Consider the following 57,671-nt stretch of genomic DNA (forward strand, 5'->3'; position numbering starts at 1 on the left):
TGATCACGGCGAGGTAGTTCTGGTTGTGGCTCATGCCGGCCTCCGTTTGTCCCCGAACCCGAAACTCTAAACCTCATGTTGAGGGTTAAAGAATTGCCCGGTATGCAATTCCTTAAGTTGAAGGTAGGTCGCCGCGCGCACGCCACGGGACCGACACGCGGAGTGTCGGAGGATCGCTTGGGATATCAGCGGACGACGCCAGCTTCGGGCGAGGTCACGTCGTACTCCTTGACGCGATCCGGCGGGCTCTTGGCCATCAACCGGTCGAGCACGATCGCCTTCTCGGCCGAACGGTCGGCACTCCCCCACACCACACGCGACCCGGTGGCGCCCAGGGTCAGCGTGACGTCGTCGGGGGTGGATGCCGACACCGCGGTCACCTGCGCGCGCACGGTGTCGGGGAGAGCCCGGACGACCCGGCCCGCCGCACGGAACGCCGCGGAGTCGGGACCGCCCGCGATGTCGAGCACGGGCTGACCGGCCGGAGCCTCGGGCGTGGTCGACAGGGCGACGCCGGCGGCATCCACCACCGTGAAGCCCGCCGGGCCCTGGATCGCCCCGATCGGCGTGCGCTCGACGATGCGCACCACCAGGTCGTGCGGAGGACGCGCCTCGAGCGTGTACGACTCCACGAGCGGGAAGCGCACGAGCGCGGCCTTGACCGCACTGTCGTCGACCATGGCGAGAGGAGTGCCGATCTGGCCGCTGAGAGCGTCGGTCACGGCGGCGACGTCGAGCGACGACGCGCCCTCGATGTCGATCTGCTCGACCGCGAACAGCGGGCTGTACGCCGCGCCGGCGGTGCCCAGCACCATCACCAGGAACGCCGCACCCACGCCGATCCACACGCGGCGACGACGGCGCTGGCGCACGGTGAACCGACGCACCTCGGCCGAGAGGGCACGCCGACGCGCCCTCGACGCGCGCCAGACGTCGCGCAGGCTCGCGCCCTCGGCATCCGGAACCCGCTCGTCGACGGGAGGAACCTCGGTGCGCGCGAGAGGGAGGATCGGAGCGGTCTCGTCGGCCGTCGGCGCGGCGACCGGCTCGCGCGGGGTCTTTGCCGGGCGAGCGGAGGCCGGAGTCGACGGTAGGGGCGAGGGCCGCTCCACGATCAGACCGCCGCGGCCTCGGTGCGCGACAGCGCGTCGAGCACCTGCGGGATGATCTGGTACACGTTGCCGCAGCCGAGGGTGATGACGTAGTCGCCCGGGCGGGCGATGCCGGCGGTGTAGTCGGCCGCCTGCTGCCAGTCGGGCACGTAGTGCACGTGCGCGGGGTCGGCAAACGCACCGCTCACCAGCTCTCCCGTCACCCCGGGCACCGGGTCTTCGCGCGCGCCGTACACGTCGAGCATGACCGTGTGGTCGGCGTGCGACTCGAGCACCTCGGCGAACTCGCGGTACATCTCCTGCGTGCGCGAGTACGTGTGGGGCTGCTGGATCGCGATGATGCGCCCCTCGCCCACGACGGTGCGGGCGGCGGAGAGGGCCGCGGCGACCTCGGTGGGGTGGTGCGCGTAGTCGTCGAAGACGCTGACCCCGTGCTGCACGCCGTGCAGCTCGAAGCGACGGACCGTGCCGCCGAAGCCCTCGACCGCGCGCGCGGCGTCGGCGAGGGAGTGCCCGAGCACGCGCAGCACGGCGACCGCGCCGGCGGCATTGACCGCGTTGTGGGCGCCGGGCACGCGCAGCTGCACGTCGACGCTCTCGCCGTCGGCGGTGAGGGTGAAGGCGACGGGGCCGTCGGTGCGGATGCCGCTGAGACGGACGTCGGCTGCGGCGTCCTCGCCGAACGTGACCACGTGCGCGTGGGTGATGCGCTCGCGCACCGACCGGGCGCCCGGGTCGTCGGCCGAGATGACGACGGCCTCGCGGGCGGCGTTCGCGAAACGGGCGAACGCGGCGTCGAACGCGTCGCGCGAGCCGTAGTGGTCGAGGTGGTCGGGGTCGACGTTCGTGATCAGCGCGACGGAGGTGTCGTAGAGCTCGAACGTGCCGTCGGACTCGTCGGCCTCGATCACCACGAGGTCGTCGGAGCCCGTGCCGCTGGAGGCGCCCAGGTCGGCGATGACGCCGCCGTTGACGAAGGTCGGGTCGACCTGGAGGGCGCGCAGGGCCGTCACGATCATGCCGGTCGAGGTGGTCTTGCCGTGCGCACCCGCGACCGACACGAGGCGGCGCCCGCCGATGAGCCAGTGCAGGGCCTGCGAGCGGTGGATCACGTGCAGCCCGCGCTCCTTGGCGGTGACGAACTCCGGGTTCTCGGGCCAGATCGCCCCGGTGTGCACGACGGTGTCGGCGTCGCCGAGGTGAGCCGCGTCGTGACCGACGTGCACCGTCGCGCCGCGGGCGGCGAGGTCGCGCAGGGCCGCGCCATCGGAGCGGTCGGAGCCGGAGACCCGGATGCCGCGGTCGAGGAACATGCGGGCGAGTCCGGACATGCCCGATCCCCCCACGCCGATGAAATGCGCGGAGGTGATGGTCTCGGGGATGGGGAGGCTCAGGTCGGGTCTGATCATGGCGTAGCGAGTTTACGTCGCCGATCCTGCGCGTCGGCCTCGGCGCGCTGGCGGGCGGGGCGCCGGGTGATCCGGGGCGGCGGCGCTGTCGGGGCGGGCACCGTCCTGCGGAGTCGACCGTCGACACGCCGCGGGTCCCGCGTCCCGGGACGGCGCGTCGGGCGCGGAATCCGCAGGACGGCAGGGCCGGGGCGGACCGGGGACCACGGGTGGGGCGGGGGCTCAGCGCGCCAGGGCCTCGTCGACCAGGGCGATCACGTTCTCAGTACCGGTGCGGATGCCGGTGCGCGCGGCCGCGGCCCGCATAGCGCCGCGCCGGTCGTCGTCGGCGAGCAGCGGAACGATCTCGGCGCGCACCCGCTCCGGCGTGAGGTCGGCGTCGGCGATGAGCAGCGCCGCACCCGCGCGCACGGCCGCGGCGGCGTTGAGGCTCTGCTCGCCGTTGCCGACCGCGTACGGCACGTAGACGGCGGGGATGCCGAGGGCGTTGATCTCGCTGACGGTCGCTGCGCCCGAGCGCGATACGACGAAGTCGGCGAGGGCGAAGGCGAGGTCCATCCGGTCGACGTAGCGCACGACGGCGTACCCCTCGACGCCCGGATCGGGCAGGTCGGAGTTCTGACCGGTGACGTGCAGCAGCTGCCACCCGGCGTCGAGCACGTCCTGCCACGCACCCCCGAACGCGGTGTTCAGTCGCAGCGCGCCGAGCGAACCGCCGAACACCAGCAGCGTGGGCGCTGCCGCGTCGAGCCCGAAGTGCGCGGCCGCCTCGGTCTTCAGGGCCGTGGCGTCGAGCTCGACGATCTCGCGACGCAGCGGCATCCCGACCTCGCGAGCACCGCGCAGAGGGGTTCCGGCGAATGCGACGCCCACACCCGCGGCCGACCGCGCGCCCAGCACGTTGGCCAGGCCCGGCTTCGCGTTCGCCTCGTGCACGACGAACGGCACGCGCTCGGCCCGCGCGGCGAGGTATGCCGGCGCCGCCGCGTAGCCGCCGAAGCCCACCACGACGTCGACTCCGCGCTCGCGGATGAGGCGCCGCACGTGAGAGATCGCGCGCACGAAACGCACCGGGAACGCCACCGCGGCCCGGTCGGGCCGACGCGGGAAGGGCACCTTGGCGACCGTCAGCAGTTCGTAGCCGCGCAGGGGCACGAGCCGCGCCTCGAGACCTTCCCGGGTGCCGAGCACCAGCACGTCGGCCGCAGCGTCGCGCGCGCGGAGACCGTCCGCGACGGCCAGCAGGGGGTTCACGTGCCCGGCGGTGCCGCCGCCGGCGAGGAGGTAAGTCGTCACCGTACGACCCTAACCAGGTCGCGGGGTGTTCCCGCCCCGGGCGCCCCGGCCACGCAAGCGGGCACGGGGCTTCGTCGCAAAATGCTCAGCCGCGCGAGCGCGGGGCCGCCCCACGGCGCGGCGCTCGCGGCGCCGAGACGACCTCGGTGCGGCGGTCGGGCAGCGTGCGGGCGCACGACAGCAGCACGCCGCACGCGATCAGCACCGACAGCAGCGAGGTTCCCCCCTGCGACATGAAGGGCAGGGGCACACCGAGCACGGGGAAGATGCGCAGCACCACGCCGATGTTGACCAGGGCCTGGCCGACGATCCACAGCGTGATCGCACCGGCGACCATGCGCACGAAGTTGTCGTCGGTGCGACGGATGATGTGGAACGCCCCCACCGCGAAGATCGCGAACAGCACGAGTACGACGATGCACCCGATGAGTCCGAGCTCTTCGCCGATGATGGCGAAGATGTAGTCGTTGGCGGCGGCGGGCAACCAGTCGTACTTCTCCTTCGAGTTGCCCAGGCCTAGACCGAACAGGCCCCCGCTCGCGAGCCCCCAGATGCCGTGCAGCGACTGGTAGCACGAGGTGTAGTAGCACGACGCGTCGTCGGGGTTGAACAGGCTCGTGATACGGGCCATGCGGTTCTCGCTGCCGATGGCCGACACGAGCACGACCGCGACCGCCAGGACCGCGGGCACCACGAACATGCGGAGCTTGATGCCCGCGAAGAAGAGGGCGCCCAGCACCACGAGCACGAGGATCATCACCGTGCCGAGGTCTTTTCCGCCGAGCACGGTGCCGATGACGAGCACCGTGACGGGCACCACCGGGATCAGCACGTGCTTCCACGAGGTCAGCAGATGACGCTTGCGGTAGAGCACGGCGCCCATCCACAGCGCCAGGGCCAGCTTCAAGAACTCCGCGGGCTGGAACTGGAAGCCCGCGATGTTGACCCAGTTGCGGTTTCCGTACGACGCGATACCGAGCCCCGGCACGTACACGAGCATCTGGAACGCCGTGGCGAAGATCAGCACGGGCCACGCCACGCGCTTCCAGAACTGCATCGGCATCCGGCTCAAAACGAACATGAGCGGGATGCCGATCACGGCGAAGATGCCCTGTTTGAGCACGTGGTCGAACGGCGTCTGGCCGTTGTCGAGCGCCGAGGTCGCCGAGAGCACCATGACCAGGCCGAATCCGGTCAGCAGCAGGGCGGCGGAGGCGATGAGGAGGAACTCGCTCGGCACCGGGCGGAAGGCCCGGCCCAGCGAGACGCGGGCCGCGAGACCCGCGCGCGCGGATTCGTCGGGGCTCTGCCGCGGACGAGGCGCCGTCGTGGTCACGCGTGTCCTCTCAGTCCTGCGGTCGTGATGCTCCGTCGTGGCCGGCGATCCAGGCCCGCACCGCGTCGGCGAATCGCGTGCCGCGGTCGGAGTAGGACGCGAACTGATCGAAGGATGCCGCCGCCGGAGCCAGGAGAACCGTGTCTCCGTCCCGCGCCACACCCGCCGCCAGTTCGACGACCTGCGCCATGACGTCTTCAGTCTCAGCGTGGTCGACCTCGAACAGCGGCACCGCCGGGGCGTGTCGCGCGAACGCCGCGACGATGTCGTCGCGCTCGGTGCCGATCACGATGGCCGCGCGCACCGTCGCGCCGCGCGTGCGCACGAGGTCGCCGAGGTCGACACCTTTGAGCAGACCGCCCACGATCCACACGGCTCCGGGATACGCCGCCAGCGACGAGGCCGCGGCGTGCGGGTTGGTGGCCTTGGAGTCGTCGACCCACGTGACGCCCCGATGGGCGCCGACGACCTGGATGCGGTGCGGGTCGAGGCGGAAGCGCTCGAGCGTGTCGAAGATGTGCGCCGGTGTCGCTCCGAGGGAGCGGGCGAGGGCGGATGCCGCGAGGATGTTCGCCACCATGTGCGGCGCCGCGAGACCGCGCTCGGCGAGGTCGGCGATCGTCGTGAGCTCGAGGGCCGAGGTCGCGCGCTCTTCGAGGAAGGCGCGGTCGACCAGGATGCCGTCGACCACACCGAGGTCGCTCGGGCCGGGCACACCGAGGTCGAAGCCGATGGCGCGGGCGCCCTCGACGACCTCGGCGTCTTCGACCATCTCGCGGGTGGCGGCGTCGGCCTTGTTATAGACGCAGGCCACGCGCGTGCGGGCGTAGACGCCGGCTTTCGCCGCGCGGTACGCGTCGGCTCCGCCGTGCCACTCGAGGTGGTCGTCGGCGAGGTTCAGGCACACCGCGGCGTGGGGCGAGAGCGCGTCGGGGCCGCTCTGGCGGTTGAGGTACCAGAGCTGGTGGCTCGAGAGCTCGACGACGAAGACGTCGAAGCCGCTCGGGTCGCGCACCGCGTCGAGCACGGGGGTGCCGATGTTGCCGACGGGCACGGCGCGCATCCCCGCCGTCATCAGCATCTCGGCCGTGAGGCGCGTGGTAGTGGTCTTGCCGTTGGTGCCGGTGATCAGCACCCAGTCGGCGGGTCGGCCGTCGGCGCGCACGACCTTGTCGCGCACGCGCCAGGCGAGCTCCACGTCGCCCCAGAGCGCGATGTCGTGCTCGAGGCTCCAGCGGATCACCGGGTGGTGGGGCGGGAAGCCGGGCGAGGCGACGACGACCTCGGGGGCGAAGTCGGTCAGCGCCTCGGGCACGGTGTCGAGCGACCCCTCGTGCAGCGCGACGCCGATCACCGGCAGCAGCCGGGCGTACTCGGCATCCGCCCGCTCGGTCACGACGAGCACCTCGGCGCCGAGCTCGGCGAGGGTGTCGGCGACCGAGAAACCCGTGACCGACAGGCCCAGCACGGCGACGCGCAGGCCCTTCCAGTCGGCGTGCCAGCTGGTGAGGGTGGTGAGGTCGGTCATACGCGTGCAAGCCATTCGACGTAGAAGAATCCGATGCCCGAGACGGCGAGGAGGCCCGCGATGATCCACATGCGCACGACGATGGTGACCTCCGGCCACCCGCGCATCTCGAGGTGGTGGTGCAAGGGGCTCATGAGGAACAGCCGCTTGCCCCGGGTGACCTTGAAGTAGGCCCGCTGCAGGATCACGGAGCCCGACGCGATGACGTAGACGCCCGCGATGAGCACGAGCAGGATCTCGGTGCGGGTGAGGATCGCCATCGCGGCGATGACGCCGCCGATCGCCATCGAGCCGCAGTCACCCATGAAGACCTTGGCCTTGGGCGCGTTCCACCAGAGGAACCCCACCAGGGCGCCCACGAACGAGGCCGACACGATGGCGAGGTCGAAGGGATCGCGCACCGCGTAGCAGCCGGCCTGGACCGTCGGGTCGAGAGCCTCGGCGCACATCTGCTTGTTCTGCCAGAAGGCCATGAGGCTGTAGGCGCCCACGACGAAGATGCCCGAGCCCGCGGCCAGGCCGTCGAGGCCGTCGGCGACATTGACGGAGTTGGATGCCGCCGTGCCGATGAACGAGATCCATGCCAGGTAGAGCAGCCAGCCGAGGATGGGGCCCAGGGCGAACAGAGAGAGCACCTGAATGTCGCGGAACACGGAGATGTACTCCGACGCCGGCGTCTGTCCGATGGCGTTGGGGAAGTTCAGGGCGACGATGGCGAAGGGCACGGCCACGATCACCTGGCCGGCGATCTTGCGCCACCCCGACAGCCCGAGGCTGTTCTGGTAGTGCACCTTCATGTAGTCGTCGATGAAGCCGACCACGCCGAAGCCGAGCATGAGCCACAGTACGAGCAGACCCGAGATCGTCGGCGGGTTGTTGCCGGCGAACGAGCCGATCAGGTAGCCGACGATCGTGCCGAGGATGAAGATCGTGCCGCCCATCGTGGGCGTGCCGCGCTTGGCCCCGTGCGAGGGGTTGTGCACGTTCTCGGGCGTGCGGATGACCTGGCCCCAGCCCCACTTGCGGAACCAGCGCAGGAACACCGGCGTGAGGAACAGGGTGAACGCCAGCGAGATCGCCGCCGCGGTCAGAAGTGATCTCACGCGAAGAGCTCCCCGAGTCGGTCGCCGAGGTGTCGCAGCCCGGCCGAGTTGGACGACTTCACCAGCACGCGGTCGCCGTCGCGCAGCTCGGTCGAGAGGTAGTCGAACGCGGCGTCGGCGTCGGCGAAGAACACCGCCTCACCGTCCCACGAGCCCTGAGCGATCGCCTCGAGGTACATGCGGCGCGCCTCGGGCCCGATCACGACGATCCGCTGGATGCGCAAGCGCACGGCGAGCAGGCCGACCCGGTCGTGCTCCTCGTCGGCGTACTCCCCCAGCTCGCTCATCGCACCGAGCACGGCCACCGTGCGCTCGTCGGGGCCGGTGATCTGCGCGAGGGTGCGGAGAGCTGCGGCCATCGAGTCGGGGCTGGCGTTGTAGGCGTCGTTGATGATGCGCACGCGGTCGGAGCCGAGCGGCTGCATGCGCCAGCGCTCGGCGATCTCGACGGTCTCGAGGCGCGCGATCGCGTCGGCCGCGGACACGCCGAGGGCGGTGGCGGCGGCCAGGGCGGCGAGGGCGTTCATCACGTGGTGCTCACCGAGCACCCGCAGGGTGAGGGTGAAGGGTTCTCCGTCGACCAGCAGGTCGGCGCGGGTGCCGGATGCCGAGACCCCGACGTCGACCGCGCGCACCTCGGCCCGCTCGCCGCGGCCGAACCAGCGCACCTGCTGGCCGCGCTCGCGCGCGATCGGCTCCATCGCTGCGACGCGGGGATCGTCGGCGTTCAGCACGGCGAGACCGCCCTCGCGGGTGGCCTTCACCAGCTCGCTCTTGGCGTGGAACGTCGATTCGATGCCGCCGAAGCCTCCGGCGTGGGCCATGCCCACCATCAGCACGACGCCGATGTCGGGGGTCACCAGGCCCGCGAGGCGCGCAATCGCACCGGGGGCACTGGCGCCGAACTCGCTCACGAGGTAGCGCGTGGCATCCGTCACCCGGAGCATCGTCAGCGGCGCGCCGACCTCGTTGTTGAACGAGGCGCGCGGGGCGACCGTCTCGCCCTCGCCCTCGAGGATGCGCGCGAGGAGGTTCTTGGTGGTCGTCTTGCCGTTGGAGCCCGTGATGCCGACGATCTTGAGGTCGCCGTGCGCGCGCACGCGCGCGACGACGTCGCGGGCCAGGTCGGCGAGGGCGGCCACGACGTCGGCGACGACGATCTGGCTCACCTCGGCCTCGACCTCGCGCTCGACGATCGCGAGAGCCGCTCCCCGCTCGACGGCGGTGCCGACGAACAGGTGACCGTCGGTGGTCTCACCGGGCTTGGCGACGAAGATGTCGCCGCGCTCGATGAGGCGCGAGTCGGTGTCGACGAGTCCCGAGACCGTGGTGTCGGGGGTGTCGCCGGAGCGGACGACGAGGCGCCCGCCGAGCACGTCGGCGAGGTGGGAGAGGCTGGTGGAGATCATTGCTGTGCGGACGCCCTTTCCGTGTCGCATTCGTTACCGAGACGAGACCGGCGTCGGCGGTGTCTCAGCCGAACTTGGGCAGTTCGGGGGTCGTGGTTCCGGACGGGATCACGCGGTAGGTCTTGAGAACCTGCGTGAGGGCCTTCTGGAACGCGGGGGCGGTGGCCGCGGACGATTTTACCGTCCGCGGTTCGTCGAGGTTGACCTCGACCACGTACTGGGGGTCGTCGGCGGGAGCGAAACCGATCATCGTCGTGAAGTACGCGTCGCCCTTGTAGGCCCCCGTGGTGGGGTCGGTCTTCTCACCGGTACCGGTCTTGATGGCGATGCGGTAGCCGGGGATCGCGACCTGCTTGGCCAGGGTCCCCTGAGTGGCGACGTTCTCGAGCATGAGTCCGACCTGGTGCGCCGCGTCGGCCGAGACCACGCGCTCGCCCTGGGCGTCGGGCACGTCGGTGACGGTGCCGTCGGCCGCGGTGCAGCCCTCGACGATCGAGAGCGGGATGCGCACTCCCCCGTTGGCGATGGTCTGGTACGCCCCGGCCAGCTGCGGCACGGTAACCGAGATGCCCTGGCCGAAGGTCGTGTTGTAGAACGTCTGCTTGTCCCACCCGGCGGGGTCGCGCATGATGCCGCCCGATTCGCCGGGGAACCCGACGGCGGTCTGCTGCGTGAGGCCGAACTTCTCGAGGTACGACACACGGGTGTCGAGCGGGATCATCTCGCCGAACTTCGAGATGCCGACGTTCGAGGAGTCGATGAGCACGCCCGTGAGGGTGTAGTTGTTCGCGGGGTGCGAGAACGAGTCGGAAACGCGCGAGCCGCCGGGGAGCGTCTCGCTCGACGACGCGGTCACGGTGGTGTCGGAGGTGAACGATCCGCTGTCCAGACCGATCGCCGCCGTGATGGCCTTCATCGTCGAGCCCGGCTCGTTGGGGTTGCCGAACGCCGCGCTGCCGCGGTCGTTCTCGGGCGTCGCGGTGGGGTCGTTGGGGTCGACCGAGGGGTACTCCGCGAGGGCGCGGATCTTGCCGGTCTTCGCTTCGACCACCGTGATGGTGCCCGACAGCGAGCCGGTGTTCTGCACCTGCTCGGCGATGAGCTGCTGGAGGTACCACTGCAGGTCGCGGTCGATCGTGAGCTTGAGCGTGCCGCCGTCGACGGCGGGCTGGGTGACGACCTCGGTGCCCGGGAGCACGACGCCGTCGCGGCTCTGCTGGAAGACGACCTTGCCGTTGCTCGAGGCCAGGCACGCGTTGTCGGCCCCCTCGAGGCCCGCGAGGGGCTGTCCGTCGCTGCCGACGAAGCCGAGCAGGTTGCCGGCGACCGCGCCGTCGGGGTACATGCGTCCGGCCTGCGGCGGGAAGCTGAGGAACGGCAGGTGCAGGTCGACCAGCGCACGGTACTGCTCGGTCGAGACGCTCCGCGCGATCATGGCGTACCGCGAGTCGGGGTTCTCGGCCACGGCGTCGGTGACGATCTTCTCGACGTCGGAGGCCTCCTGGCCCGTGACCGAGGCGATCTGCGCGGCCAGCACGGGCCACTCGGTGGTGGTGCCGTCTTCGTCGTCGTCGTCGGTGCGGGTGGTGATGCCCTCGACCGCGAGCTTCGGGTCGATCTGCACGTCGTAGCGGTTGACGGCGGATGCCAGGGTGACGCCGTTCTCATCGACGATCGAGCCCCGCGAGCCGTACTCGGTGCGCGAGCTCTCGAGGCCCATCGCGAGCGAGTCGTCGACGTGGGTGCGTGCGTTGACGACCTGGATGTCGACGAGGCGCACCACGAAGGCGAGCAGGACGACGAGGACGATCGAGAGGGCGACGACGGTGCGACGCCGCGGGGACCGGGAGGTTGTCGTCGTCATGGCTCTCATCGTGTCGCGGGAGTCGGCAGACCGTCGCTGATCGACGGGGGTGTCGCGGATCCGGCGGGCGGGGTGGCCGCACCGGTCGTCGTCGCCCCGGCCGTGGCGTCGGCCGCGGGAGCCTCCGTCGTGGCGCCGTCGGCCGTCGTCGAGGCAGCGGGGTCGGTCACGAGCGGCACGCCGGCGATGAGCGCGTTGCGCACGGAGCCGCGCCCCATGGCATCCACCGACGACACCGCGTCGGCGGGCTTGTCGGAGCCGATCACGGCCCCGTCGCTCAGGCGCAGGTAGGTCGGCGATTCGTCGATCACCATGCCCAGCGCGGCGGCGTTGGCGGCGAGGTACTGCGGCGAGGCGAGCCCGGCGCTCTCGTCGTTCAGGATCTGCTTCTGGTACGTCAGGTCGCGCTGCTGCTGGGTGAGCGAGGCGATCTCGAACGAGCTCTGGGTGGTGAGGATGCCGAGGCCCATCTGCACGAGCACGATTACGAGGGCACCCGTGACCGCGATGACGCCGAAGAGGCGACGCGGCGCGCGTCGACGGGCGGTGGCGGGGACGACGGTGAGCCGCCGCTCGCGGACCGGCGTCGGGAAATCGGGTTCCGCGAAGACGTCGTGAACCCGGAGATCGATGGCCTGTGGTGCACTCATGCGTCCTCCTGGATTCGCTCGGCCGCCCGCAGGCGAACGGGGGTGGCGCGGGGGTTCACCGCGCGTTCTTCGTCGGATGCCAACTCGGCACCGCGCACGAGCAGCTTGAATTTCGGCGCGTGCTCGGGCAGTTCGACCGGCAGGCCGCGCGGGGCGGTCGAGGTCGACGCGTCGGCGAACACGCGCTTGACCAGTCGGTCTTCGAGCGACTGGTACGACAGCACGACGATGCGGCCGCCGACGCCCAGCACCTTGAGAGCCGCGGGGATCGTGCGCTCGAGCACCGAGAGCTCGGCGTTGACCTCGATGCGCAGGGCCTGGAAGACGCGCTTGGCGGGGTGCCGCTCGCGCAGCACCGCGGCCGGGGTCGCGGCCTGCAGCACGTCGACGAGCTGGCCCGAGCGTTCGAGAGGAGCCTCGGCGCGGGCGGCGATGATGGCGCGGGCGTAGCGTCCGGCGAGCTTCTCTTCGCCGTACCGCTCGAAGATGCGGCGCAGGTCGCCCTCGCCGTAGGTGGCGAGCACCTCGGCGGCGGTCACGCCGGTGGTCTGGTCCATGCGCATGTCGAGCGGGGCGTCCTGCGCGTAGGCGAACCCGCGGGAGGCCTCGTCGAGCTGCAGCGACGAGACGCCCAGGTCGAACAGGATGCCGTCGACCTTCGAGACGCCGGCGGATGCCACGGCCTCGGCGATGCCGTCGTAGACGGTGTGCACGAGGGTGACGCGGTCGCCGAAACGCTGGAGGCGCTCCCCCGCGATGCGCAGGGCGTCGGTGTCGCGGTCGAGGCCGATGAGCCGCGCTTCGGGGAAGCGCTCGAGGAAGGCCTCGGAGTGCCCGCCCATGCCGAGCGTGCCGTCGACGAAGACGGATCCGGGCTTCTGCAGGGCGGGACCGAGCAGTTCGGCGCAGCGCTCGAGGAGAACGGGAGTGTGGATGTCGCGGATGTCCATGATGTCGGGGTCCGATCCTTCGGCTCTGATCCCCATCCGCTCGACCTGGCGCCGGGGAAGTGCGTCAGGGCGTGCGGCTGGGCATCACAGCCGGAGGGTCAGAACAGTCCCGGGATCACCTCCTGCTCCATCTCGGCGTACGTCTCTTCGTTGCTCTCGGCGTAGGTGTTCCAGGCCTCGGCGTCCCAGATCTCGGCGTGGGCTCCGACGCCGGTGACGACGAGCTCGCGCCCGAGGCCGGCGTAGGTGCGCAGCGCCGGCGGAACGGTGATGCGGTTCTGGCTGTCGGGCTTCTCGGCGCTGGCCCCCGAGAGGAACATGCGCAGGAAGTCGCGGGCCTGCTTGTTGCTGAGCGGGGCCTCGCGGATCCGCTCGTGAACGCGCTCAAACTCCTCGGTGCTGAACACGTAGAGGCAGCGGTCCTGCCCGCGCGTGATCACCACTCCGGCGCCGAGATCGTCACGGAACTTCGCCGGCAGGATGACCCGACCCTTGTCGTCGAGCTTGGGTGTGTGCGTACCGAGCAGCATTCGGGCGTCCACCCCCTTCGTCCGGCCTGCGAAGTTTCCCCCACTTTACTCCACGGTCCTCCACTTTGCTATCGAAAACCCACTCTTCTCGCGATGGACGTCGCCGTGTACTGTGTCCGGACGCAGGACGGCGCACGTCGAAGATCGGCGTAAATCCGCGGTTCAGCGGGCTCAGCGGGCGGTGGCGACACCGCGAGTGGAGCGAAAGGGAGGGAAAACGCGCCTCACCCTTCCTCCCCCCGCCGCTCGCCCCCTCGCGAGCGCGCCCCGTCGACGGGTCGCAAGATTGTTCCGGATGCCGCGCCCCGGGCACGAAAAAAAGCACCGGCTCCGAAGAGCCGGTGCTTCAAGAGATCTGCGAGGGATCAGCGCCCTTCGTTGCGGCGATCCCACCTGTCGTTCATGCGGTCCATGAAGGATCCGCCCGAGGCGCGCGCGGCGCGCGGCTTCGTCGAGCGGGGAGCCGACGCCACGGCGCCGCGCATCGGCGTCACCGCGAAGATCACGCCACCCACCATGAGAAGGAAGCCGAGCACACCGATCGTGATGCCGAGGACGCCCGTGTTGAAGCCGATCGACACGCCCACGACGAGGGCGCCGAGACCGGCGAGCACGAGGATCGAGCCGAGGACGATGTTGCGGTAGCTGAGGGCACGACTGGGAGCGGTCACGACGTCGGTGTCGTTACTCATGAGATGGCGTTCCATCTCATCCAGCAGACGCTGCTCCTGCTCTGACAGTGGCATGCATCCCCCTCTGTTGTTCGTTGCGGACGATTCTACGCGCGGCGTGGATCACTAGGCTAGGCCCGTGCCGACCTCCCCGGAACCGATCGAAGCTGTTTCCCAGCGACTCGACAAGTTCCTCACTGAACAGCTATCGTACGCCTCCGCACTGGGCCCTGAGGCGGAATCCCTCACCCGTGCGGGCGCCTCCGCCCTCCGGGGAGGAAAGCGCCTGCGTGCGCGTTTCTGCCTCACGGGCTGGCGGTCCGCTGGCCGCTCGAGCGCTTCGTTCGACGACGCCGCCCTCGCCGTGGCGACCTCGCTCGAAATCTTCCACGCCGCCGCCCTCGTGCACGACGACCTCGTCGACAACTCCGACACCCGCCGGGGGCAGCCCGCCGCCCACCGCGCCCTGCAGGCGGCCCACCGCGACGCCGGCTGGGCGGGCGACTCCGACGCCTTCGGCCGTTCAGGCGCGATCCTGCTCGGCGACCTGCTGGTGGCGTGGAGCGACGATCTGCTCGAGGAAGGCCTCGCGTCGAGTTCCACGGCCGCGGCCACCCGTCGCGCGTACGCGCAGATGCGCCGCGACGTGACGATCGGGCAGTTCCTCGACGTCGCTGAAGAGTCGGCCTACACCGTCTACCCCGATGAGACGCACGCCGAGCGCGCGCTGCGCGTCGCCTCGTACAAGTCGGCGCGCTACAGCATCCAGCAGCCCCTGCTGATCGGGGCCTCGCTCGCCGGCGCCGACGACGGGCAGCTCGACGCCCTCGGCCGCTTCGGCCACGACGTCGGCATGGCCTTCCAGCTGCGCGACGACGTGCTCGGGGTCTTCGGCGACAACGCGATCACCGGCAAGCCCGTCGGCGACGACCTGCGCGAGGGCAAGCGCACGGTGCTCGTCGCCTACGCCCGCGAGGCGATGCCCGCCGACGAGCGCCACGTGATCGACGCGCTGCTCGGCGACCCGGCCCTCACCGACGAGCAGATCGGCACGCTCCAGCGCGCCATCGTCGACAGCGGCGCCCTCGCGCGCACCGAGGAGCTCATCGCCGACTACGCGCGCCGCGCCGACGACGCCCTCGACGGGGCGATTCTGGATGCCGGGGCCGTCGACGAACTGCGCGCTCTGGCGCGAGCGGCGACCGAGCGCACCGCCTGAGTCGAGACGCTTCGGCCGGAAGACCCGGCGACGGCGCCGCGGGGGTGAGCCCGCGGCATCCGGATCGATCAGGCGAGGGTCGCGGCGACCCGGCGCACCTCGCTCTTGCGCCCGGCCAGCAGCGCCTCGATCGGGGGCATGCCGATGGTCTCTTCGGGGCTGAGCAGCCAGTCGATGATCTCGTCGGAGTCGAAGCCGGCGTCGTGCAGCACGATGATCGTGCCGCGCAGCGAAGCCAGGGGACGCCCGTCGACGATGAACACCGACGGCACCTTCAGAACGCCGTCGCGACGCGTGCCCACCAGGTACTGCTCGTCGAGCAGGCGGCGCACGCGCCCGTGGGCTTCGTCGAGCAGCTCCACCAGATCGGGGATGGTCAGCCAGTCGGTCGCGTAACGGGTGTTGTCGGTCACTGATTCACTATCTCACCCCGCGCGCTCATCAACCCCCCGTGCTCGCTTGTCACACGAGTCACATGCACCTCATTCGTTGACATCCACCCCACGGCATGGGACGGTGGCGGGCAGTCGGAAGAACGGAATCCCCCACCATGCGACGACTCACGCTGTCCCCCCTGCCCACCGAGACCCCCCGCCGCTCCCCCGCCGTCTGGCCCGCCGCGGTGGTCGGTTCGATCGCGCTCAGCCTGGTCGGCGAGCACGCCGCGCACGCGACCGCCCCTCTCGCCCCGTCGAGCCTCGTGCCCCCGACGGGAGCGCTCGCACCGCGCGCCGTCGTCACTCCCGCCCTCGCCGCGGCCCCTGCCGCTCTCACCTACGTCGTGCAGCCCGGCGACACCGTCTGGGGCATCGCCCGGGCCCATGGGCTCGACACTGCCTCCGTGCGGGCGGCCAACGGCATCGGCGCCGACAACGTCATCCGTCCGGGACAGGTGCTCGCGCTGACCGCCGCGCCCGCGGCATCCGCCCCCGCTCCCGAGAGCGCGCCGGCCGGAACCACCGCCGAGGTGCGCCCGGGAGACACCGTGTCGGCGATCGCCGCGCGCAACGGTGTATCGGTCGACGCGGTTCTGTCGGCGAACGGTCTGACCCGGGCCTCGATCATCTACCCGGGCCAGGTGCTGCGGATCCCCGCGGCCGGGGCCGCTCCCGCCTCCGTCGCCCCGGTCACCGCCCCCGGTCTCGACGCCGAGCAGTCCGAGAACGCGCGGCTGATCATCCGGATCGGGCGCGAACTCGGCGTCTCGGACCGCGGCATCGTCATCGCCCTCGGCACCGCCATGCAGGAGTCGTGGCTGCGCAACCTCGACTGGGGCGACCGCGACTCGCTGGGCCTGTTCCAGCAGCGGCCGAGTCAGGGCTGGGGCACGGCCGAGCAGATCCGCGACCGTGACCGATCGACCCGCGTGTTCTACGGCGGCTCGGCCGACCCCAACGGCGCCACGACCCGCGGCCTGCTCGACATCCCCGGCTGGGAGCAGCTGCCCTACGCCGACGCCGCTCAGGCCGTGCAGATCTCGGCTTACCCCGACCGTTACGCGCAGTGGGAGCAGCCCGCGACGACCTGGCTTGCCGTTCTCGGCTGATCCCGCCTCGGATCCCCAGGTGAGGGTGAGCCGTTGCCCGGCCTCACAGGGGGCTCTCCGTAGACTCGACACGTGAGCACGAGTCAGCAGGCCGACCCGCTGATCGGCCGTCTCGTCGACGGCCGGTACCGGGTCCGCGCGCGCATCGCGCGAGGCGGCATGGCGACCGTGTACGTCGCGACCGACCTGCGCCTCGAGCGCCGGGTCGCGCTGAAGGTCATGCACGGCCACCTCAGCGACGACACCGTGTTCCAGAGCCGGTTCATCCAAGAGGCCCGCTCGGCCGCGCGCCTGAGCGATCCGCACGTGGTCAACGTGTTCGACCAGGGCCAGGACGGCGAGATGGCCTACCTGGTCATGGAGTACCTGCCGGGCATCACTCTGCGCGAACTGCTGCGCGAGCACCGTCGCCTGACGGTCGACCAGACCCTCACGATCATGGATGCCATCCTGTCGGGACTCGCGGCCGCTCACCGCGCCGGCATCGTGCACCGCGACGTCAAGCCCGAGAACGTGCTGCTGGCCGAGGACGGCCGCATCAAGATCGGCGACTTCGGCCTCGCCCGCGCGACGACGGCGAACACCGCCAGCGGCGCGCAGCTGATGGGCACGATCGCCTACCTCGCCCCCGAGCTGGTCACCCGCGGCACCGCCGACGCCCGCAGCGACATCTACTCGCTCGGCATCATGCTGTACGAGATGCTCACCGGCGAGCAGCCCTACAAGGGCGAGCAGCCGATGCAGATCGCCTACCAGCACGCCACCGACTCGGTCCCCCGCCCCAGCGCGAAGAACCCGTCGGTCCCCGAGCAGCTCGACGAGCTCGTGCTGTGGTCGACCGAGCGCGAGCCCGACGACCGCCCCCTCGATGCGGCCGCGATGCTCGAGCGTCTGCGCACCGTCGAGAAGGAGCTGGGCCTGGCCCCGCAGGTGGCGCGCGCCGTCTCGGTCGGCATCACCTCCCCCGCTTCGGCCGCCGAGTCGCGCGAGCTGACGAAGGTGCTCCCGCAGACCGCATCGCTTCCGCCGGTCCCCACCGAAGAGCCCGACAACGCTGCGCGCCTGCGCGCCCGCACGCGCCGACGCACCGCCCGCGGGGCATGGATCCTCGTGATCGTGCTGCTGCTCGCCGGCGGCGCCGGCCTTACCGGGTGGTACTTCGGTTCGGGTCCGGGCTCGATGGTGTCGGTACCCGACGTGTCCGGCCGCAGCTTCGCCGACGCCGAGGCCCTGCTCGCGCAGCAGCAGCTGATCGCGCAGCAGCAGGACGTGAACGATCGCGAGATCCCCGCGGGCACGACCCTCGGCTCCGACCCCGACCCGGGATCACGCCTCGATAAGGACACGGTCGTCACCGTGCTCGTCTCGGCGGGTCCCGCCACGCACCAGATCCCCTCCCTCGCCGGGCTGAGCTTCGACGAGGCGCGCTCCGTCATGGAGCAGGCGTTCGTCGGCGTCGGCGACCCGGAGAGACAGTTCACGGATGCCGCCGACGGCACGGTCCTCAGCGCGTCGATCATCCCCCGCTCGGGCGGAGACGCCTTCGACTGCACGGGCGGCTGCACCGTCTACGAGGGCGACGCGTCGGCGTTCGTCACCTCGCTGGGTCCGATCCCCGACGTGACGGGCGACTCGCAGTCCCGTGCCCAGAACGCCCTCGAGGAGGTCGGACTCGACAGCTCGGTCACCGAGGAGTACAGCAACTCGGTGGCATCCGGAAACGTCATCCGCATGGGCGACCGCGACGGCGGCGGCAACTGGCGCCCCGGCGACACCGTTCCGCTGACGGTCTCGATCGGTCCCAAGCCGGTCGAGATCCCCGGCAACATCGTGGGCATGTCGATCCGCGAGGCGGTGACGACCCTGCAGGGTCTCGGCTTCGAGGTCAACGCGGGCATCGACGACGGCACCCTCCCCCTCGGGTTCAAGTACTGGGACATCTACAAGGTGCGCTCGACCAATCCGAAGGCCGGCACGACGGCTCCGCAGGGCTCGACCATCACGATCACCCCGACGCTGTAGTCGCACGCTTCGCCCTGACGCGGCACCGTTCGTGTGGCCGAGCGTTCACATGCCTCCACGCCCGCGTCCGCGGCATCCGGAAACGTCGACGCCCCCGACCGCGGGGGTCGGGGGCGTCGCGTGTCGATGGACGCGAGTCAGCGCTTCTCGAGCTCCTCGGCCACGAGGAACGCCAGCTCGAGGCTCTGACGGTGGTTCAGGCGCGGGTCGCACAGGCTCTCGTAGCGGGTCGCGAGGGTGGCCTCGTCGATCATCTCGGACCCGCCCAGGCACTCGGTGACGTCGTCGCCGGTGAGCTCGACGTGGATGCCGCCGGGGTGCGTACCCACCGAGCGGTGCGCCTCGAAGAAGCCGCGCACCTCGTCGACCACGTCGTCGAAGCGACGGGTCTTGTAGCCGGTGGGCGTGGTGATGCCGTTGCCGTGCATCGGGTCGGTGACCCACAGCGGCGTCGCGCCCGAGTCGCGCGCGGCCTCGAGCAGCGGGGGCAGCGCGTCGCGGATCTTGCCCGCACCCATGCGCGTGATGAAGGTCAGGCGACCGGGCTCGCGCTCGGGGTCGAGCTTGTCGATGAGCGCCAGCGCCGTGTCGGTCGTCGTGGTGGGGCCGAGCTTCACGCCGATGGGGTTGCGGATCTTGGAGAAGTAGTCGACGTGCGCGCCGTCGAGCTCGCGCGTGCGCTCACCGATCCACTGGAAGTGCGACGAGGTGTTGTACGGCAGGCCCGTGCGCGAGTCGATGCGCGTCATGGGGCGCTCGTAGTCCATGAGCAGGCCCTCGTGGCCGGTGTAGAACTCGACGCGCGTGAGCTCGTCGAAGTCGGCGCCGGCGGCCTCCATGAACTTGATGGCGCGGTCGATCTCGGTCGCCATCGACTCGTACGCCTGGTTGGCGGGAGTGCTCGCGAAGCCCTTGTTCCAGCTGTGCACCTCGCGCAGGTCGGCGAAGCCACCCTGCGTGAAGGCACGGATGAGGTTCAGGGTCGACGCGGCCGTGTGGTAGCCCTTGAGCAGGCGCGCGGGGTCGGCCTTGCGCGACTCCTCGGTGAAGTCGTAGCCGTTGACGATGTCGCCGCGGTACGCCGGCAGCGTCACGTCGCCGCGCGTCTCGACGTCGCTCGAGCGGGGCTTGGCGAACTGGCCCGCCATGCGGCCCATCTTCACCACCGGCATCGAGGCGCCATAGGTCAGCACGACGGCCATCTGGAGCACCGTCTTGATGCGGTTGCGGATCTGCTCGGCGGTCGCACCGGCGAACGTCTCAGCGCAGTCACCGCCCTGCAGGAGGAACGCCTGGCCGGCGGCGGCACGCGCGAGACGGTCGCGGAGGATGTCGACCTCGCCGGCGAACACCAGCGGAGGAAGGGTCGCCAATTCTGCGGATGCCGCGGCCACAGCGGCCTCATCATACCACTGGGGCTGCTGCTTGATGGGCAGGGTTCGCCAGTGGTCGAGGTCGTGGAGCTGCTGAGTCACCCCAGAAGTCTAGTGGCGCGAGGTCGGCGCCTTCGCCGCCTGCGCGGTGGCCAGACGGTCCTTCACGGTCGAGGCGTACACGTCCTCGTACCGCTGCTCGCCGAGGCGCTGCAGGGCCACCATGATCTCGTCGGTGACCGAGCGCAGCACGTAGCGGTCGCCCTCCATGCCCTCGAAGCGCGAGAAGTCGAGCGGCTCGCCGATCACGATGCCCACCCGCCCCACGCGCGGCAGCCGCTGGCCGATGGGCATGACGGCCCCGGTGTCGACCATGACGACGGGCACGACCGGCACACGGGCCTCCAGCGCCATGCGGGCGATGCCCGTGCGGCCCCGGTAGAGGGTGCCGTCGGGGCTGCGCGTGCCCTCGGGGTAGATGCCGAGCAGTTCTCCACGGCCGAGCACGCCGAGGCCGGTGTTCAGCGAGGCCTCCGACGCCTTGCCGCCCGAGCGGTCGATGGGCAACTGCCCCGTGGCGGTGAAGAACATCCGCGTCGCCCAGCCCTTGAGGCCCTTGCCGGTGAAGTAGTCGCTCTTGGCGAGGAACGCCATGCGGCGGTCGATCATGAGCGGCAGGAAGATCGAGTCTGAGAACGACAGGTGGTTGCTGGCGAGGATCGCCGCACCCTCGACGGGGATGTTGCGCCGGCCCACCATCCACGGGCGGAACACGGCCTTGATGACCGGCCCGATCACCACGTACTTCATGAGCCAGTAGAACATCGTCAGCGCTCCTTCCCGGCGAGGTCTGCGACCCCGATGAGACCGGCGTCGTTGCCCAGGCGCGCGATCGCGAACTCCGCGACCGGACGTTCACCGTACCCCGGGAGCGAGGTCTCGTACGCGAGCTTCACCGGCACGAGCAGATCCGCGCCCAGCTGGGCGACGCCGCCGCCGATCACGAAGAGCTCGGGGTCGAGCACGGCCTGGAAGCCTCCGCACGCCTCGCCGAGGGCCGTGGCCACGCGTCGCAGCGCCTCGACGGCGCCGGGGTCACCGGCGAGCACGAGGCGCGACACGGCGGGTCCGGGGATCGCGCCGCGCTCCTCGCGGATCGCCGCGAGGGCCGCACCGATGCCGCCCTCGTCGGCGATGGCGTTCGCCTCGCGCTGCAGGGCACGACCCGAGGCGTACTGCTCGAGGCATCCGTTCTGCCCGCACCCGCACGGGTGGCCGCCGCGCACGAAGCGCATGTGCCCCAGTTCGGCGCCGATGCCGTGGCCGCCGCGGAACAGCTCGCCGTCGGTGACGACGGCACCGCCGACGCCCGTGCCCATCGTGAGCATGACCATGTCGCGCACGCCCTGGCCCGCGCCGAAGCGGTACTCGCCCCATCCGGCCGCGTTCGCGTCGTTCTCGATCGTGACGGGGGCGTCGAGGCGCTGCTCGAGGCGGGCGCGCAGCGGCTCGTCGCGCCAGTCGATGTTGGGCGCGTAGATGACGGTGCTGCGGTCGCGGCTGATGAAACCCGCCGCGGCCACGCCGATCGCGTGGATCTCGTGCGCGCGGCGCAGGTGATCGGCCATGTCGACCACCGCGTCCACGAGGGCCGCCGGGTCGATGGGGGTGTCGACGCGGAGCTTCTCGATGATGGTGCCGTCGTCGTCGACGACGCCTCCCGCGATCTTCGTGCCCCCGATGTCGATGCCGATGTTGCGCACCGCGCTCCCTTCCGGGCCGACCGTGCGGCTCGGCCCGGAGAAGTCTAGCCATGCCACGCGACCCGCATCGGAATGCGCTCGTCCTGGGGCCACGGCATCCGTGCGCATAGACTCGACAGACCCGTTCGACCTTTCTTCCGGTGCCAAAGGAGTTGCCGTGATCCAGTTCGACCTCCCCGCCGTCGTCGCCGCAGACCCGGATGCCAACGCATCCGACCTGCTCGCCGACCGTGTGCGTTCGACGCCCGACCGCCCCCTGTTCGCCATTCCCCACGCCGACGGATGGCGCGACATCACCGCCGCCGAGTTCGAGCGAGAAGTCGTCAAGCTCGCCAAGGGCTTCGTCGCCGCCGGCATCCAGCCGGGCGAGAAGGTGGGCTTCATCGCGCGCACCACCTACGACTGGACGCTGGTCGACTTCGCCCTCTTCTACGCGGGAGCCGTCATGGTCCCGGTGTACGAGACGAGCTCGCCGTCGCAGATCTCGTGGATCCTGTCGGACTCGGGCGCCATCGCCGTCGTCGTCGAGTCGGCCGACCACACCGCGCGCCTCGACGAAGTCCGCAGCGACCTCCCCCTCGTCCGCGAGGTCTGGGCCATGCACGAGGGCGCTCTCGACACCCTCGTCGCGAACGGCACGCACATCACCGACGAAGAGATCGAGCGCCGCCGTCACTTGGCCAAGGCCTCCGACATCGCGACGCTCATCTACACCTCGGGCTCCACCGGCCGTCCGAAGGGCTGCGTCCTGGTCCACAGCAACTTCGTCGAGCTCGCGCGCAACTCCGCGAAGGCGCTGCACGAGGTCGTCGAGACCCCCGGCGCCTCGACGCTGCTGTTCATCACGACGGCGCACGTCTTCGCCCGCTTCATCTCGCTGCTGAACGTGCACGCGGGCGTGAAGACCGGCCACCAGCCCGACACCAAGCAGCTCCTGCCCGCGCTCGGCACCTTCCAGCCGACGTTCCTGCTGGCCGTGCCGCGCGTGTTCGAGAAGGTCTACAACTCCGCCGAGCAGAAGGCCGAGGCCGGCGGCAAGGGAAAGATCTTCCGCGCCGCAGCCGACACCGCGATCGAGCACTCGCAGCGCCTGCAGGACGGCAAGAAGATCTCGTTGGCGTTGAAGGTGAAGTTCGCCCTCTTCGACAAGCTCGTCTACTCGAAACTGCGCGAGGCGATGGGCGGCCGCGTCGTCTACGCCGTGTCGGGCTCGGCCCCGCTCGGCCCGCGCCTGGGGCACTTCTTCCGCAGCCTCGGCGTCGTGATCCTCGAGGGCTACGGCCTGACCGAGACGACGGCCCCGGCCACGGTCAACCTCGCCACGAAGTCGAAGATCGGCACGGTCGGCCCGGTGCTCCCGGGTGTCGGAGTGCGTCTGGCCGACGACGGAGAGATCCAGGTGCGCGGCATCAACGTGTTCCGCGAGTACTGGCAGAATCCGGATGCCACGGCGGAGGCCTTCGACGGCGAATGGTTCAAGACGGGCGACATCGGCGCCTTCGACAGCGACGGGTTCCTCGCGATCACCGGCCGCAAGAAGGAGATCATCGTCACCGCCGGCGGCAAGAACGTCGCCCCGGCCGCGCTCGAAGACCCCATCCGCGCGAACCCGATCGTGGGCCAGGTCGTCGTGGTCGGCGACCACAAGCCGTTCATCGCCGCCCTCGTCACCCTCGACCCCGAGATGCTGCCCACGTGGTTGGCCAACAACGGCCTGCCCGCCGACATGACGCTCGAGCAGGCAGCACAGAACGAGAAGGTGCGCGCCGAGGTGCAGGGCGCGATCGATCGGGCCAACACGCGCGTCTCGCGCGCGGAGTCGATCCGCAAGTTCACGATCCTGCCGACCGAGTGGACCGAGGCCAGCGGCCACCTCACCCCGAAGATGAGCATCAAGCGCAACGTCATCACGTCGGACTTCGCCGACGACATCGAGGACATCTACGCCGTGCCGGTCAACACCACCAACGTCTCGCTGCCCTGACGCGCGGACGACGACGGCCCGGTCCCCTCGCGGGGCCGGGCCGTTTCGTTTTCGTGCGCACAGCCTCAGCGATCCGCACGACGTCAGTCCGGAACGAGGCACAATCACCGAGGTTGCGCGAATCGCTGAGGTTGTGTGCGCCCCGGGACACCGTCACCGATCGCACGCCCTCGGCGATCTGCACAACCTCGGCTCGGAAGGGTCGAAACCGACGGAGGTTGCGCGAATCGCGGAGGAAATGCGCGAGCGGAGACGGGCGAAGGGCCCGGATGCCGGCATCCGGGCCCTTCTGCACGGATCAGGTCAGAACCAGTCGCTCTCGCGCACCTGGCGCATCGCCTCGCGACGCGTCTCGGCGGGGAGCCGCGAGAGGTAGAGCATGCCGTCGAGGTGGTCGGTCTCGTGCTGGAGGGCCTGAGCGAGCAGCCCCTCCCCCTCGAGCACGACCTCTTCGCCGTCGAGGTCGATGCCCACGACCTTGGCCCACGGGTAGCGGATCGCGTCGTGCCACAGGCCGGGCACCGACAGGCAGCCCTCCCCCACGGCTTCGGGTTCACCGCGGGTCTCGACCAGCACGGGGTTCAGCACGTAGCCGATGTCGCCGTCGACGTTGTAGCTGAAGGCGCGCAGTCCCACACCGATCTGCGGGGCGGCGACGCCCGCGCGGCCCGGCAGCTCCACGGTGTCGAGCAGGTCTTGCACCAGAGCACGGATGCCGTCGTCGATCGTCTCGATGGGCGCACTCGTGGCGCGCAGGACGGGGTCGCCGAACAGGCGGATCGGGCGGACGGTCATGCGGCGGACACCGGGGCGCGCAGACCCTCCACCACGGCGGCGGCGAGCTCGCGCGCGGCCTGACGGGTCGAGGGCTGCAGGTCGCGGAAGGCGATGGCGCTTCCCGCGGCGATGCGCGCGTCGTACGGCATGCGGATCACGGTGCGCACCCGCGAGCGGAAGTGCGCCTCGAGCTCGCTCTCGCGCACCAGCGGCGTGCCGGGGCGCGAGTTGTTGAGCACGACGATCGCGTCGCGCACGCGCGCGGCGTAGCCGTTGGTCTCGAGCCAGGTCAGCGTCTCGGAGGCCAGTCGCGCCTCGTCGACCGACAGACCCGCGACGATCACGAGAGTGTCGGCGAGCTCGAGGGTCGCGCCCATCACCGAGTGCACGATGCCGGTGCCCGTGTCGGTCAGCACGATCGAGTAGTAGTGCGCGGCGACGTCGGCGACCTGGCGGTAGTCGTCGTCGCTGAACGCCTCCGACACCCGAGGATCGGCATCGGATGCCAGCACGTCGAGCCGCGTCGCGTCACGCGCGACGATCGCTGAGACGTCGTTGAACCCGACCATCTCGTCGTGCGCGCGCACCAGGTCGCGCACGGTGCGGCCGTTGGGCCGACCGACGCGATCGGCCAGCGTGCCGCGGTCGGGGTTCGCGTCGACGGCGATGATGCGGTCGTCGCGGGCGTCGGCGAGAGCCATGCCGAGCAGCGACGTGACGGTCGTCTTGCCGACGCCGCCCTTGCGCGAGAGCACGGGCACGAAGCGCGCGCCGCCGGTCAGCGGCGCCGAGATGCGGCGGTCGAGGTCTTTGCGCTGGCGCGCGCGACGACCGTCACCGAGGTTGATCCGGCCTCCGGTCGCCGAGTAGACCAGCTGCTGCCAGGCGCCCTCGGGCTCGGGCCGCGCGATCTGACGCGGGTCGAGCAGGCGATCGGCGGTCAGCAGGTCGGAGCTCTCGCGGGCGTCGTCGATCTGCCCGATGCGCTTCGAGGTGAGCGTCACCTCGGGCGTCTGCGTGCGCACGCGCTCCATGGCGTGGGCGCGGTCGACGCGCGCGGCCTCGTCGGACCCGCGGGTGGCGTCGTCGGCCTTCTGGGCGCTGCGGCGCGTCAGGGGCACGGTGCCGATGACGCCCGTCGCCGCCCGCTCGCGACGCGTCGTCACGGGGCCTGTCGAGGCGGGGGCCGTCGGGACGGAGCCCGTCGGGACGGTTCCGGTCGAAACCGGGCCGGTCGAGGCGGCTGCGCCGGAGCCGGCGGCCGCGGCGACCGAAGCGGCGACGACCGAAGCCGCGACGCTCGGCGGGGCGACAGGACCGGTGGCGGGGGCTGCGGCCTCGTCCGACGCGCTCGGGGCTGCGGGCGCGGCGGGTGACGCCGCGGCCGGAAGCTCGGCCTCGCCCGAGTCCGCGTCGGCGGGCTCGGCGTCGGCGGGCTCGTCGTCGGCAGGCTCGTCGTCGTTGGGCTCGTCCACGGCAGGTCCGTCGACGGCGGGGGTTTCAACGGCGGGCTCGTCGCCAGCGGGTTCTTCGACGGCGGGCTCATCGAGCGCCGGCTCGTCGGCGATCGGCTCGTCAGTGTCCTGCTCGTCACCGACAGGCTCCTCGACGAACGTGTCTTCGACGTACGTGTCGTCGGTGACCGACTCCTCAGCGGCAGGCTCGTCGGAAGACGATTCCGCAGAAGCGGCGAAAGCACCCTCCACCTCGTGGAAGTCACCCGCCTCGGGCTCGTCCTCCGGGGAGGAACCCTCTGCCTCCGCGTCCGCGTCGACAGGCTCCTCGGCGTCGCCGGTGTCGGCGTCGTCCTCCTCGACAGCGGTCTCGTCCGAGGGCTCGGCGGCCGCGTCCTCCTCCGCGACGAACGACTCGCCCTCGGCGTCGTCCTGCGGGGCGGCGTGGTCGGCGTCGCCCTCCACGCCCTCGTGCTCGGCGTCATCGCCCGCGATCGTCGCGTCCGACGCGGCATCCGTCTCGTCCGACTGCTCGGGGATCCACGGCGCGTGCGTGAGCGCCTCGTCGGCGGGCTCGGCGGCATCCGCTTCGAAGAGCTCGACGTCGTCGACGACCTCGGCGTCGTGCAGGTCGTCGGCGCGAGCGTCGTGGTGCGAGAAGCCTTCGTGCTCGGGCTCGTCGACCAGCTCCGCCTCGTGCACGTCGTCGTGCGTCACCGTGTCGGCGTCGTCCTCGGTCGACGAGGACTCTTCGCCGTCGTGGGGCTCGAGGATGATGTCGCCGGTGTCGAGCTGCTCGACCTCACGGTGGTCGGTCTCGTCGTCGTGCGGCTCGTAGACGTCGTGGGAGGTGATCAACGCGGGCAGGTCGACGTCGTCGATCGGGATCTCGTCCTCGATGACGTCGTCATCGAGATCATCGTCGTCAGCGGCCATCGGCAGGTCGACACTGACCTGTGCGATGTGCCCGCCGAGGATGGTGATGCTGGCCGTGTCGAGATTGCCGCCGTCGTCGAGCACGCCGTGCTCGGCGCTCTCGTCGTGGTTCGCATCGGTGCGGTCGGGGGTCACTGCAGTCTCCAAACGGGAAGAGGGCGCGAAAGCGCCCCCTCCCAGGCTACTGCGCTTGGCGGATTACCAGCAAAAGATCTCCTGCTTCCACCTGTTGTGTGGTACCGATCGCGACCCGCTCGACCACTCCCTCGACGGGGGCGGTGATGCCCGCCTCCATCTTCATGGCCTCGATCGAGGCGACGGCCTGACCGGCTGCGACGCGGTCGCCGACAGCGGCCTTCATCGTCACGACGCCCGAGAACGGCGCGGCCACCTGACCGGGCTTCGAGGTGTCGGCCTTCTCGGCCTGACGCGCCTCGACGTCGATCGACCTGTCGCGCACGAACACCGGACGCAGCTGACCGTTCAAGGTCGTCATGACCGTGCGCATGCCCTTGTCGTCGGCGTCGCCGACGGCTTCGAGGCCCACGAACAGCTGCACGCCGCGCTCGATCTCGACGGTGTGCTCCCCGCCGGCCTGCAGGCCGTAGAGGTAATCGGCCGTGTCGAGCACGCTGAGATCGCCGAAGGCCGCGCGGGTCTCGAGGAAGGTGCGCGTCGGCCCCGGGAACAGCAGGGTGTTGAGGCGCGCGCGGCGCTCGGCCGACTCCCCCGCCAGCGCGGCGGCGTCCTCGTCGGTCAGCGGGGTGACGCCGATCTTGGCCTCCCGTCCGGCGAGCACCTTCGAGCGGAACGGCTCGGGCCACCCGCCCGGCAGGTCGCCGAGCTCTCCCGCCATGAACGACACGACCGAGTCGGGCACGTCGTACTTCTCGGGGTTCTGCTCGAAGTCGGCCGGGTCGGCCTTCACCGCGGCGAGGTGCAGCGCGAGGTCGCCCACCACCTTCGACGATGGCGTGACCTTGGGCACGCGGCCGAGGATGCGATCGGCGGCGGCGTACATGTCCTCGATCAGCTCGAAGTCGTCGGCGAGACCCAGCGCGATCGCCTGCTGCCGCAGGTTCGACAGCTGCCCACCCGGGATCTCGTGGCGGTACACGCGCCCCGTCGGACCGGCAAGTCCCGACTCGAACGGGCGGTACAGGTGGCGCACGGCCTCCCAATAAGGCTCGAGGTCGCTCACCGCGCCGAGATCGAGGCCCGTGTCGCGGTCGGTGTGCGCGAGCGCGGCGACGAGCGCCGACAGCGACGGCTGGCTCGTGGTGCCCGCCATGGGCGCCGAGGCCGCGTCCACGGCATCCGCCCCCGCCGCCGAGGCGGCCAACAGCGTCGCGAGCTGCCCACCGGCGGTGTCGTGGGTGTGGACGTGCACCGGCAGGTCGAAGCGTTCGCGCAGCGCCGTCACGAGCTTCGCGGCGGCGGCCGGGCGCAAGAGCCCCGCCATGTCCTTGATCGCGAGGATGTGGGCGCCCGCGTCGACGATCTGCTCGGCCAGGCCCAGGTAGTAGTCGAGCGTGTAGAGCTTCTCGGCCGGGTCGAGCAGGTCTCCGGTGTAGCAGACCGCGACCTCGGCGACCGCGGTACCGGTGGCCAGCACGGCGTCGATCGCGGGCCGCATCTGCGACACGTCGTTGAGCGCGTCGAAGATGCGGAAGATGTCGACTCCGGATGCCGCGGCCTCGGCCACGAACGCATCGGTGACCTCCGTGGGGTATGGGGTGTACCCGACGGTGTTGCGCCCGCGCAGCAGCATCTGGATCGCGACGTTCGGAAGGGCCTGGCGCAGCGCGTCGAGGCGCTCCCACGGGTCTTCGCCGAGGAAGCGCAGGGCGACGTCGTAGGTCGCCCCACCCCAGGCCTCGACCGACAGCAGCTCCGGGGTCATGCGCGCGACGTACGGGGCGACCCGCACGAGGTCGCGCGTGCGCACACGGGTGGCCAGCAGCGACTGGTGGGCGTCGCGGAAGGTGGTCTCGGTGACGGCGAGGGCCGTCTGCTCGCGCAGCGCGCGGGCGAAGCCGACCGGGCCGAGCTCCTGCAGCCGCTGGCGCGAGCCCGCGGGAGCGGCATCGGCGAGATCGACGCGCGGGAGCTTGGCGGCGGGGTCGATCGACAGCGGGTTCTCGCCGTTGGGGCGGTTGACAGTGGTGTCGACGAGCCACGACAGGATCTTCGTGCCGCGGTCCTTCGACTCGCGCCCCTTCAGCAGCTCGGGACGCTCGTCGATGAACGACGTGCTCAGGTCGCCCGCGACGAACGCCGGGTCGTCGAGCACGGCCTGCAGGAAGGGGATGTTCGTCGAGACGCCGCGGATGCGGAACTCCGCCAGGGCACGGCGGGCGCGGGCGACCGCGGCCGGGAAGTCGCGGCCGCGGCACGACAGCTTCGACAGCATGGAGTCGAAGTGCGGGCTGACCTGCGAGCCCGCGGCGGTCGTGCCGCCGTCGAGGCGGATGCCGGCGCCACCGGGCGAGCGGTACGTGGTGATCTTTCCCGTGTCGGGGCGGAAGCCCTGCGTGGGGTCTTCGGTGGTGATGCGGCACTGCAGCGCCGCACCGCGCAGGTGGATGTCGTCCTGCTGCAGGTGCAGCTCGGCGAGGGTCGCGCCCGCGGCGATGCGCATCTGCGACTGCACGAGGTCGACGTCGGTGACCTCCTCGGTCACGGTGTGCTCGACCTGGATGCGGGGGTTCATCTCGATGAAGACGACCTCGCCCGTGCGGGGGCCCGCGGTCTCGAGCAGGAACTCGACGGTTCCCGCGTTCTGGTAGCCGATCGAGCGGGCGAAGGCCACGGCGTAGCGATGCAGGTCCTGCCGCACGGCGTCGTCGAGGTTCGGCGCGGGCGCGATCTCGATGACCTTCTGGTGGCGGCGCTGCACCGAGCAGTCGCGCTCGAACAGGTGCACGGTCTCGCCCGCGGCATCCGCGAGGATCTGCACCTCGACGTGACGCGGGCGCTGCACGGCCTGCTCGAGGAACATGCGGGGGTCGCCGAACGCGCTCTGCGCCTCGCGCATGGCCTCGGCCAACGCGGGGGCGAGCTCGCCCTTCGACTCCACGCGGCGCATTCCGCGCCCGCCGCCGCCGGCAACGGCCTTGGCGAAGATCGGGAAGCCGATCTCGTCCGCCTGGGCGAGCAGCTCGTCGATGTCGGCGGACGCCGGCGTCGAGCGCAGCACCGGCACTCCGGCCGAGATCGCGTGCTCCTTGGCCGTCACCTTGTTGCCCGCCATGGCGAGCACCTCGGCGGGAGGTCCGATGAAGGTGATGCCGTGGGCGGCGGCCTTCTCGGCGAGCTCCGGGTTCTCGGAGAGGAAGCCGTAGCCCGGGTAGATGGCATCCGCCCCGCACTCACGGGCCACGCGGATGATCTCGTCGACATCGAGGTAGGCGCGCACGGGGTGTCCCCGCTCGCCGATCTGGTACGCCTCGTCCGCCTTCAGGCGATGCAGCGAGGCGCGATCCTCGTACGGGTAGACCGCGACCGTGCGCGCTCCGACCTCGTAGGCGGCACGGAACGCGCGAATCGCGATCTCTCCGCGATTGGCGACCAGGATTTTGGAGAACATGCGCACCTCACGTCAAGCTGGCGGAGCTGAATGTGCTCACAGCCTAGGGGACGGTAACGTGGACTCTCGTGCACGTACTCTCCGTCAGCTCTCTCAAAGGCGGGGTCGGCAAGACGACCGTGACACTCGGGCTGGCTTCCGCAGCCTTCGCACGTGGCGTTCGCACTCTCGTCGTCGACCTCGACCCTCAGTCCGACGTGTCGACCGGGATGGACATCCAGGTCGCCGGTCGCCTCAACATCGCCGATGTGCTGGCGAACCCGAAAGAGAAGGTCGTCCGACAGGCGATCACCTCGAGCGGGTGGGCCAAGGTGCACCCCGGCACCATCGACGTGCTGATCGGCAGCCCGTCGGCCATCAACTTCGACGGGCCGCACCCCAGCGTGCGCGACGTGTGGAAGCTCGAAGAGGCCCTCGCGACCATCGAGAGCGAGTACGACCTCGTGCTCATCGACTGCGCGCCCTCGCTGAACGCCCTCACGCGCACCGCGTGGGCCGCGAGCGACCGCGTCGTGGTCGTCACCGAGCCCGGTCTGTTCTCCGTCGCCGCTGCCGACCGCGCGCTGCGCGCGATCGAGGAGATCCGCCGCGGTCTCTCGCCGCGCCTGCAGCCCCTCGGCGTCGTGGTCAACCGCGTGCGCCCGCAGTCGATCGAGCACCAGTTTCGCATCAAAGAGCTGCGCGACATGTTCGGCCCGCTCGTGCTCAACCCGCAGCTGCCCGAGCGCACCTCGCTGCAGCAGGCGCAGGGTGCCGCCAAGCCGCTGCACGTGTGGCCCGGCGACTCCGCGCAGGAGCTCGCGGCCGACTTCGACGCGCTTCTCGACCGGATCGTGCGCACCGGCCGCATCCCGGTCGAGTCCGAGGCCCCGCAGGCCTGATCCTCTTCACGAAGACGCCGTCCCGCTGCCCCGCAGCCGGGCGGCGTCTCTCGTTCGCGCCCGGGCCCGTGGCGCGAACCAAGGTCCCTGAGCCTGTCGAAGGGCCCGGAACCGGCTTCGGACGCGTCATCTGCGTGAACCCAGGTCCCTGAGCCTGTCGAAGGGCCCGGAACCCGCGTTCGCACGAACCCAGGTCCCTGAGCCTGTCGAAGGGCCCGGAACCGGCTTCGGACGCGTCATCTGCGTGAACCCAGGTCCCTGAGCTTGTCGAAGGGCCCGGGACCCGCCTCCGCAAAGACCCAGGTCCCTGAGCCTGTCGAAGGGCCTGGGACCCGCCTCCGCAAAGACCCAGGTCCCTGAGCCTGTCGAAGGGCCGGGACCCACCGCGGCACCGGTGGCTTCGACAAGCTCAGCCACCTCGAGCTCCACAAAGCAGAATCCCGGATGCCATGGCATCCGGGATCTCGAAGATGAAGCGCGTCAGGCGGTGCGGGCGGCCCGGCGTGCGGCGAGCTCGTCGACGGTGTCGGGGGTCGCCTTCTCGAAGTCGACGAGCGTGGACTCGACCTCGCGCAGCACCTTGCCGACGGCGATGCCGAACACGCCCTGACCGCGGCTGACGAGGTCGATGACCTCGTCGTTCGAGGTGCACAGGTAGACCGAGGCGCCGTCGCTCATGAGGGTCGTGCCGGCGAGGTCGCGGATGCCGGCGGCGCGCAGCTGGTCGACCGCCGTGCGGATCTGCTGCAGCGAGATGCCGGTGTCGAGCAGGCGCTTGACGAGCTTGAGCACGAGGATGTCGCGGAAGCCGTAGAGACGCTGCGACCCCGAGCCGCTCGCGCCGCGGACCGTCGGGACGACGAGTTCGGTGCGGGCCCAGTAGTCGAGCTGGCGGTACGTGATGCCGGCGGCACGAGCGGCGACCGCACCGCGATACCCGGTGTCGTCGTCCATCTCGGGCAGACCGTCGGTGAAGAGGAGGTCGGTGGCGAACCGGGGTTCGCCGACTGCGTCGCCAGCGTTCATGCTCGCGCCCTCCTCATCTGTCGTTTCCTCCACGCTAGATCAGCGAGGGTCCCCCGGCAATGACATCCGCTCCGAGGGCCGCGGCGTGTCGCACTCAGGACAGGATCCGCTCCAGCGCCTCGCGCACGAACATGCCGCGGACCTCGTCGAGACGCGCCGCGAGCTCGGGAGCGAGCTCGTTCGCCTTCGCGCGCGACGAGGCGTCGGGGCGCCGCAGCAGGGCCGACAGAGCCGACTCGACGAGCGAGACCTCGCGCTCCGCGCTCTGGCGCAGGGCGCGCACATGACGCGGCTCGATGCCGTGGCGATCCAGTGCCACGAGCGAGCGCAGCAGGGTCACCGTCTGCTCGGGATACGTGTCGGATGCCGTGATGACGCCGGTGCTGATCGCGTCGTTGAGCAGCTGCGGAGCCGAACCCGCGGCCGCCAGCAGCTCGTCGCGGCGGTAGCGGCGCGGCGTGTTCGTCATCGACGGGATCGACGTCGGCGGAGCGGGATTGCGGCCCGCGTCGAGCTCGGCGAGGTAGTCGCGGATCACGACGAGCGGCAGGTAGTGGTCGCGCTGCAGCGTGAGCGCCATGCGGAGGCGCTCGAGATCGGCGGGCGAGAACTTGCGGTAGCCCGACTCGGTGCGCGTGGGCGTGACGATGCCCTGCACCTCGAGGAAGCGCAGCTTGCTCGAGGTCAGCGCCGGGAAGTCGGGCGTGAGGCGGGCGAGCACCTGACCGATGCTGAGCAGCCCCGCAGCCGCCTGACGACTACGGGAGGGGGCTGCCGGCATCAGTGGTCAGCCGCGGGCAGATCGACGGGCGAACCGAAGAAGTTGAGGCGGAACTTGCCGATGCGCACCTCGGAGCCGTTGACGAGCGCCGAGCGATCGACCCGCTCGCCGTTGACGTAGCTGCCGTTGAGCGAGCGCTGGTCGACGATCTCGAACGAGGTGCCGGTGCGGGTGATCTCGGCGTGACGACGCGACACGGTCACGTCGTCGAAGAAGAGGTCGGCCTCGGGGTGACGTCCGACGGTGGTGACGTCGGTGTCGAGCAGGTAGCGGGCGCCGGTCGTCGGGCCGGAGCGGACGATCAGCAACGCGGCGCCGGAAGGCAGTGCGTCGATCGCCTCGAGCTCGGCCTCGCTGAGGTCGGCCCCGAAGGGGACGAACGACAGGTCGGCGTCGTGGGTCTGGGTCGTGTCGTGCGCCCGGTCGTTCGCTGCGGCGTCGGCCGCGCGTCGGATGTCGTCGCGCTCGAATCGGCTGGTCTCGTCCACGGCTTCTCCTTCTGTTTCACCATAACCGATCGGTCGACGAGGGGGAGGTCGACCGATCTCGAGCGGGCCATGGCGATGCGTGTTTACGTCTCGATCCGTCGACACCGACACCGCGGTTCGGGCCGCGGAGACGACCGACGAGACACTCGAACCTATCGACCCGGGCGGGGCCGTGTCGAGTCCGCTTCACCCCGACACGCCCACGATCGCGAAAGCGCCCCCGAATCGGGGGCCGCGCATCGGTCGCAGCCCGCTCCCAGGCCCGGTGTCGGAGGTCGTCAGTAGGGTCGAGGAGTGACCTCTTCTCCGACCCCGCACCGCCGGGCCCGCCTGCCCCGCTGGACCGCCGCGCTGGCCGCCGGCCTACTCGCCGCAGCCGCTCTGCTCGTGCCCGCTCTGCCCGCCGCCGCTCACGACGAGCTGGTCTCCACCGACCCCTCCGCCGATGCCGTGCTCGACGCCCTTCCCGCGCAGATCACCTTCACCTTCAGCGCCGACGTCCTCACCGACGCCGGGGCGACGGTCGTCGAGGTGAAGGACGCATCGGGGGCCTCGCTGGCCGATGGCGCGCCCGAGGTGTCGGGCACCACGGTGACGCAGTCGCTGGCGGGCGCGGCATCCGGGGCCGTCAGCGTCGTCTGGCGCGTGGTGTCGAGCGACGGCCACCCCATCAGCGGCGACTTCGCCTTCACGGTGCCCGCCGCATCCCCCACCCCCTCGGCGACCCCCACGACGACCACCCCCGCGGCGAGCCCGACCCCGTCTGCGACATCGGCGCCCAGCGCGGATCCGACCTCGAGCGCGACCGCGGCACCGGTCGACGAGGCCTCCGCGCCCTCTCCCCTGCCGTGGATCCTGCTCGTGGTGATCCTCGTGATCGTGGCCGGGGTGCTGGTCTACGTTTTCGCCTCCCGCAGCGGTCGCAAGACCGCCGGTGGCGGCACCGCCGGGCGATAGGCTGGAACCATGCCTCATTACGATCTGGTCATTCTTGGTGCGGGTCCCGGCGGGTACGTCGCCGCCGTCCGCGGCGCACAGCTCGGACTGTCGGTCGCGATCGTCGAAGAGAAGTACTGGGGCGGTGTGTGCCTCAACGTGGGCTGCATCCCCTCCAAGGCCCTCCTGCGCAACGCCGACCTCGCGCACACGTTCCACGCGAAGGCCGACCTGTTCGGCATCTCGGGTGACGTCACCTTCGACTTCGGCAAGGCGTTCGACCGCTCGCGCAGCGTCGCCGCCGGCCACGTCAAGGGCATCCACTACCTGATGAAGAAGAACAAGGTCACCGAGTACGAGGGCCGCGGCTTCTTCGCCGACGACCACACGATCGACGTGACCAAGACCGACGGCTCCAAGGAGCAGGTCACCTTCGACAACGTCATCATCGCCACGGGTTCGACCGTGCGCCTCCTCCCCGGCGTCACCCTGTCGGAGAACGTCGTCACCTATGAGGAGCAGATCCTCACCCGTGAGCTCCCCGAGTCGATCGTCATCGTCGGCGCCGGCGCCATCGGCATGGAGTTCGCATACGTCATGACGAACTACGGCGTGAAGGTCACGATCATCGAGTTCCTCGACCGTGCGCTGCCGAACGAAGACGCCGAGGTCTCGAAGGAGATCCAGAAGCAGTACAAGGGCTACGGAGTCGACATCCTCACCTCGACCAAGGTCGAGTCGGTCACCGACCACGGCGACAAGGTCACCGTCGCCTACACGGCGAAGGACGGCTCGCAGAGCTCGATCGACGCCGACCGCGTGCTCATGTCGATCGGCTTCGCCCCCAAGGTCGACGGCTTCGGTCTCGAGAACACCGGCGTCACGCTCACCGAGCGCGGCGCCATCGAGATCGACGACCACATGCGCACCAACGTGCCGCACATCTACTCGATCGGCGACGTCACCGCCAAGCTGCAGCTGGCCCACGTGGCCGAGGCGCAGGGCGTCGTGGCCGCCGAGACCATCGCCGGCGCCGAGACGCAGACGCTGGGCGACTACCGCAACATGCCCCGCGCCACGTTCTGCAACCCGCAGGTCGCTTCGTTCGGTCTCACCGAGCAGCAGGCGCGCGACGCCGGTCACGACATCAAGGTCGCGAAGTTCCCCTTCTCGGCCAACGGCAAGGCCAACGGCCTCGGCGAGCCCGTCGGCTTCGTCAAGCTCGTCGCCGACGCCGAGACGCTCGAGCTCATCGGCGGCCACCTCATCGGCCCCGACGTGTCGGAGCTGCTGCCCGAGCTGACCCTCGCGCAGAAGTGGGACCTCACCGCCCTCGAGGCCGCGCGCAACGTGCACACCCACCCGACGCTGTCGGAAGGCCTGCAGGAGGCCTTCCACGGCCTCACCGGCCACATGATCAACCTCTGATCAGCTGATCGACGAAAGGCCCGCCCGGTTCGCCCGGGCGGGCCTTTCGTGATCTCGAGGCTCTGGGCTGTGGCCGCACCGTCGCTCGCGGCGCAACGAACACCGCGAGACGGCATCTCGCTGACGACTCCGCGTCACGCGGCAACGACTCCGTCAGCGAGATGAAGTCTCGACGTCGAGAGCGCCCGCGAGCCCGAGGCCCGCGGTCGGGCTCAGTGCCCCAGGGCGCGGCCGAGCTTCGATCCGGATGCCGCGGGGCGGCCCCCGGCGGCGGCCACGGCCGCGTCGACCGCGGCGAAGAACTGCTCGCGCCCGGCGTCGTCGGAGGGGCCGGCCGGGCCGAGCTCCACCTCCCACTCACGCCACGACGAGTCGACGCCGCGTCGCTCGTCACGGGCCTGCACCCGGTCGTCGACGAACTCCGCGACGAGGGCGCCCTCGGCATCCGTCAACGCGTACGCCGTGCGCTGGTTACGCACGCGCGCGAGCGGGAGGAACGGCGGTCGCGCCCACGCGGAGACGGCTTCTTGGATCTCACCCGGAACGACGGGATCAGCGTCGTCGTCGGCCACCTCACCGAGCGGCCACTGGGTCTCGCGTCGCCCACCGCCCTCGCGGGGGCCCTTCACGTGCCAACCCTCGTCGGGCCCGCCGCGACGGCGCCGCACCGCGATGCCCTTGCGGGACAGATCGTGGTGCGCCGTGTCGACGTAACGCGCGTCGAGGTCGCGCGGTTCGGGCTCGCCGACGCTCACCACACCCGGCAGCGCCGACCAATCGGGAAGGGGCGTGTCGTCATCGACGTCGTACTTCGACTCGATCTCGACGTTCGAGGCCCCGGATGCCGAGCCGCCCGAGGGGCCTGCGCTCAATCGTCGCGTCCGTCGGCGTCGGGGTTGATGTCTTCGGTCTCTTCGGCGAACACGAAGACCGCCTGGGTGGGACCGTCGGAGTCGCCCGTGTTCTCGAGACCGCCGTCGCGGCGGTAGACGAGCTGACCCTCGCTGTAGGGCATGATCAGCGTGTCGTCGGACTCGTTGTCGAGGGGAAGGACCTGCCCGTCGAGCGGGCCTCCGGAAAGTCGTGCGATAGCCATGACCTCAGCGTAGACGGCGCCCTCGGTGCGGGCCGGTGACTTGACAGGGCTCGCCTAGAATCGCTCGGGTGACGACGACCGACCTGCCCGGAGATCGCCCGTTCGTCCTGCTGGCCACGCGCGCGGAGGACCGCCCGGCCGACGAGGAGTACGAGCTCTTCCTGCGGTTCACGGGCCTCCCGCCCGAACGGCTGCGCCGGATCCGCCTCGAACGCGATCCGCTTCCCGCGCTCGATCTCGACGAGGTGTCGGGCATCCTCGTCGGCGGAAGCCCCTTCAACGCCTCCGACCCGCCCGAGCGCAAGTCGGCGGTGCAGCGCCGGGTCGAAGCCGAGATGGCCGCCCTGGTCGACGACGTGGTCGCTCGCGACCTGCCCTTCTTGGGCGCGTGCTACGGCGTCGGCACTCTCGGGACGCACCTCGGAGCCCCTATCGACGGCACCTTCGCCGAACCCATCAGCGTCGTCGACGTGACCCTCACCGAGGCGGGGCGCGCCGATCCGCTCGCCGCGGGCCTCCCCTCGACCTTCTCCGCCTTCGTCGGCCACAAAGAGGCGATCAGCGCCCTCCCGCCCGAGGCGGTGCTGCTGGGGTCGTCACCGACGTGCCCGGTGCAGATGTTCCGTCTCGGATCCCACGTGTATGCGACGCAGTTCCACCCCGAGCTCGACGTCGACGGCATCGTCACGCGTATCCACGCCTACTCCGAGTACGGCTACTTCGCACCCGACGAGCTCGACCTCACCCTGGCGGCCGTGCGTCGCGCCCCCGTGACGGAACCGTCGCGGATGCTGCGCACGTTCGTCGAGCGCTACGCCCGCTGACCACGGCAGCTCGGCGCTGACCTCAGCGCCCGCGCACCGTCGAGCGTGCGAGCGCGATCGGTGCGGTGACCGCGGGGTGCGCGAGCCGCAGGTACGACTCGAGCCCGAGGTCGACCAGGTGAACGCGCCCCGCCAGCTCGGGACCGCGCCCGCGCACGAGGCCGGCCTTGACCGCGCCGAAGGTGACGGTGACATCGGCGGCGAGCACGGCGGCATCCGCCGTCCCGTCATCGGGGTCGAGGCCGCTGGGCAGATCGACGGCGACGATGCGGGGACGAGCGTCGAGCGCGAGGATCTTCTCGACGAGCGCACGGGCGCTGCCACGCAGCCGCCGGTCGGCGAGACGGCCGATGCCGAGGATCCCGTCGACCACGAGGCGGTAGTCGGCGATCCGCGCGCACGCGTCGGTTCCCGAGCACACGCGCACACCCGCGGCGACGGCCGCGTCGAGCGCCGCGCGATGCACGCGGTCGCGTACGAGCACGACGTCGACCGAGGCTCCCGCGCGGGCCAGCTCGGCCGCGGCGTACAGCGCGTCTCCGCCGTTGTCGCCCGCGCCCGCGAGGACGAGCACCGGCCCCGAATGGGCCGCGAGCTCGTCGGAGACCACGTCGGCCAGAGCCGCCGCCGCATGGCGCATCAGGGGCACGCCCTGCTCGAGCAGCGGCTTCTCGGCGGCGCGCACGGCGTCGGCGGTGTAGGCCGGAGTGCGCTCAGCCACGACGGTCGCCGCCTGCTCAGACATGCGACTTCGCTTCGGCAGCGCTCTCGCGCTCGGCGGCGGCGGGATCGCTCTTCGCGAGCGTCTCGCGCTCCTTCTTCTCGGCCTCGCGCGCCGCGTCGAGCTCACCGGTCGCCGCGCGCACGGCCTTCTCGGCCCGGCGCACGCGGAACTGGATGAGGGTCGACGCGCCGTACTTCGCGCGGACGCGGTCGAGATCCTCCTCGGTGGCCACCGTGATGTAGGCCCCGGCGATGAGGATCACCTGGCTCGACAGGTTCAGCCACAGCAGCAGCGCGATGAGCGAGGCGAACGTCGCCAGGAGGGGGTTGCTGGTGGCGCCGCCGACGAACAGTCCCGACAGCTGCTGCAGGACGACCAGCCCGACACCGCCCAGGAGGGCCCCGCGCAGGAGCGTGCTTCGACGCGTCTTCACTCCCGACAGCGCTGCGAAGGCCACGGCGACCGCGGCGGTGTCGAGCACCAGCACGACCGCCGTCGAGAGCAGCCACGTCAGCACCGCCGAGACCCAGGAGTCGGCGGAGATCCCCAGCAGCTCGCGCACGAAGGTGAGCCCCGCGGTGGCCAGGAAGGTCACGATCGCCGCACCCACCAGCGCGACGCCGATGCCGAGCGCGACGAGGAGGTTGCGCACGATCACGAGGATCGGCAGCGTGTCGTCGGTGGTCACGCCGGCGATCTGTCGGAACGCCGAACGCAGCGATCCGATGGCGCCGATGGCTGCACCCAGCAGACCGAGGATCGCGATGATCCCGGCGATCGTAAATTCGGGTGCCTTGATTCCGTCGAGCTGGAGCAGCCCGTTGGGGCCCACGAGACCCGGCACGACGCTGTTGACGGAACGCTCGAGGGCGGCGATCCCGTCGGGGTTGCCGGCGAGCCACACGGTCGCGAACGAGAAGCCCAGCAGCACCGCGGCGAAGAGGCTGAAGAGGGTGCGGTAGGTGACGCTGTCGGCCAGCATCGGACCACGTGCTCCCGAGTAGACGAGGAAGGCGCGCACGAGGCGGAGCGACAGAGCCCACGCCGTGACGCGACGGATGAGGTCGGCCATGGGGTCAGGCTATCCGCGCGAGACGCCTCGCACCGCGGGGCTTGACCGATCCGGGGCAGCGCGACAGTCCGCGGCGCCCCTCACAGCGCCGACCGCGCGAGCGACCACCCCGCCCCGAGCACCAGGACGGGCCCGAAGGCCACCTCGGCCCGGCGCCCTGCCGCCACCCATGCCCCGATGCCCGCTGCGGCTCCGCCCGCGAAGGCGACGAAGAGAGCGGATGCCACGGCGCCCGGGCCGAACCAGCCCAGCGTCGCGCCGACCAGGGCGGCGAGCTTGACGTCGCCCCCGCCGAACGCCGCAGGGCGGGCGAGGTGCAGCACGAGGCAGACGCCGAATGCGGCGAGCGCTCCCCCGGCCACCGCGACCGCCCGGCCGGGTTGGCCGATCACGCCGGCGGCAACCGCCATCAGCGTGAGCACCCCGATTGTCGATGGGATGACGACGACGTCGGGGATCCGGTGGGTGCGCGCGTCGACCACCGCGAGCACAACACCGGCCACGCCGAACACCCCCAGCGCGAGAAGGAGGGCCACCGGCATCCGCGGTCAGGCGTCGATCACGAACAGGCCGACGCGCACGATCGCCCCCGGATCGATGCCCTCGGCCTCGCGCACCGAACGCTTGAGCGGCAGCACGTACATGTCACCCGCCTGCGGGAAGATCGACGTGCGCCAGGTCGTCGCCCCGATCGTCGCGTCGACGCGAACGCCGCCGAAGCCCCGCCGGAAGGTCTGCACCTCGCGGATCTCCTCGCTCAGCTCGGGCGGCACGGCCACGAAGTACCAGTCGCTGTCGGAGCGGGCCTCCCACCGGAACACGTCGCCCTCGAAGTCGACGATCACGACACTGCCCTCGGCATCCGGAACCTCCTCGGTGATGTGGCGGTCACGTTACCCGGATGCTCCGACACCCGTGGGCGACGTCTCCCTGGGGAGAAGCCGCGACACCGCGATGTCGACCGCGACGGCGACCGCCGCCGCGCACACGTAGACGACGAGGTCGCGCGCATCGAAGCCGGTGCCCAGCAGCAGAGTCACTGGCGGCACGCGCTCGGCTATGGCGAGCGGCACCCCGGTCAGCTGCAGCAGTTCGACGCCCACGCACCACAGCGCGGCGGCCCCGGCGAGCACGAGGCGCGGAGCGCGCGGGAAGAGCAGCACGAGCCCGGTGAAGGCGGCCACCGCGTACAGCGCGTCGCCCGCGACGTCGGTCGCCGTCGACCCGGACATCGCCTTGTGCACGAGCAGCCCCGCGGCGATGACGGCGGCGAGCGCGACGAGGGCCGCGAGACGACGCCGCCTCACGCGAGGATCCCCGCCGCCCGAGCAGGTTCGGCGTAGGCGCGGGCGAGCGAGTCGACCGTGTCGTGGGCGTTGAGCCCGCTCGGATTCGGCAGCACCCAGGTCGGCACTCCGGCGATCGACTTGTCCTGTCGCCCCGCCACGGCCTTGGGGCGGCCGAAGCCCTGCCGGTACGCGGTGAGGCCGACCACGGCGACGGCGCGCGGGCTCCACGCGGCGACCCGGTCGACGAGAGCTGCGGCCCCCTCGCGCAGTTCGTCGCGCGACAGCTCGTCGGCGCGGGCCGTCGCGCGGGCCACGAGATTGCTCACCCCCACTCCCGCGTCGAAGATCAGGCGGCGATCGTCCTCACCGAGCGGCTCGGAGTACGCGGGCAGCCGCGGAAGGATGCCCGCCTTCACCAGCGCGGGCCAGAACCGGTTTCCGGGTCGTGCGAAGGGGGTGCCGGTGGCCGCGGTCCACAGGCCCGGGTTGATGCCGACGAACAGCAGCCGGACGCCCGGCTCGACGAGGTCGGGCCGCGTGGCATCCCGGAACGACTCGAGCTCGGCGCGCGTATATCCCATGAGACCACTATGACCACTACCTCGGGACGACCCTGGGCATCTGCCAGGATCGGACGAATGGATGCCGTGCCCGCCCTCACCGAGATCCCTCCCGCGCAGTTCGTCATCGTCGGCGACAACGTGCGCCTGGCCACCTACTCGTGGGGCGATGTCGAGGCCGATCCGGTGCTGTGCGTGCACGGCTTCGGTTCGAGCACTCGCGACAACTGGGTCAACACGGGCTGGGTGCGCGACCTGCTGCGCGCGGGTTACCGCGTGATCGCGGTCGACCAGCGCGGTCACGGCGCGAGCGAGAAGCCGTACGACGCCGCGTCGTACACGATGCCCACGCTCGTCTCCGACCTCGTCGCCGTGCTCGACACCTACCTCGTCGACCAGGTGCGCTACCTCGGCTACTCGCTCGGTGGCCGCGTCGGCTGGCAGCTCGCCGTCGACGCCCCCGAGCACGTCGAGCGGGCGGTGCTCGGCGGGATTCCCGACGGTCGTCCCCTCGCTCGTCTGCGGGTCGATCAGGCGCGCGCGTTCCTCGACCACGGTGAGCCGGTTCAGGATGCCACGACGCTGCGCTACGTCTCGCTCGCCGAACGCGTGCCGGGCAACGACCTGCGGGCCCTGGTCGCGATCGCCGAGGGCATGCGCCTGGGCGAGACCGACCCCGACCCCTCGTCGGCCCCGCAGCAGCCGGTGCTCATCGCGACCGGCACCGACGACCCGATCCACGACCAGTCGGCGCACCTCGCGGGCCTGCTCCCCCGCGGCGAGTTCGCCGATATCCCGAAGCGGCACCACGTCAACGCGCCGGGCTCGCGGGCGTTCCGCGAGGCGGGCCTGGAGTTCCTCGGCCGCTGACGCGTTCGCGCCCGGCGCGGGCTCGCCGTCACGGCATCCGGAGTCGATCCTTGCCGCACGGTCCCGCCTCTCTGCTGAGTGTCCAAGACACCCGGGCGACAGGCGGGTTCCGTCCGGGTGTTTTGGACAGTCGACGAACGAAGCGGCACGGGCTCGGTATGCCGCGCAGAGCGGCCTGACCGGCGCTCAGGCGCAGTCGTACACGGTCGAGGGAGCCGAGCTGTCGGTCGCGCAGTGCTGCGTGACCCAGTCGCGGATCTGCGACGAGCTCGACGTCGTCGACGCGGACGACCCGGGGGCACCCGACCCGCGCTGCTCGCCCCCGATCACGTAGCGCACCTCACCCGACTGCACCATCGAGACGAATGCGTCGAGGGTGGGCACGGCATCCGTGCCGTTGAAGCCACCGATGGGCAGGAACGACCCGCCGTCCGAGGCGACGATCAGCTGCGCGGCCGACTGCGCCCCGAAGGTCGCGGCGAGGTACGTGCCGCCGGTGCTGTGCGACTCGAGCCACGACAGCAGAGCCGTATCGGCACCCGTGCCGCCGGAGCCCGGGAACGCCGCGCCGCCGTCGCGCGTGCGGCCCTGTCCCGTGCCGCCCTGCGCGAAGCCCTGACCGGATCGACCCTGCCCCGCCCCGAAGCCCTGACCGGTGCCCGAGCCCGGCGCGGTGCCCGACCCGGGCGCGCCGCCGAAGCCCTGACCGGTGCCGCCGCCGGGAGCCTGGGCAGACCCCGGCGCTCCGCCCCCGAAGCCGCCGCGGCCGAAGCCTCCGCCCGAGACCTCCGACACGCCCCCGGCGACGGGGTTGATGGAGTTGGGGTGGGCGATCGTGACCGCCGACCACACCGCCGGGGTCAGCAGCAGCCCGACCATCAGCGCCGAAGTAACGAGCAGCCGGGATCCGCGACGCCGCACCAGCAGCACGATCGCGGTGGCGGCGGCGAGGGCCTGCACGATCGACACCGGGACGCTGTACCCGCCCATCGCGATACCGATGCCCAGCGCCGTCGCCCCGGCCGCGGCGACGATCGCCACCTGGGGCCAGGTCTTGCCGGCGCGATGCGCGACGGCGAGCGCGGTCGCCACCGTCAGCGCGAGAGGAACGGCGAGGGCCGCGGTGTAGAACTGGTGCATCCCGGCGACCGCGGAGAACATCGCCGCGAACGTCGCCGTCCACACCGTCAGCAGCACGGTCAGGGGGCGCGAGAACCGCAGCACCCACAGCACGACGATCGCCACCGCCGCCGCCGGAACGAGCCACGCGATCTGCCCGGCCAACTGCGCGTTGAACAGGCGCAGCACTCCGGGGTCGCCCGAGAACGGCGGGGTGAACGACTCGAAGGTGCCGATGTCGGCGGTCGCCGAGAAGCGGCCCAGACCGTTGTAGCCGAACACCATCTCCCACGGGTTGTTCGACAGGGTGCTGCCGACATAGGGGCGGCTCCCCGCCGGGATGAGCGAGACGATCGCCACCCACCACAGCGAGGCCGCAGCGCTCACCACACCGGCCACGAGGAGGTGCCCGAGGCGCCGCGCCCACGACTGCCGCGTGAACAGGTAGGCGGCGGCCAGCGCCGGCCACACCGCCCACGCCTCGAGCATGTAGAACTGGAACGACAGTCCCACCAGCGCCCCCGCCGCGACCAGCCAGCCGAGGCTGCGCTGCTCGACGGCCCGCACCGCCGCCCACGCGGTGAGCGAGAGCCCGAGCACGAAGAAGGCCTCGGGCTGGTTCGAGCGGGCCACCGCCACGAGGATCGGCGTGACCGCCACGACCGCCCCCGCGATGAGACCCGCGCGCACCCCCGCGAGTCGTCGAGCGGTGACGGCGGTGACGAGGGCGGCGCCGACGGCGGCGAGGGCGTTCGGCAGGATCACGGCCCACGCCGAGTAACCGAACACGCGCACGAACAGCGCCGGGATCCAGAACGAGCCGGGGATCTTGTCGAGCGTGACAGTGCCCGCCGGGTCGACGGCGCCGAAGAAGAAGTTCGACCAGCTCCTGCTCATCGACAGCGCGATCGAGGCGTAGTACTCGCTCGGCGCTCCCGCCCACACCTGCCACCCGGTCAGCACCAGGGCGCCGAGGCCGATGGCGAGCAGGCCGAGGGTCCAGCCGCCGGGGCGGCGCAGGGCCGGGAGGGCGGGGGCGGCGGCGGAGGATGCGGGCAGAGTGGCGGTCACCGGCGCATCGTAGGCAGGCGCTCCCTCACCGCGGCCTAGCGGTTCTTATGCGTGACTGATGAGTGGCGGGCGCGGCATCCGGAGAAGAAGGGTCCGGATGCCGACTCCCCGGGCATCCGCGCCCGTCACGGTCTCGCGTTCAGGCGGTTCAGGAGGCCGAGACGGAGAGCTTCGGAGCCTTCGGCGCCGCGGTGGCGGAAGCCTGCAGCCCGACCCGCACGCTCTGTCCGGCGCCCAGGGACGCGGCCCAGTCGCTGCCGGTACAGGTGACCTTCGTGCCGCTGACCGCGCAGCTCATGCCCCAGGCGCTGGTGACGGCCGTGGTGCCGGGGGCGTCGAACGACACGGTCCAGCGCTTCACCGCTCCCGAGGCCGTCAGCGACAGCTCGGCGACGTAGCCCTCGCCCCACGCGCTCTGCGGGATCCAGGTCGCGGCCAGGCCCGGGCTGGCGGTCGGCTTGGGGGTCGTGCTCGCGGTCGGCTTCGGCGTGGTGCTCGTCGTGGGCTTGGGGGTCGTGCTCGCCGTCGGCTTCGGCGTCGCGCTCGCGGTCGGCTTCGGCGTCGTGCTCGGCTTCGGCGTCGTACTGGGGGTCGGGCTCGGCGCCGGTGTCTTCACCGGCGTGAGTATCGGCGCGAGAGCCGCCAGCTTCGCTTTCTGCGGCGTCTTCCAGTCATCGGTGACCAGGCCGCCCGTGTCGCCACTGTTGGGGTTGAACGACCAGTACGCGTAGCTGATCTTCGTCTTCGCGAGGTAGGCGACGAGGGACTTCAGCCACGCCTTGTCGCTCGCGCTCTCGTATTTCGTGCCGAACTCGCCGAGCAGCACGGGCGCGGTGTTGGTGCGCACGAGGTAGCCCCAGTTCGCGTCCCAGAGCGACTCGAGGTTCGCGGGGTAGTTCGGCGCCGAGAACCACGACTGCTGGTGCACGGTCGCCGGGTAGTCGTGCGGCGAGTAGACGACCCTGTTCTTCACCGTGAGCGAGACGGGAGCCGCGCCCGCGTCCTTCAGGCCGCCACCCCACCAGGTGCTCGAGCCGTCGTTCTGGCGTTCGACGCCCTCGACGATGATGAGCAGTTTGGGATTCACCGCGAGCACCGCGTTACCCGCGCGCGTGGCGGCGGCCCGCCAGTCGCGCTTCGGGTCGCCGCAGTTCCAGCAGGCGGGGCCGTGGGGTTCGTTGTGCAGGTCGACGCCGATGACGGTGGAGTCGCTCTTGTAGCGCGCCGCGAGCATCTTCCAGTCGTCGATCCACCGCTTCTCGCTGTACTGCGCGGTGTACCAGAGCTCGCTCTGCGCGCCCGAGTCGGGCCGGTGGCGGTCGAGGATCACCGACAGCCCGTGCGCCTTCGCGCGGGCGATGAAGGCGTCCATGAGCTTCAGCGGAGACAGGGTGGCCAGCTGCGGGTTCACGTAGCTGTTGATCGAGTTCGACGACTTCGCCGCGAGGCACTCGTTCGAGAAGGGCAGGCGGATGGTGGTGAAGCCCATGCGCGCGATCTGGTCGAGCCCGTCGTCGAGCGAGATCGACCACAAGCCGTGCGGCGCGCAGTTCGAGGTCTCCATGCCGAACCAGGCGACGGCCTTGATCGTGTAGGGCGTTCCGGATGCCGTGACGATGCTCGCTCCGCGCGTCGACAACCAGCCCGGCAGGGTGGCCGCGGAGGCGGTCGGAGCGGCGACGACCCCGGATGCCAGGAGCACCAGCGCCGCCGTGATCGCGGAAACACGGCGCGCCGATCGTCGCAGTGTCGCCCACCGCGCGCGCCATCCGGACATCGGCACCCCCGCGGTCATCGTAGCGGTGCCCGGCGCCGCCCCGCGCACGCGCGAAGGACCGGCATCCCGGCATCCGGAGACCCGCTCTCACCAGCGACGGTTTCCGTCGTGTTTCCGCATGTGAAATGTTGAGATCACCATTGATACACCCGACAATCCGCTGATACCGTCGCCGATCATGACTCCTCCGATCGAGCGCAGCGCCGTGCTCGACGACGTCTCGAAGGCGATCGTCGAACAGCTGCAGGAAGACGGGCGCCGGTCGTACGCCGAGATCGGCAAAGCCGTCGGTCTCAGCGAGACGGCCACGCGCCAGCGCGTGCAGAAGCTGCAAGAGGCCGGCGTCCTGCAGATCGTCGCCGTCACCGACCCGCTCCAGCTCGGTTTCGCCCGCCAGGCGATGATCGGCGTGCGCGTGTCGGGAGACACCCGCGTGGTCGCGGGGGCCATGAGCGAGATCCCGGGCGTCACCTACGTGGTGTCGACGGCCGGCTCGTTCGACCTGCTCGTCGAGATCGTCTGCGAGAGCGACGACGACCTCATCGACGTGCTCAACGACCGCATCCGGTCGTTGCCCGACGTCGTCTCGACCGAGACGTTCGTCTATCTCAAGCTCCACCGTCAGCTCTACAACTGGGGAACGCGATGACTCTTATCGAAACCGACCAGCATGCCGACCTCCAGGCCAAGGCCCGCGATCACCTCTGGATGCACTTCTCCCGTCAGTCGACGATGACCGACGGTCCCGGGGTGCCGATCATCGTCAAGGGCGAGGGCCACCACATCTGGGATGCCCGGGGCAAGAAGTACATCGACGGCCTCGCGGGCCTGTTCGTGGTCAACGCCGGCCACGGACGACGCCGCATCGCGCAGGCTGCGGCGAAGCAGGCGGAGGAGCTCGCGTTCTTCCCCCTGTGGTCGTACGCCCACCCCGCGGCCATCGAGCTCGCCGAGCGCCTGGCGAACCTCGCACCCGGCGATCTGAACCACGTCTTCTTCTCCACCGGCGGCGGGGAGGCCGTCGAGACGGCGTTCAAGCTCGCGAAGCAGTACTGGAAGACCCAGGGCAAGCCGACCAAGCACAAGGTCATCTCGCGCGCGATCGCCTACCACGGCACCACGCAGGGGGCCCTGGCGATCACGGGTCTGCCGGTGATGAAGCACATGTTCGAGCCGGTCACCCCGGGCGGATTCCGCGTGCCGAACACCAACTTCTACCGCGCCGCCGAGTCGGGCTTCGGAGGAGGCACCCCCGAGGAGTTCGGCCTGTGGGCGGCCGACCGCATCGAGCAGATGATCCAGTTCGAGGGCCCCGAGACCGTCGCCGCCGTCTTCCTCGAGCCCGTGCAGAACGCGGGCGGGTGCTTCCCCGCCCCGGCCGGCTACTTCCAGCGCGTCCGCGAGATCTGCGACAAGTACGACGTGCTGCTCGTCTCCGACGAGGTCATCTGCGCGTTCGGCCGGCTCGGCCACTACTTCGGCGCCTCGGCCTACGACTACCAGCCCGACATGATCACCTTCGCCAAGGCCGTGACCAGCGGGTACTCCCCCCTGGGCGGCACGATCATCAGCGACCGCATCTACGAGCCCTTCGCCCACGGCGACGCGACGTTCCCGCACGGCTACACCTTCGGCGGCCACCCGGTGTCGGCGGCGGTCGCGCTCGAGAACCTCGACGTCTTCGAAGAGGAGGGACTGCTCGAGAACGTCCGCACCAACTCGCCCGTCTTCCGCTCGACGCTCGAGCAGCTGCTCGACCTGCCGATCGTCGGCGACGTGCGCGGCGACGGATACTTCTTCGGCATCGAACTCGTCAAAGACAAGGCGACCAAAGAGACCTTCGACGACGACGAGTCCGAGCGCCTGCTGCGCGGATTCCTCTCGAAGGCCCTGTTCGATGCGGGCCTGTACTGCCGCGCCGACGACCGGGGCGACCCGGTCATCCAGCTCGCGCCCCCGCTGACCCTCGGTCCCGCGGAGTTCACCGAGATCGAGCAGATCCTGCGCTCCGTCCTGACCGAGGCCTGGACCCGCCTCTGATCTCCGGATGCCGGCGCCACCACGTCGGCATCCGGTCCCTCCCGGCGCCACCCGCGCCGACTCCCCCGCTCCCACCCCGAGCGGTGCTCCGCCCGCTGTACCCCGACATCAGCCCACGGACGCGACGCCCGATCGCGCACCGCACCCTCTAGGAGGAGCCACGAACGACAACCTCGCCGCCACGACGGCCGCATCCCACTCGGGAGCGAAACTCGCCCGCACCCTCGGCCTCTGGTCGATCGTCGGCCTCGGTCTGGGGTACATGACCCCCACCGTCGTCTTCGACACCTTCGGCCTCGTCGCCGAGAAGACGAACAACGTCGTGCCGGCCGCCTACGCGGTCGCTCTCGTCGTGCTGGTCTTCACCGCCATCAGCTACGGCAAGATGGTCCGCGTCATCCCGAGCGCCGGCTCCGCGTACACCTACGCCCGCGAGTCGATCCACCCCGGCGTCGGCTTCGTCGTGGGCTGGACCGCCCTGATCGACTACATGCTGCTGCCGATGGTGAACGCGCTGATCCTGCGCAGCTACATGGAGGCGCTCTTCCCCGACGTGCCCGGCTTCATCTGGGTCATCGTCTTCACCGCCGGCGTCACGGGCGTGATCTACCTGACGATGCGCGGCACCTCGAACGTCAACATGATCCTGCTGGTGTTCTCGATCCTCGTCATGACCGTGTTCGTCGTGATGGTCGTCGTGCAGCTCGTCGGCGGCGCGGGAGCCGGGACCGCGGTCTCGATCGCCCCCTTCGCCCACAGCGAGGTGCAGTTCGGCGCCGTGCTGGCGGGGGCCACCGTGGTGTGCTTCTCGTTCATCGGCTTCGACGCGGTCTCGATGTACTCCGAAGAGGCCAAGACGCCGAAGATCATGCCGCGTGCGATCCTGCTGACCCTGGTGGCCGGCGGCGTCATCTTCCTGGTCGCGGCGTACGTCACGCAGCTGCGCTTCCCCGACTCGACGGCTTTCCCGCAGGAGGCGATCGAAGACAGCACGCTGCCCGAGATCGGCGTGCAGGTCGGCGGTCCGGTGCTGCAGGCGGTGCTCACCGCGGCCGGATTCGCGGCGACGCTCGCGTCATGGCTCGCCTCGCACGCGTCGGTCTCGCGCATGCTCATGGTGATGGGCCGCAACAACGTGCTGCCGCGCCGGATCTTCGGCTTCATCAACCCGAAGACCCACACCCCGACCTTCTCGATCGTCATCGTCGGCGTGGTGAGCCTGCTCGCGATCGCGTTCACCCTCGAGCAGATCGCGGCGTACATCAACTACGGCGCGCTCGTGGCGTTCACCTTCGTGAACATCTCGGTGATCGCGTGGTTCGCGGTGCGACAGGGGCGGCGCAAGACCCCGGCCGACATCCTCAGCTACATCGTCATGCCGGCGATCGGCATGGTGCTCACCGGCCTGCTGTGGGTCAACCTCGACATGCACGCCCTCATCGGCGGGCTGATCTGGACCGGGATCGGCGTGGTGTACCTGCTGGTGCTGACCCGCGGGTTCCGCCGCCCGATCGCCTCGTTCGACGAGAACGAGCCCGTCACCGGCTTCAACAAGACCATGCCGGGGCCGCGTTCCGAGATCTGACCCGCCCCGCTGACAGGCCGCGGCATCGCTTTCCCGGGTGCCGCGGCCTTCGCGCGTCCGGGCACCGCGCCCAACCCACAGCGCCCTCATATCCGGCTGATATCCGCCACCGTCCTGACCGCGCGACCCTGTGCATCGTGACCCCTGCCGTGCCTCTCGCGCGCTGGTGGCGCGAGCCGTGGTGGGCGCGCCTCTCGCTCGTGCTCAACGTCGCGGGCTTCGTGGTGCTCACGTGCTGGAACCTCTCGCGCGGGGGCGACTTCTCGTTCTACGAGGCGGCGGCACGGTCGATGTCGCAGTCGTGGCGCGCCCTGTTCTTCGGGGCGTTCGATCCGGCGGCCACCGTCACCCTCGACAAGCTCAGCGGCTTCGCGGTGCCGCAGGCGCTCAGCATCCGTGTCTTCGGCATGTCGGTCTCGGCCATCGCCCTGCCCCAGGTGATCGAGGGCGTGATCACCGTCGTCGCGTGCGCGGTGATCGCGCTGCGCTGGGGAGGGCGCGGTGCGGGTCTGGTCGCCGCCGCGGCCGCCGCGTCGACCCCGATCTTCGTGTCGATGTTCGCGCATCCGATGGAAGACGGCCTGCTGACGATGTCGCTCGCGGTGGCGGTGGTGTGGTGGCAGCGCGCGATGCTCACCGCGCGCTGGTGGCCGCTGCTGATGGCGGCCCTCTTCGTCGGCATCGGCTTCCAGGCGAAGATGATGTCGGCGTGGTTCGTGCTGCCGGCGCTGATCGTGGCCACGCTCGTCGCGGTGCCGGACCGCCGTCGTGCCCTCGCCCGTGCCGGTGCGGTGACCGGGGCGTCGGTGGTGGTCTCGGTGGCGTGGATGGTGGTGTTCGCGCTGGTGCCGGCGGGCAGCCGCCCCTTCGTCGACGGGTCGACCGACGACGACATCTTCGCGATGGTGCTCGGCTACAACGGACTGGACCGCCTCGCTCCCGGCGCCTACCCGGGGTCGGTCGGTTCGTCGGGCGGTGCGGGAGGCGTGGGCTCGACGCTGTCGAGCATCGTGCACGCTCTCACGGCCCCCGCCACGACGGGTCAGCACGGCAGCCTCCCGACCCTGTCGAAGCTCGTCGAGCTGCCGTTGGTCACGCAGATCGGCTGGCTCTACCCCGCGGCCCTCGCCGGCATCGCGCTGGGACTTTGGCGATACGGACGCCGCCGCCGCGCGCGTGCGCTGCCGCAAGCTCGCCGCGTACGGTTCGCCCTCATCGTCGCGGCGACCGTGTGGCTCGCGACGGCCGCCGCCGTGCTCACTGTCACGCGCGTGCCGCACACCGCGTACGTCGCGTCGCTGGGTGTGCCGATGGTGCTGCTGACCGCCGTCGCGTGGCGCGAGGGCGTCCGACTGCTGCGCGCGCGGAACGTCGCGCTGCGCCTCGTGCTCCCCGCCGTCGTCCTCGTGCAGGCTGGGTGGTGGGCGTGGCTCATCGCGCGGGCGCTGCTGCCGACCGTGCTGCTGATCCCCGCGATCGTGGTCGGGACGGCAGGCCTGGTGATCGGGCTCGTCGCGGCCCTGCGCGGGCGGAGCGCCCCACGGCCGCTGCGACGGCTCGCTCCCCTCGCCCTCGCCGTCGCCCTGCTGTGCCTGCCGGTCGCCACGAGCCTGCAGGTGCTCGACGACGCCCGCGACGGCAGCGGTGGCGACGCGTACGTCGGCGTCACAGCGGTCGGCGGCAACCGCGACGAAGTCTTCACGGTGTCGACCCCCGCGCCGTGGGGCGGGCATCCTTCCCTGACGCCGGCGCTCGCCCAGCTCGTGTCGCTCGCCGGGAAGCACGGCGGAGGAGCCGACGGAACACCGCTGTTCGTCACCGACTCGTGGGCGATCTCGGCGCAGATCATCGACGCCACCGGAGCGAGCGTGCTCACCGACGGGGGCTACAGCGGTCACGTGCCGGTCTTCACCGCCGACCAGCTCACGCAGATGGTGAGCGCCGGGCGCGTGCACCTGTTCGCCGTCGCCTACGGCGCCCCCGAGGGCGATCCCGTCCGCGAGGTGGCGACCGGCCCCGGCTGCCGTGCCCTCACGACGGTGACGTTCGCCCCCGCGAAGGAGGCCGGCGATGGTCGACCCGCGTCGAAGGCGACGGGGGCCACCCTGTACGAATGCCGGTGATCCCGCCCGCGATCAGGGGACGGATGCCGTGACGGTCGCCGCCGTGACGGAGGCCCCCGAGGGCATCCGCGCCGACCCCGAGATGCTCACCGTGTACGCGTGCCCGGAGACCCGGTTCGTGAAGACGGTGGACGAGCGCGAACCGGAGACGGTCACGGGATAGGAGCGACCCGTCGTCGTATCGGTCACCGTCACCGAGAACGCGGTGAAGGTGCCGATGCCGTTGGTCGTCCACGACAGGGAGAGTCCATCCGGACCGTCCACCACACCCAGCGCGGTGATGATCGGAAGGGGCTCGGGGGTCGGGGTCGGCTCCTCAGTGGGGAGCACCGTCGGCGTCGAGGTCGGCGTCGGGCTGAGAGTGGCAGTCGGCGTCGGAGACGCGAACAGCGTCCGAATGGCGTCGGCCACCTTCGCGCTCATGAACGCGACACCGGCCGCATTCGGGTGCAGCGCGCCCTTCTTGTACCCGCCGAACGGGAGCCCCGGCACGGGGAGTGCGTCGGAGCCGAAGGTGATGGTGATGCCGTCGACATAGGAGTCGCTGGCGGTGCAGGGACTGTGCGCGTACGAGTCGTCGAGCAACGAGATGAACGTCGCGCCGGACGCCGCCGTCACGGAGGCCATCACCTGGTCGAGATGCTTCTGGGTGTCGTTCAGAAGCTGCACGTCGACGTCTTTGTACGGATAGGCGTTCTTGCGGGGGGCGAAGATGCTCCCGATGCCTCGGTAGCAGCCTTGGGCGGGCGTGTGCGCGACGTCGGGCGCCACCGCGGGGTAACCGACCACGATGACCCTCGCCTTCGGGGCGCGAGCCCGGATGTCGGCGAGCGCTGCCGCGAGGGCCGGACCGATGGTCGTATCGATCTTGGTCACGAGAGTGTTCACCGGTCCGCCCGGGGTGTCCACCACGAACTGCTCTCGACACGTGGCGTGCGATTGTCCGTCGAGGCTTCCGAGGACGGGGCCGGAAGCCGTCAACGCGACGCACATCTGCGCGATCTGCGAGATCCCGAGGTCGTTCCCGCCGACGGTGAGCGTCACCAGGTCGGTGGCGGCGCTCAACGCAATCGTCTGGACCGGGGCCGTGCCCCCACTGACACCTTGCGGCGCCGATACGACGTTCGAGATGACCGCGCCACTGCACGAGCGATCGTTCAGGTCGAACCCGAATTGGTTCGCGAGGACATGGGGGTAGTTCTCATTCGACTGATCGCAACCGGCCGCGGGCTGCGTCGCGGCGAGAGGGAGCCCCCACCCCGCCGCGTAGGAGTCGCCGAGAGCGACGTACGAGCGGCCCGTGAGGTCGGGGATCACGGCAGAAGCGGAACTGACGGCGATGGCGCCCGCCGACGCGGCGAGCGCGGCGAGTACGGCGATCGAGATGAGTAGACGTCGCATGAGGCAGACCTCAGAGTTCCTTTCGCCAAGACGCGCTTCGGACGGCTCTGGCGCGGCGTCCGTTCTCCCCCACGCCGCTCGCGATGTCGATCCGCGTCATGCGTGCGATTCGCGCCGACTGCACCCGGTGATCAGACATCAGGGGACGGATGCCGTGACGGTCGCCGACGTGACGGACGCCCCCGAGGGCATCCGCGCCGACCCCGAGATGCTCACCGTGTACGCGTGCCCGGAGACCCGGTTCGTGAAGACGGTGGACGAGCGCGAACCGGAGACGGTCACGGGATAGGAGCGACCCGTCGTCGTATCGGTCACCGTCACCGAGAACGCGGTGAAGGTGCCGATGCCGTTGGTCGTCCACGACAGCTTCGTGCCCGCGCTCACGGTGCTGGCCGTCAGCGCGGTGATCTTCGGCTCGGCGGGGATCACCGCGAGCAGGTCGGTGGTGTTCGCCGGCACGTTTCCGACGTGCCCGCGCGCCCCGGTGTTCGCGAAGTACTGCGAGACGTCGGCGGCCTTCCACGTCGGGTGCTCCTGCAGCAGGCGGGCGGCGAGGCCGGCGACGTGGGGGCTCGACAGCGAGGTGCCGCTGGCGAGGCCCGATCCCCCGTCCTTCGAGGTCGAGGTGATGCTGCCGCCGGGGGCGAGCACGTCGACGCACGGACCCCGGTTGCTCATGTAGAGGAAGTCGCCCGCCGGCTCGGTCGCCCCCACCGCGATCACCTTTGGTGCCCGCGCGGGCGAGACGGTGCACGCGTCGACCTGGTCGTTGCCGACGGCAGCCACCACGACGAAGCCCTTGTCGACGAGGGCGCTGGAGGCGTTGTCGAGGGTGTCCCACTCCGGGGTGCCGAGGCTCAGGTTGACGACCGCCTTCTGCCCCGAGAAATTGTCGGAGATCCAGCCGAGGGCGGCGATGACGTCCCAGCCGTTGCCCTCTCCGTAGCAGCCGAACACGCGCACCGGCACGATCCGCGCCTGCTTGGCGACGCCGTAGGTCGAGCTGCCGACCACGCCCGCCACCATCGTGCCGTGGCCCTGGCAGTCGGTGGTGCCCCGGCCGTCGTTCATGAAGTCCTTGCCCGCCGCGGCGTCGACGCGGCCGCCGAAGTCGGGATGAGCGGCCCACACACCGGTGTCGACGACGAACACCGTCGTGCCGGCGCCGGTGGAGTCGTAGAGGTAGTGCTGGTCTTGGGCACCGCCCACGTTGTCGACCGCGTCGATCCCCCACGAGCCCACGGGCGACTGATCCGCCGCGACGCGCACCACGGGGTTCGGGGTGACCTGCGCGTCGGGGAGCGCTTCGCGCACGGCGTCGGATGCCGCGGCCGGAACCGCCGCGTAGAACTCGTCGCCGAGGGTCACCTGGCCCGCGGCGGTGACCCCGGGGATCGCGAGCACCTGTTCGCGCTGGTCGGCCGGCACCGTCACGATGTCGTACGAGAGCTTGATCTGCTGACGCTCGGCGTCGGTGGCATCCGCCGGAATGGGGAAGTCGTCGACGGCGGGCGTCGAACCGGGCTGCGGCGTGGGCTCTGCCGTCGCCGCGACGGGATCAGCGGGCGCCGCCGCGGCGGGCCCCCACCACGCGGTCGTGGTGACCGCGCCGACGAGCGCGAGGCCTGCGGCCAGGGTCACGATGACGCCGCGTCGGCGTCCCATGAGACGGAATCGTTCGGTCATGCGCTTGTGCTCCTCACTCAGGGACCGGCCGCGGTCACCGGGTCGGTCGTGAACGACGCCCCGGACTGCAGGGTCGCCTGGCCCCGGATGGTGACCGAGTAGCTCCGACCCGCGGTGACGTTCGTGAACGTCGTGGACGACCTCGAGCCCGAGACCGTCACGGGATACGTGAGCCCGGTCGTGGTGTCGGTGACCGTGATCGAGAAGGCGGTGAAGGTCCCGACCCCGTTTGTCGTCCACGACAGGGACACCCCACCCGAGCCCGAGGTGGCCGTCAGCGCGGTGACCGCCGGCAGGGCGCCCGACTCGGGTATCGCGGCGACGAGGTTCACGGTGTTCGCCGGGACGTTCGAGATGCGCCCCGTGGCGGCCGAGGTCGTGAAGTAGGCCATCACGTCGGAGCGGACCCACGAGGGATTCGACTGCAGCAATCGAGCGACGAGCCCGGAGACGTGGGGCGCCGCCATCGACGTGCCCGACGCCGTCAACGTGCCGCCCTGGTAGTTCAGAGACTTGATGTCCTGCCCCGGGGCGAGGATGTCGACGCACGAACCGTAGTTGCTGAAGCCGCTCCAGACGCGCCTGTTGTCGAAGGCCCCGACGCTGATCGTGCTCGACGACGAGGAGGGGCTGGTGTTGCAGGCGTTCTGACTCTCGTTGCCGGCGGCACCGACGACGACGAAGCCCTTCATGTTCGCGAAGCTGACCATGTTGTCGACACTGAAGTCCGAGGCGCTTCCGATGCTCATGTTGATGACCATGCGGTCGGGCCAGCGATTCGCGGTGGTGATCCAGTTCAGCGCGTACCACATGTCGTTGGTCGTGCCGCTGCCGCTGCATCCGAAGACGCGCACGGGAACGATGCGCGTCTGCTTGGCCACGCCGTAGGTGGCGCTGCCGACGGTGCCGGCGACGTGGGTGCCGTGACCGTTGCAGTCTTCGGTGCCGAGCCCGTCGTTGACGAAGGTCTTGCCGCCCGCGGCATCGACGCGACCGCCGAAGTCGGCGAGGGTGGAATTGACCCCCGTGTCCATGACGAAGACCGTCGTCCCCGCCCCGGTGTTGTTGTACAGGTAGTGGGAGTCCTGCGCGGCGGCGGAGTTGTCGACGACGTCGAGGCCCCACGAGGGAGTGGGCGTCTGGTCGGCGTCGATCGTGGCGATCTGGTTGTGTTCGATCTCGGCATCCGGGATCGCAGCGCGGATCAGGTCGGACTGCGTGCGCAGCACGGCACCCGACACGGTGCTCTCACCCGAGATCGGCGCGACCACCCGCACGCCCGGCAGAGCGAGCAGAGTCTCACGCTGGGCGAGCGGAACGGTCACGAAGTCGTAGGCCAGCTTCGCCTGCACACGCTCCTCGTCGGTGGCATCGGCGGGGATGCCCAGGCCGTTGACCCACTCGTCCACAGCGCTCTGTGCCGAGGAGTCCGCGGCATCGGGCGCCTCGGATGCCGCCGGGGTGGGGGTTTCGGCTGCCGGCACGACCGGTGCCGCGGCAGCGGGGATCGCGTCGTCTGCCGAGGGCCATACGGCGAGCGTCACTCCCCCGGCGACGAGCAGGGCGCCGGTCAGGCCGACTGCCACCCACCGGAACGCGCCGCCGAAGCGACCACGGCGTCTCACCGGAGCGGCGCTCAGCACGATGAGCTCGAGACGGTGAACGGGACGGTGACCTTGTTCGAGCCGTAGGCCGCCGGACCCGCCGCGCCGTAGGTCGAGACCGAGGTCGCGACGCCCCCCGAGACGTCTTGGAAGATCGTTCCGTTCGAGGAGAAGAAGTCGGCGCCGAGCGGCGTGCAGCCGGTCGGCACGTTGGTCGCCGTGCGCACACTGTTGCCCGAGACCATGAAGAGGGCCGCCTCGCCGGTGCCCGTGCGACGCACCGGCAGCAACCGCTCGCCCGAGTAGTAGGGGTTCGGCGTGAGCGTTCCGAACGCGGCGATCCCGGATGCCACGATGCCGGTGCCGTAGGCACTGGTGCCGTCCCAACTGACGCGGTAGATGTTGCCGGAGGAGAGGAAGAGGTCGTCGGCGATCGGGGTCGCGCCCGAGCCCGGACCGTTCGCGGTGCCGTATTCGGGCACGGTGCGCACGTCGTTGTTCGGCAGGCGCAGGATGCGGGCAGACCCCACGCTCGAGCGGTACGGCAGGAAGAAGGTGCTCGACGAGCCGCTGCCCGCGTCGTGCGAGATGAGCTGGCCCGCCTCGGCGACGTCGGTGGCCACGGCAGCTCCTCCCCGGTAGATCGAAGAGCCCGAGAGGAAGAGGTCGGCGGCGAGAGGCGTCGCTCCCGACGGCGTACCGCTCACGGCCGTCAGCGTGCCCGCGCTCGTGCTGAACACCGCCGCCGACCCGTCGCTGCGCCGCACCG

At 70.8% G+C, this 57,671-nt stretch carries 49 protein-coding genes and 1 pseudogene (2 of these 50 only partly in view); 13 read left to right on the plus strand and 37 right to left on the minus strand.

What is annotated here, in order from left to right:
- The 13 genes from ftsZ to ABXS86_RS04430 all read right to left on the minus strand — a co-directional run.
- Positions 1-34: the start of a cell division protein FtsZ gene (ftsZ, locus tag ABXS86_RS04370; protein ID WP_144827957.1), read on the minus strand. The gene continues 1,154 nt to the left of window position 1, outside the view; 34 of the gene's 1,188 nt are visible here — the first part of the coding sequence; the start codon lies at positions 32-34; its stop codon lies off the left edge, out of view.
- 151 nt (positions 35-185) lie between these two features.
- On the minus strand, positions 186-1,112 hold the full coding sequence (locus ABXS86_RS04375; protein WP_307210410.1) for an FtsQ-type POTRA domain-containing protein: 927 nt from the start codon (positions 1,110-1,112) through the stop codon (positions 186-188).
- Positions 1,113-1,114: 2 nt separating this feature from the next.
- Positions 1,115-2,521, minus strand: coding sequence for a UDP-N-acetylmuramate--L-alanine ligase (murC, locus tag ABXS86_RS04380; RefSeq protein WP_353665740.1), 1,407 nt, complete (start codon positions 2,519-2,521; stop codon positions 1,115-1,117).
- Positions 2,522-2,743: 222 nt separating this feature from the next.
- Entirely contained in the window at positions 2,744-3,817 is a 1,074-nt protein-coding gene (locus tag ABXS86_RS04385) for a UDP-N-acetylglucosamine--N-acetylmuramyl-(pentapeptide) pyrophosphoryl-undecaprenol N-acetylglucosamine transferase (RefSeq protein ID WP_154095844.1), read from the minus strand.
- A gap of 85 nt (positions 3,818-3,902) precedes the next feature.
- Positions 3,903-5,153, minus strand: coding sequence for a putative lipid II flippase FtsW (gene ftsW / locus ABXS86_RS04390; protein WP_307210406.1), 1,251 nt, complete (start codon positions 5,151-5,153; stop codon positions 3,903-3,905).
- 10 nt (positions 5,154-5,163) lie between these two features.
- On the minus strand, positions 5,164-6,681 hold the full coding sequence (murD, locus tag ABXS86_RS04395; RefSeq protein WP_353665741.1) for a UDP-N-acetylmuramoyl-L-alanine--D-glutamate ligase: 1,518 nt from the start codon (positions 6,679-6,681) through the stop codon (positions 5,164-5,166).
- Entirely contained in the window at positions 6,678-7,784 is a 1,107-nt protein-coding gene (gene mraY / locus ABXS86_RS04400; RefSeq protein ID WP_144827974.1) for a phospho-N-acetylmuramoyl-pentapeptide-transferase, read from the minus strand. The genes murD and mraY overlap by 4 nt, the downstream gene beginning before the upstream one ends.
- Positions 7,781-9,193: a UDP-N-acetylmuramoyl-tripeptide--D-alanyl-D-alanine ligase gene (gene murF, locus ABXS86_RS04405; RefSeq protein WP_353665742.1), complete on the minus strand. Its 1,413-nt coding sequence runs from the start codon at positions 9,191-9,193 to the stop codon at positions 7,781-7,783. The genes mraY and murF overlap by 4 nt, the downstream gene beginning before the upstream one ends.
- 64 nt (positions 9,194-9,257) lie before the next feature.
- Positions 9,258-11,057, minus strand: a complete 1,800-nt coding sequence (locus ABXS86_RS04410; protein WP_353665743.1) for a peptidoglycan D,D-transpeptidase FtsI family protein — start codon at positions 11,055-11,057, stop codon at positions 9,258-9,260.
- Positions 11,058-11,062: 5 nt separating this feature from the next.
- Entirely contained in the window at positions 11,063-11,707 is a 645-nt protein-coding gene (locus tag ABXS86_RS04415) for a hypothetical protein (RefSeq protein WP_353665744.1), read from the minus strand.
- Entirely contained in the window at positions 11,704-12,657 is a 954-nt protein-coding gene (gene rsmH, locus ABXS86_RS04420) for a 16S rRNA (cytosine(1402)-N(4))-methyltransferase RsmH (protein WP_307210393.1), read from the minus strand. The genes ABXS86_RS04415 and rsmH overlap by 4 nt, the downstream gene beginning before the upstream one ends.
- Positions 12,658-12,755: 98 nt before the next feature.
- Positions 12,756-13,187 (minus strand): division/cell wall cluster transcriptional repressor MraZ, encoded by a 432-nt coding sequence (gene mraZ / locus ABXS86_RS04425; protein ID WP_013583202.1) that lies wholly within the window; start codon positions 13,185-13,187, stop codon positions 12,756-12,758.
- A gap of 365 nt (positions 13,188-13,552) precedes the next feature.
- Positions 13,553-13,933, minus strand: coding sequence for a DUF3040 domain-containing protein (locus ABXS86_RS04430; protein ID WP_307210390.1), 381 nt, complete (start codon positions 13,931-13,933; stop codon positions 13,553-13,555).
- Positions 13,934-13,997: 64 nt separating this feature from the next.
- Here ABXS86_RS04430 and ABXS86_RS04435 point away from each other — a divergent pair, with 64 nt between their 5' ends.
- Positions 13,998-15,077 carry a polyprenyl synthetase family protein gene (locus tag ABXS86_RS04435; RefSeq protein ID WP_353665745.1) on the plus strand — a complete coding sequence of 360 codons (1,080 nt, stop codon included), beginning with the start codon at positions 13,998-14,000 and terminating at the stop codon, positions 15,075-15,077.
- A gap of 68 nt (positions 15,078-15,145) precedes the next feature.
- Here ABXS86_RS04435 and ABXS86_RS04440 read toward each other — a convergent pair whose 3' ends face one another.
- Positions 15,146-15,490 (minus strand): Rv2175c family DNA-binding protein, encoded by a 345-nt coding sequence (locus ABXS86_RS04440; RefSeq protein WP_144827995.1) that lies wholly within the window; start codon positions 15,488-15,490, stop codon positions 15,146-15,148.
- 137 nt (positions 15,491-15,627) lie between these two features.
- Between ABXS86_RS04440 and ABXS86_RS04445 the strand changes: the two genes are divergently transcribed.
- Both ABXS86_RS04445 and pknB read left to right on the plus strand, forming a co-directional pair.
- Positions 15,628-16,623 (plus strand): LysM peptidoglycan-binding domain-containing protein, encoded by a 996-nt coding sequence (locus ABXS86_RS04445; RefSeq protein WP_353665746.1) that lies wholly within the window; start codon positions 15,628-15,630, stop codon positions 16,621-16,623.
- 72 nt (positions 16,624-16,695) lie between these two features.
- Complete coding sequence (pknB, locus tag ABXS86_RS04450) at positions 16,696-18,645, plus strand: Stk1 family PASTA domain-containing Ser/Thr kinase (RefSeq protein ID WP_353665747.1); 1,950 nt, start codon at positions 16,696-16,698, stop codon at positions 18,643-18,645.
- 137 nt (positions 18,646-18,782) lie between these two features.
- Here pknB and ABXS86_RS04455 read toward each other — a convergent pair whose 3' ends face one another.
- Genes ABXS86_RS04455 through ABXS86_RS04465 form a run of 3 tightly spaced genes read right to left on the minus strand, consistent with a single transcriptional unit; the run spans position 18,783 to position 21,781 of the window.
- Entirely contained in the window at positions 18,783-20,120 is a 1,338-nt protein-coding gene (locus ABXS86_RS04455) for a class II 3-deoxy-7-phosphoheptulonate synthase (protein WP_353665748.1), read from the minus strand.
- Between the two features lie 9 nt (positions 20,121-20,129).
- Positions 20,130-20,843 carry a lysophospholipid acyltransferase family protein gene (locus ABXS86_RS04460; RefSeq protein ID WP_307210372.1) on the minus strand — a complete coding sequence of 238 codons (714 nt, stop codon included), beginning with the start codon at positions 20,841-20,843 and terminating at the stop codon, positions 20,130-20,132.
- Positions 20,844-20,845: 2 nt separating this feature from the next.
- Positions 20,846-21,781, minus strand: coding sequence for an ROK family glucokinase (locus ABXS86_RS04465; RefSeq protein WP_307210370.1), 936 nt, complete (start codon positions 21,779-21,781; stop codon positions 20,846-20,848).
- A 157-nt stretch (positions 21,782-21,938) separates the two neighbouring features.
- Here ABXS86_RS04465 and ABXS86_RS04470 point away from each other — a divergent pair, with 157 nt between their 5' ends.
- Positions 21,939-23,765, plus strand: a complete 1,827-nt coding sequence (locus ABXS86_RS04470) for an AMP-dependent synthetase/ligase (protein WP_154095854.1) — start codon at positions 21,939-21,941, stop codon at positions 23,763-23,765.
- A 303-nt stretch (positions 23,766-24,068) separates the two neighbouring features.
- Here ABXS86_RS04470 and def read toward each other — a convergent pair whose 3' ends face one another.
- Genes def through ABXS86_RS04485 form a run of 3 tightly spaced genes read right to left on the minus strand, consistent with a single transcriptional unit; the run spans position 24,069 to position 30,521 of the window.
- Positions 24,069-24,560, minus strand: coding sequence for a peptide deformylase (def, locus tag ABXS86_RS04475; protein ID WP_353665749.1), 492 nt, complete (start codon positions 24,558-24,560; stop codon positions 24,069-24,071).
- On the minus strand, positions 24,557-27,067 hold the full coding sequence (locus ABXS86_RS04480; RefSeq protein ID WP_353665750.1) for a MinD/ParA family protein: 2,511 nt from the start codon (positions 27,065-27,067) through the stop codon (positions 24,557-24,559). Before ABXS86_RS04480 ends, def begins: the two co-directional genes overlap by 4 nt.
- 46 nt (positions 27,068-27,113) lie before the next feature.
- On the minus strand, positions 27,114-30,521 hold the full coding sequence (locus tag ABXS86_RS04485) for a pyruvate carboxylase (RefSeq protein ID WP_353665751.1): 3,408 nt from the start codon (positions 30,519-30,521) through the stop codon (positions 27,114-27,116).
- A 68-nt stretch (positions 30,522-30,589) separates the two neighbouring features.
- Here ABXS86_RS04485 and ABXS86_RS04490 point away from each other — a divergent pair, with 68 nt between their 5' ends.
- Positions 30,590-31,402: a ParA family protein gene (locus ABXS86_RS04490; protein ID WP_144781970.1), complete on the plus strand. Its 813-nt coding sequence runs from the start codon at positions 30,590-30,592 to the stop codon at positions 31,400-31,402.
- A 480-nt stretch (positions 31,403-31,882) separates the two neighbouring features.
- On the opposite strand, the gene ABXS86_RS04495 is transcribed toward ABXS86_RS04490, so the two are convergent.
- From ABXS86_RS04495 to ABXS86_RS04505, 3 genes are all read right to left on the minus strand, one after another.
- On the minus strand, positions 31,883-32,428 hold the full coding sequence (locus ABXS86_RS04495) for a MerR family transcriptional regulator (RefSeq protein ID WP_251503696.1): 546 nt from the start codon (positions 32,426-32,428) through the stop codon (positions 31,883-31,885).
- Positions 32,429-32,522: 94 nt separating this feature from the next.
- Complete coding sequence (locus ABXS86_RS04500) at positions 32,523-33,209, minus strand: MerR family transcriptional regulator (protein WP_144828021.1); 687 nt, start codon at positions 33,207-33,209, stop codon at positions 32,523-32,525.
- Entirely contained in the window at positions 33,209-33,697 is a 489-nt protein-coding gene (locus tag ABXS86_RS04505; RefSeq protein ID WP_307210347.1) for an FHA domain-containing protein, read from the minus strand. Before ABXS86_RS04505 ends, ABXS86_RS04500 begins: the two co-directional genes overlap by 1 nt.
- A gap of 294 nt (positions 33,698-33,991) precedes the next feature.
- On the opposite strand from ABXS86_RS04505, the gene ABXS86_RS04510 reads away from it, so the two are divergent.
- Both ABXS86_RS04510 and lpdA read left to right on the plus strand, forming a co-directional pair.
- On the plus strand, positions 33,992-34,654 hold the full coding sequence (locus ABXS86_RS04510; RefSeq protein WP_353665752.1) for a copper resistance protein CopC: 663 nt from the start codon (positions 33,992-33,994) through the stop codon (positions 34,652-34,654).
- Between the two features lie 9 nt (positions 34,655-34,663).
- Complete coding sequence (lpdA, locus tag ABXS86_RS04515; RefSeq protein ID WP_307210343.1) at positions 34,664-36,061, plus strand: dihydrolipoyl dehydrogenase; 1,398 nt, start codon at positions 34,664-34,666, stop codon at positions 36,059-36,061.
- A 212-nt stretch (positions 36,062-36,273) separates the two neighbouring features.
- On the opposite strand, the gene ABXS86_RS04520 is transcribed toward lpdA, so the two are convergent.
- Both ABXS86_RS04520 and ABXS86_RS04525 read right to left on the minus strand, forming a co-directional pair.
- The gene (locus ABXS86_RS04520; RefSeq protein WP_307210340.1) at positions 36,274-36,933 is read right to left on the minus strand and encodes a CYTH domain-containing protein; all 660 of its coding nucleotides are present in this window, start codon (positions 36,931-36,933) and stop codon (positions 36,274-36,276) included.
- On the minus strand, positions 36,930-37,157 hold the full coding sequence (locus tag ABXS86_RS04525; protein WP_144828034.1) for a response regulator: 228 nt from the start codon (positions 37,155-37,157) through the stop codon (positions 36,930-36,932). The genes ABXS86_RS04520 and ABXS86_RS04525 overlap by 4 nt, the downstream gene beginning before the upstream one ends.
- 68 nt (positions 37,158-37,225) lie before the next feature.
- On the opposite strand from ABXS86_RS04525, the gene ABXS86_RS04530 reads away from it, so the two are divergent.
- Positions 37,226-37,981: a glutamine amidotransferase gene (locus ABXS86_RS04530; RefSeq protein ID WP_353665753.1), complete on the plus strand. Its 756-nt coding sequence runs from the start codon at positions 37,226-37,228 to the stop codon at positions 37,979-37,981.
- A gap of 22 nt (positions 37,982-38,003) precedes the next feature.
- On the opposite strand, the gene ABXS86_RS04535 is transcribed toward ABXS86_RS04530, so the two are convergent.
- The 6 genes from ABXS86_RS04535 to ABXS86_RS04560 form a co-directional block, all read right to left on the minus strand.
- On the minus strand, positions 38,004-38,726 hold the full coding sequence (locus ABXS86_RS04535; RefSeq protein WP_353665754.1) for an NAD(P)H-hydrate epimerase: 723 nt from the start codon (positions 38,724-38,726) through the stop codon (positions 38,004-38,006).
- The gene (locus tag ABXS86_RS04540; protein WP_230704445.1) at positions 38,719-39,777 is read right to left on the minus strand and encodes a YhjD/YihY/BrkB family envelope integrity protein; all 1,059 of its coding nucleotides are present in this window, start codon (positions 39,775-39,777) and stop codon (positions 38,719-38,721) included. The genes ABXS86_RS04535 and ABXS86_RS04540 overlap by 8 nt, the downstream gene beginning before the upstream one ends.
- Before the next feature lie 80 nt (positions 39,778-39,857).
- Positions 39,858-40,313, minus strand: a complete 456-nt coding sequence (locus ABXS86_RS04545) for a prepilin peptidase (RefSeq protein WP_353665755.1) — start codon at positions 40,311-40,313, stop codon at positions 39,858-39,860.
- A gap of 12 nt (positions 40,314-40,325) precedes the next feature.
- Entirely contained in the window at positions 40,326-40,622 is a 297-nt protein-coding gene (locus ABXS86_RS04550; protein WP_353665756.1) for a DUF1905 domain-containing protein, read from the minus strand.
- Positions 40,623-40,670: 48 nt separating this feature from the next.
- Positions 40,671-41,084, minus strand: coding sequence for a DUF2809 domain-containing protein (locus tag ABXS86_RS04555; protein ID WP_353665757.1), 414 nt, complete (start codon positions 41,082-41,084; stop codon positions 40,671-40,673).
- Positions 41,081-41,647 (minus strand): mismatch-specific DNA-glycosylase, encoded by a 567-nt coding sequence (locus tag ABXS86_RS04560; protein ID WP_307210320.1) that lies wholly within the window; start codon positions 41,645-41,647, stop codon positions 41,081-41,083. The genes ABXS86_RS04555 and ABXS86_RS04560 overlap by 4 nt, the downstream gene beginning before the upstream one ends.
- A gap of 57 nt (positions 41,648-41,704) precedes the next feature.
- On the opposite strand from ABXS86_RS04560, the gene ABXS86_RS04565 reads away from it, so the two are divergent.
- Positions 41,705-42,496, plus strand: a complete 792-nt coding sequence (locus ABXS86_RS04565; protein WP_353665758.1) for an alpha/beta fold hydrolase — start codon at positions 41,705-41,707, stop codon at positions 42,494-42,496.
- A 186-nt stretch (positions 42,497-42,682) separates the two neighbouring features.
- Here the strand turns inward: ABXS86_RS04565 and ABXS86_RS04570 are convergent, their stop codons facing one another.
- Positions 42,683-44,686 (minus strand): ArnT family glycosyltransferase, encoded by a 2,004-nt coding sequence (locus ABXS86_RS04570; protein WP_353665759.1) that lies wholly within the window; start codon positions 44,684-44,686, stop codon positions 42,683-42,685.
- Positions 44,687-44,834: 148 nt separating this feature from the next.
- Positions 44,835-46,463: a cellulase family glycosylhydrolase gene (locus ABXS86_RS04575; protein WP_353665760.1), complete on the minus strand. Its 1,629-nt coding sequence runs from the start codon at positions 46,461-46,463 to the stop codon at positions 44,835-44,837.
- A 178-nt stretch (positions 46,464-46,641) separates the two neighbouring features.
- Between ABXS86_RS04575 and ABXS86_RS04580 the strand changes: the two genes are divergently transcribed.
- The 4 genes and pseudogenes from ABXS86_RS04580 to ABXS86_RS04595 all read left to right on the plus strand — a co-directional run bounded on the left by ABXS86_RS04580 (position 46,642) and on the right by ABXS86_RS04595 (position 52,211).
- Entirely contained in the window at positions 46,642-47,112 is a 471-nt protein-coding gene (locus tag ABXS86_RS04580) for an Lrp/AsnC family transcriptional regulator (protein ID WP_144828063.1), read from the plus strand.
- Positions 47,109-48,503, plus strand: coding sequence for an aspartate aminotransferase family protein (locus tag ABXS86_RS04585; protein ID WP_353665761.1), 1,395 nt, complete (start codon positions 47,109-47,111; stop codon positions 48,501-48,503). Before ABXS86_RS04580 ends, ABXS86_RS04585 begins: the two co-directional genes overlap by 4 nt.
- 229 nt (positions 48,504-48,732) lie before the next feature.
- A pseudogene (locus ABXS86_RS04590) lies at positions 48,733-50,088 on the plus strand (APC family permease); the annotation flags it as partial.
- 137 nt (positions 50,089-50,225) lie between these two features.
- Positions 50,226-52,211 carry an ArnT family glycosyltransferase gene (locus ABXS86_RS04595; protein WP_353665762.1) on the plus strand — a complete coding sequence of 662 codons (1,986 nt, stop codon included), beginning with the start codon at positions 50,226-50,228 and terminating at the stop codon, positions 52,209-52,211.
- Between the two features lie 12 nt (positions 52,212-52,223).
- On the opposite strand, the gene ABXS86_RS04600 is transcribed toward ABXS86_RS04595, so the two are convergent.
- The 4 genes from ABXS86_RS04600 to ABXS86_RS04615 form a co-directional block, all read right to left on the minus strand.
- The gene (locus ABXS86_RS04600) at positions 52,224-53,612 is read right to left on the minus strand and encodes a GDSL-type esterase/lipase family protein (RefSeq protein ID WP_307210305.1); all 1,389 of its coding nucleotides are present in this window, start codon (positions 53,610-53,612) and stop codon (positions 52,224-52,226) included.
- A gap of 138 nt (positions 53,613-53,750) precedes the next feature.
- On the minus strand, positions 53,751-55,298 hold the full coding sequence (locus ABXS86_RS04605; protein ID WP_353665763.1) for a S8 family peptidase: 1,548 nt from the start codon (positions 55,296-55,298) through the stop codon (positions 53,751-53,753).
- A gap of 17 nt (positions 55,299-55,315) precedes the next feature.
- Positions 55,316-56,923 (minus strand): S8 family serine peptidase, encoded by a 1,608-nt coding sequence (locus ABXS86_RS04610; protein WP_353665764.1) that lies wholly within the window; start codon positions 56,921-56,923, stop codon positions 55,316-55,318.
- An 11-nt stretch (positions 56,924-56,934) separates the two neighbouring features.
- Positions 56,935-57,671, minus strand: the 3' portion of a protein-coding gene (locus ABXS86_RS04615; RefSeq protein WP_353665765.1) for a hypothetical protein. The gene runs 619 nt beyond the window's last position; the window shows 737 of its 1,356 coding nt (coding positions 620-1,356); its start codon lies off the right edge, out of view; its stop codon occupies positions 56,935-56,937.

It is taken from the genome of Microbacterium sp. che218 (genome assembly GCF_040436305.1).
Classification (GTDB): domain Bacteria; phylum Actinomycetota; class Actinomycetes; order Actinomycetales; family Microbacteriaceae; genus Microbacterium; species Microbacterium algihabitans.

Excerpts from the sequence above, each read along its gene's own strand:
- murC (WP_353665740.1), bottom strand. The coding sequence starts at position 2,521 with ATGATCAGACCCGACCTGAGCCTCCCCATCCCCGAGACCATCACCTCC.
- murD (WP_353665741.1), bottom strand. The coding sequence starts at position 6,681 with ATGACCGACCTCACCACCCTCACCAGCTGGCACGCCGACTGGAAGGGC.
- murF (WP_353665742.1), bottom strand. The coding sequence starts at position 9,193 with ATGATCTCCACCAGCCTCTCCCACCTCGCCGACGTGCTCGGCGGGCGC.
- ABXS86_RS04410 (WP_353665743.1), bottom strand. The coding sequence starts at position 11,057 with ATGACGACGACAACCTCCCGGTCCCCGCGGCGTCGCACCGTCGTCGCC.
- ABXS86_RS04415 (WP_353665744.1), bottom strand. The coding sequence starts at position 11,707 with ATGAGTGCACCACAGGCCATCGATCTCCGGGTTCACGACGTCTTCGCG.
- rsmH (WP_307210393.1), bottom strand. The coding sequence starts at position 12,657 with ATGGACATCCGCGACATCCACACTCCCGTTCTCCTCGAGCGCTGCGCC.
- mraZ (WP_013583202.1), bottom strand. The coding sequence starts at position 13,187 with ATGCTGCTCGGTACGCACACACCCAAGCTCGACGACAAGGGTCGGGTC.
- ABXS86_RS04430 (WP_307210390.1), bottom strand. The coding sequence starts at position 13,933 with ATGCCACTGTCAGAGCAGGAGCAGCGTCTGCTGGATGAGATGGAACGC.
- ABXS86_RS04445 (WP_353665746.1), top strand. The coding sequence starts at position 15,628 with ATGCGACGACTCACGCTGTCCCCCCTGCCCACCGAGACCCCCCGCCGC.
- ABXS86_RS04460 (WP_307210372.1), bottom strand. The coding sequence starts at position 20,843 with ATGTTCTACTGGCTCATGAAGTACGTGGTGATCGGGCCGGTCATCAAG.
- def (WP_353665749.1), bottom strand. The coding sequence starts at position 24,560 with ATGACCGTCCGCCCGATCCGCCTGTTCGGCGACCCCGTCCTGCGCGCC.
- ABXS86_RS04485 (WP_353665751.1), bottom strand. The coding sequence starts at position 30,521 with ATGTTCTCCAAAATCCTGGTCGCCAATCGCGGAGAGATCGCGATTCGC.
- ABXS86_RS04495 (WP_251503696.1), bottom strand. The coding sequence starts at position 32,428 with ATGAACGCTGGCGACGCAGTCGGCGAACCCCGGTTCGCCACCGACCTC.
- ABXS86_RS04500 (WP_144828021.1), bottom strand. The coding sequence starts at position 33,209 with ATGCCGGCAGCCCCCTCCCGTAGTCGTCAGGCGGCTGCGGGGCTGCTC.
- lpdA (WP_307210343.1), top strand. The coding sequence starts at position 34,664 with ATGCCTCATTACGATCTGGTCATTCTTGGTGCGGGTCCCGGCGGGTAC.
- ABXS86_RS04525 (WP_144828034.1), bottom strand. The coding sequence starts at position 37,157 with ATGGCTATCGCACGACTTTCCGGAGGCCCGCTCGACGGGCAGGTCCTT.
- ABXS86_RS04535 (WP_353665754.1), bottom strand. The coding sequence starts at position 38,726 with ATGTCTGAGCAGGCGGCGACCGTCGTGGCTGAGCGCACTCCGGCCTAC.
- ABXS86_RS04540 (WP_230704445.1), bottom strand. The coding sequence starts at position 39,777 with ATGGCCGACCTCATCCGTCGCGTCACGGCGTGGGCTCTGTCGCTCCGC.
- ABXS86_RS04560 (WP_307210320.1), bottom strand. The coding sequence starts at position 41,647 with ATGGGATATACGCGCGCCGAGCTCGAGTCGTTCCGGGATGCCACGCGG.
- ABXS86_RS04565 (WP_353665758.1), top strand. The coding sequence starts at position 41,705 with ATGGATGCCGTGCCCGCCCTCACCGAGATCCCTCCCGCGCAGTTCGTC.
- ABXS86_RS04575 (WP_353665760.1), bottom strand. The coding sequence starts at position 46,463 with ATGTCCGGATGGCGCGCGCGGTGGGCGACACTGCGACGATCGGCGCGC.
- ABXS86_RS04580 (WP_144828063.1), top strand. The coding sequence starts at position 46,642 with ATGACTCCTCCGATCGAGCGCAGCGCCGTGCTCGACGACGTCTCGAAG.
- ABXS86_RS04585 (WP_353665761.1), top strand. The coding sequence starts at position 47,109 with ATGACTCTTATCGAAACCGACCAGCATGCCGACCTCCAGGCCAAGGCC.
- ABXS86_RS04600 (WP_307210305.1), bottom strand. The coding sequence starts at position 53,612 with ATGCGACGTCTACTCATCTCGATCGCCGTACTCGCCGCGCTCGCCGCG.
- ABXS86_RS04605 (WP_353665763.1), bottom strand. The coding sequence starts at position 55,298 with ATGACCGAACGATTCCGTCTCATGGGACGCCGACGCGGCGTCATCGTG.